The sequence below is a fragment of the Klebsiella sp. 64 genome, assembly GCF_018223915.1.
Classification (GTDB): Bacteria; Pseudomonadota; Gammaproteobacteria; order Enterobacterales; family Enterobacteriaceae; genus Klebsiella; species Klebsiella pneumoniae.
In genome coordinates this window covers 114,001-155,789 of sequence record NZ_JAGRQZ010000040.1, presented here as the reverse complement: position 1 = coordinate 155,789, position 41,789 = coordinate 114,001, and the positions used below count along the sequence as shown (strand labels likewise).

The 41,789-nt window shown below is 60.4% G+C and carries 38 protein-coding genes (1 of these 38 running past the window's edge); 25 read left to right on the top strand and 13 right to left on the bottom strand.

Annotation, left to right across the window (positions count from 1 at the left end; all coding sequences use genetic code 11):
- Nucleotides 1-249: 249 nt before the first annotated feature.
- From KHQ23_RS24355 to KHQ23_RS24320, 8 genes are all read left to right on the top strand, one after another.
- Nucleotides 250-930, top strand: coding sequence for a carbonic anhydrase (locus KHQ23_RS24355; protein ID WP_023158961.1), 681 nt, complete (start codon nucleotides 250-252; stop codon nucleotides 928-930).
- Nucleotides 927-2,396, top strand: a complete 1,470-nt coding sequence (locus KHQ23_RS24350; RefSeq protein ID WP_032435493.1) for a SulP family inorganic anion transporter — start codon at nucleotides 927-929, stop codon at nucleotides 2,394-2,396. The genes KHQ23_RS24355 and KHQ23_RS24350 overlap by 4 nt, the downstream gene beginning before the upstream one ends.
- Nucleotides 2,397-2,507: 111 nt before the next feature.
- Nucleotides 2,508-3,527, top strand: coding sequence for an NAD(P)-dependent alcohol dehydrogenase (locus KHQ23_RS24345; protein ID WP_038990355.1), 1,020 nt, complete (start codon nucleotides 2,508-2,510; stop codon nucleotides 3,525-3,527).
- Between the two features lie 130 nt (nucleotides 3,528-3,657).
- Nucleotides 3,658-4,542 carry a carbohydrate ABC transporter permease gene (locus tag KHQ23_RS24340; protein WP_072198144.1) on the top strand — a complete coding sequence of 295 codons (885 nt, stop codon included), beginning with the start codon at nucleotides 3,658-3,660 and terminating at the stop codon, nucleotides 4,540-4,542.
- Nucleotides 4,532-5,419 (top strand): carbohydrate ABC transporter permease, encoded by an 888-nt coding sequence (locus tag KHQ23_RS24335; protein WP_004894651.1) that lies wholly within the window; start codon nucleotides 4,532-4,534, stop codon nucleotides 5,417-5,419. Before KHQ23_RS24340 ends, KHQ23_RS24335 begins: the two co-directional genes overlap by 11 nt.
- 10 nt (nucleotides 5,420-5,429) lie before the next feature.
- Complete coding sequence (locus KHQ23_RS24330; protein WP_004192335.1) at nucleotides 5,430-6,254, top strand: phosphodiesterase; 825 nt, start codon at nucleotides 5,430-5,432, stop codon at nucleotides 6,252-6,254.
- A 5-nt stretch (nucleotides 6,255-6,259) separates the two neighbouring features.
- Nucleotides 6,260-7,333, top strand: a complete 1,074-nt coding sequence (locus KHQ23_RS24325) for an ABC transporter ATP-binding protein (protein WP_023288169.1) — start codon at nucleotides 6,260-6,262, stop codon at nucleotides 7,331-7,333.
- Nucleotides 7,326-8,636: an ABC transporter substrate-binding protein gene (locus tag KHQ23_RS24320; protein WP_032435489.1), complete on the top strand. Its 1,311-nt coding sequence runs from the start codon at nucleotides 7,326-7,328 to the stop codon at nucleotides 8,634-8,636. The genes KHQ23_RS24325 and KHQ23_RS24320 overlap by 8 nt, the downstream gene beginning before the upstream one ends.
- A 143-nt stretch (nucleotides 8,637-8,779) precedes the next feature.
- Here KHQ23_RS24320 and iolE read toward each other — a convergent pair whose 3' ends face one another.
- The 4 genes from iolE to iolD are packed head-to-tail and all read right to left on the bottom strand — an operon-like array spanning nucleotide 8,780 to nucleotide 13,629.
- On the bottom strand, nucleotides 8,780-9,679 hold the full coding sequence (gene iolE / locus KHQ23_RS24315) for a myo-inosose-2 dehydratase (protein WP_002886970.1): 900 nt from the start codon (nucleotides 9,677-9,679) through the stop codon (nucleotides 8,780-8,782).
- Nucleotides 9,680-9,702: 23 nt separating this feature from the next.
- A complete protein-coding gene (locus KHQ23_RS24310; RefSeq protein ID WP_032417772.1) occupies nucleotides 9,703-10,587 on the bottom strand; it encodes a sugar phosphate isomerase/epimerase family protein in 885 nt (294 codons plus the stop codon).
- A 41-nt stretch (nucleotides 10,588-10,628) separates the two neighbouring features.
- Complete coding sequence (locus tag KHQ23_RS24305) at nucleotides 10,629-11,642, bottom strand: Gfo/Idh/MocA family protein (RefSeq protein WP_004186740.1); 1,014 nt, start codon at nucleotides 11,640-11,642, stop codon at nucleotides 10,629-10,631.
- 46 nt (nucleotides 11,643-11,688) lie between these two features.
- Nucleotides 11,689-13,629 (bottom strand): 3D-(3,5/4)-trihydroxycyclohexane-1,2-dione acylhydrolase (decyclizing), encoded by a 1,941-nt coding sequence (iolD, locus tag KHQ23_RS24300; RefSeq protein WP_004152191.1) that lies wholly within the window; start codon nucleotides 13,627-13,629, stop codon nucleotides 11,689-11,691.
- Nucleotides 13,630-14,134: 505 nt separating this feature from the next.
- On the opposite strand from iolD, the gene iolC reads away from it, so the two are divergent.
- The gene (gene iolC, locus KHQ23_RS24295; protein ID WP_004146797.1) at nucleotides 14,135-16,048 is read left to right on the top strand and encodes a 5-dehydro-2-deoxygluconokinase; all 1,914 of its coding nucleotides are present in this window, start codon (nucleotides 14,135-14,137) and stop codon (nucleotides 16,046-16,048) included.
- A 150-nt stretch (nucleotides 16,049-16,198) separates the two neighbouring features.
- Nucleotides 16,199-17,056 (top strand): MurR/RpiR family transcriptional regulator, encoded by an 858-nt coding sequence (locus KHQ23_RS24290; protein ID WP_004152190.1) that lies wholly within the window; start codon nucleotides 16,199-16,201, stop codon nucleotides 17,054-17,056.
- 887 nt (nucleotides 17,057-17,943) lie between these two features.
- Here the strand turns inward: KHQ23_RS24290 and iolB are convergent.
- Both iolB and KHQ23_RS24280 read right to left on the bottom strand, forming a co-directional pair.
- Complete coding sequence (gene iolB, locus KHQ23_RS24285) at nucleotides 17,944-18,753, bottom strand: 5-deoxy-glucuronate isomerase (RefSeq protein WP_004177654.1); 810 nt, start codon at nucleotides 18,751-18,753, stop codon at nucleotides 17,944-17,946.
- Nucleotides 18,754-18,771: 18 nt separating this feature from the next.
- Complete coding sequence (locus KHQ23_RS24280) at nucleotides 18,772-20,277, bottom strand: CoA-acylating methylmalonate-semialdehyde dehydrogenase (RefSeq protein ID WP_004146794.1); 1,506 nt, start codon at nucleotides 20,275-20,277, stop codon at nucleotides 18,772-18,774.
- A gap of 351 nt (nucleotides 20,278-20,628) precedes the next feature.
- Here KHQ23_RS24280 and KHQ23_RS24275 point away from each other — a divergent pair, with 351 nt between their 5' ends.
- Both KHQ23_RS24275 and KHQ23_RS24270 read left to right on the top strand, forming a co-directional pair.
- Nucleotides 20,629-21,450, top strand: a complete 822-nt coding sequence (locus tag KHQ23_RS24275) for a TIM barrel protein (RefSeq protein WP_004178392.1) — start codon at nucleotides 20,629-20,631, stop codon at nucleotides 21,448-21,450.
- A 98-nt stretch (nucleotides 21,451-21,548) separates the two neighbouring features.
- Nucleotides 21,549-23,051, top strand: coding sequence for a helicase HerA-like C-terminal domain-containing protein (locus KHQ23_RS24270; RefSeq protein WP_211776886.1), 1,503 nt, complete (start codon nucleotides 21,549-21,551; stop codon nucleotides 23,049-23,051).
- A 48-nt stretch (nucleotides 23,052-23,099) separates the two neighbouring features.
- Here the strand turns inward: KHQ23_RS24270 and lptG are convergent, their stop codons facing one another.
- Both lptG and lptF read right to left on the bottom strand, forming a co-directional pair.
- Nucleotides 23,100-24,182 carry an LPS export ABC transporter permease LptG gene (lptG, locus tag KHQ23_RS24265; protein ID WP_002886956.1) on the bottom strand — a complete coding sequence of 361 codons (1,083 nt, stop codon included), beginning with the start codon at nucleotides 24,180-24,182 and terminating at the stop codon, nucleotides 23,100-23,102.
- Entirely contained in the window at nucleotides 24,182-25,279 is a 1,098-nt protein-coding gene (gene lptF / locus KHQ23_RS24260; protein WP_002886955.1) for an LPS export ABC transporter permease LptF, read from the bottom strand. The genes lptG and lptF overlap by 1 nt, the downstream gene beginning before the upstream one ends.
- A gap of 389 nt (nucleotides 25,280-25,668) precedes the next feature.
- On the opposite strand from lptF, the gene pepA reads away from it, so the two are divergent.
- The 4 genes from pepA to KHQ23_RS24240 all read left to right on the top strand — a co-directional run bounded on the left by pepA (nucleotide 25,669) and on the right by KHQ23_RS24240 (nucleotide 31,222).
- The gene (gene pepA, locus KHQ23_RS24255) at nucleotides 25,669-27,180 is read left to right on the top strand and encodes a leucyl aminopeptidase (RefSeq protein ID WP_002886954.1); all 1,512 of its coding nucleotides are present in this window, start codon (nucleotides 25,669-25,671) and stop codon (nucleotides 27,178-27,180) included.
- Nucleotides 27,181-27,299: 119 nt separating this feature from the next.
- Nucleotides 27,300-27,743: a DNA polymerase III subunit chi gene (holC, locus tag KHQ23_RS24250; RefSeq protein WP_032435480.1), complete on the top strand. Its 444-nt coding sequence runs from the start codon at nucleotides 27,300-27,302 to the stop codon at nucleotides 27,741-27,743.
- Nucleotides 27,743-30,598, top strand: a complete 2,856-nt coding sequence (locus KHQ23_RS24245; protein WP_032435478.1) for a valine--tRNA ligase — start codon at nucleotides 27,743-27,745, stop codon at nucleotides 30,596-30,598. Before holC ends, KHQ23_RS24245 begins: the two co-directional genes overlap by 1 nt.
- A gap of 120 nt (nucleotides 30,599-30,718) precedes the next feature.
- Complete coding sequence (locus tag KHQ23_RS24240) at nucleotides 30,719-31,222, top strand: GNAT family N-acetyltransferase (RefSeq protein ID WP_004152275.1); 504 nt, start codon at nucleotides 30,719-30,721, stop codon at nucleotides 31,220-31,222.
- A gap of 260 nt (nucleotides 31,223-31,482) precedes the next feature.
- Here the strand turns inward: KHQ23_RS24240 and miaE are convergent, their stop codons facing one another.
- On the bottom strand, nucleotides 31,483-32,247 hold the full coding sequence (miaE, locus tag KHQ23_RS24235) for a tRNA isopentenyl-2-thiomethyl-A-37 hydroxylase MiaE (protein WP_004186726.1): 765 nt from the start codon (nucleotides 32,245-32,247) through the stop codon (nucleotides 31,483-31,485).
- Between the two features lie 58 nt (nucleotides 32,248-32,305).
- On the bottom strand, nucleotides 32,306-32,728 hold the full coding sequence (gene rraB, locus KHQ23_RS24230) for a ribonuclease E inhibitor RraB (RefSeq protein ID WP_002886947.1): 423 nt from the start codon (nucleotides 32,726-32,728) through the stop codon (nucleotides 32,306-32,308).
- A gap of 98 nt (nucleotides 32,729-32,826) precedes the next feature.
- On the opposite strand from rraB, the gene KHQ23_RS26660 reads away from it, so the two are divergent.
- Nucleotides 32,827-32,922, top strand: a complete 96-nt coding sequence (locus KHQ23_RS26660) for a hypothetical protein (RefSeq protein ID WP_370736902.1) — start codon at nucleotides 32,827-32,829, stop codon at nucleotides 32,920-32,922.
- Nucleotides 32,892-33,896: an ornithine carbamoyltransferase gene (gene argF / locus KHQ23_RS24225; protein WP_004178387.1), complete on the top strand. Its 1,005-nt coding sequence runs from the start codon at nucleotides 32,892-32,894 to the stop codon at nucleotides 33,894-33,896. The genes KHQ23_RS26660 and argF overlap by 31 nt, the downstream gene beginning before the upstream one ends.
- Before the next feature lie 61 nt (nucleotides 33,897-33,957).
- On the opposite strand, the gene KHQ23_RS24220 is transcribed toward argF, so the two are convergent.
- Complete coding sequence (locus tag KHQ23_RS24220) at nucleotides 33,958-34,410, bottom strand: YhcH/YjgK/YiaL family protein (protein WP_023159555.1); 453 nt, start codon at nucleotides 34,408-34,410, stop codon at nucleotides 33,958-33,960.
- A gap of 194 nt (nucleotides 34,411-34,604) precedes the next feature.
- On the opposite strand from KHQ23_RS24220, the gene KHQ23_RS24215 reads away from it, so the two are divergent.
- The 5 genes from KHQ23_RS24215 to ridA all read left to right on the top strand — a co-directional run bounded on the left by KHQ23_RS24215 (nucleotide 34,605) and on the right by ridA (nucleotide 36,695).
- Nucleotides 34,605-34,709 carry a pyrBI operon leader peptide gene (locus KHQ23_RS24215; RefSeq protein WP_002886930.1) on the top strand — a complete coding sequence of 35 codons (105 nt, stop codon included), beginning with the start codon at nucleotides 34,605-34,607 and terminating at the stop codon, nucleotides 34,707-34,709.
- A complete protein-coding gene (locus tag KHQ23_RS26655; RefSeq protein ID WP_227650304.1) occupies nucleotides 34,684-34,743 on the top strand; it encodes a pyrBI operon leader peptide in 60 nt (19 codons plus the stop codon). The genes KHQ23_RS24215 and KHQ23_RS26655 overlap by 26 nt, the downstream gene beginning before the upstream one ends.
- A gap of 2 nt (nucleotides 34,744-34,745) precedes the next feature.
- Entirely contained in the window at nucleotides 34,746-35,681 is a 936-nt protein-coding gene (gene pyrB, locus KHQ23_RS24210) for an aspartate carbamoyltransferase (protein WP_002886928.1), read from the top strand.
- 13 nt (nucleotides 35,682-35,694) lie between these two features.
- Nucleotides 35,695-36,156 carry an aspartate carbamoyltransferase regulatory subunit gene (gene pyrI / locus KHQ23_RS24205; RefSeq protein WP_002886927.1) on the top strand — a complete coding sequence of 154 codons (462 nt, stop codon included), beginning with the start codon at nucleotides 35,695-35,697 and terminating at the stop codon, nucleotides 36,154-36,156.
- A 152-nt stretch (nucleotides 36,157-36,308) separates the two neighbouring features.
- Nucleotides 36,309-36,695 (top strand): 2-iminobutanoate/2-iminopropanoate deaminase, encoded by a 387-nt coding sequence (gene ridA, locus KHQ23_RS24200; protein ID WP_002886926.1) that lies wholly within the window; start codon nucleotides 36,309-36,311, stop codon nucleotides 36,693-36,695.
- Between the two features lie 72 nt (nucleotides 36,696-36,767).
- On the opposite strand, the gene mgtA is transcribed toward ridA, so the two are convergent.
- Together mgtA and mgtL are read right to left on the bottom strand one after the other, a co-directional pair.
- Nucleotides 36,768-39,476, bottom strand: coding sequence for a magnesium-translocating P-type ATPase (mgtA, locus tag KHQ23_RS24195; protein WP_004152273.1), 2,709 nt, complete (start codon nucleotides 39,474-39,476; stop codon nucleotides 36,768-36,770).
- A gap of 145 nt (nucleotides 39,477-39,621) precedes the next feature.
- The gene (mgtL, locus tag KHQ23_RS26650; RefSeq protein ID WP_219340445.1) at nucleotides 39,622-39,675 is read right to left on the bottom strand and encodes a mgtA regulatory leader peptide MgtL; all 54 of its coding nucleotides are present in this window, start codon (nucleotides 39,673-39,675) and stop codon (nucleotides 39,622-39,624) included.
- A 180-nt stretch (nucleotides 39,676-39,855) separates the two neighbouring features.
- Between mgtL and treR the strand changes: the two genes are divergently transcribed.
- Together treR and treB are read left to right on the top strand one after the other, a co-directional pair.
- Nucleotides 39,856-40,803, top strand: a complete 948-nt coding sequence (gene treR, locus KHQ23_RS24190) for a trehalose operon repressor TreR (RefSeq protein ID WP_015959314.1) — start codon at nucleotides 39,856-39,858, stop codon at nucleotides 40,801-40,803.
- A 131-nt stretch (nucleotides 40,804-40,934) separates the two neighbouring features.
- On the top strand, nucleotides 40,935-41,789 hold the 5' portion of the coding sequence (gene treB, locus KHQ23_RS24185; RefSeq protein ID WP_004186710.1) for a PTS trehalose transporter subunit IIBC. The gene runs 564 nt beyond the window's last position; only the first 855 of its 1,419 coding nucleotides appear in the window; it begins with the start codon at nucleotides 40,935-40,937; its stop codon lies beyond the right edge, outside the window.

Below are 41,789 nucleotides of genomic sequence, written 5' to 3'. Positions count from 1 at the left end.
GACCCACCACCATTCCCATATATTCCAGAAAGTTTTAGCCAATACCTTTTTGTTATTCACTCGCTCCGCAGCCAAATATTAATTTCATCAATATTTTTATAACTTTACATTAATGAAAAGTTTTCTTTTTGCCGTTTATTCCAGGATTTTCCTCAGGCGTGAAGGGTTCCGGTAAACACTATTTTTACTAGTCGCTGTACGAGTCTTGATGGACATATTCACTCGATGAATTAACTCAGGAGAATACTTGTGACGACGTTAAAACCTTTGCTGGCCCGCAACCGCAGCTGGGCGCTGCAGAAGTGTCAGCATGACCCGGACTATTTCGAAAAATGGATCGACGGGCAGCGGCCCCACTCGCTGTGGATCGGCTGCTCCGACAGCCGCGTTCCCGCCGAGGTGCTCACCGGCAGCCAGCCCGGCGAGCTCTTTGTCCACCGCAATATCGCCAACATGCTCGATCCCGCCGACGATAACGTCATGAGCGTCCTGCAGTATGCCCTCGACTACCTTGAGGTGGAGCGGGTGGTGCTCTGCGGCCACTACGGCTGCGGCGGGGTGCAGGCGGCGCTCTCCCTGCCCACTCTGCCGCTGGCGCACGAGTCCTCGGCGCTGGCTCGCCGCATCGGCCAGCTGCGCCACACCCTGCATCACGAAATTGCGCAGATCGCTGATGAATGTTGTGTTGCGGCCTCCCCCGGCGCCAGTGCCAGCGCCAGCACCGACGCGGAGCGCTCTCGTCATGCGCTGGACGCCCTGGTGGAAGCCAACGTTCGCGCCCAGTTCGCCCGTCTGCTGGAGAGTGAACCGGTGCAGACGGTGCTCGCCAGCGGGCGACCGCTCAGCCTGCACGGCTGCGTCTACGATCTGGCTTCCGGCCATTTAACCACCCTCGTCGAACACCTCTCACCGCAGGAGCACGCCCCATGAACACGCTTCGTCAGGACTCTCTCGCCGGCATCGTCGTCTTCCTTGTCGCCCTGCCGCTGTGCCTCGGCATCGCCCAGGCCAGCGGCTTACCGCCCTTCGTCGGCCTGCTGACCGGCATTATCGGCGGCCTGGTCGTCACCGCTCTCAGCCCCTCCCGCTTCGCCGTCAGCGGCCCCGCCGCCGGACTGGTCACCATCGTCGTCGCCGCCATTGAATCCCTGGGTTCCTTCTCCCTCTTCCTGATGGCGCTGGTGCTGGCCGGCGTGCTGCAGCTGCTGTTCGGCATCCTGCGGGCCGGGCGCTTTATCTCCCTCGTTCCCGCCAGCGTCATCAAAGGCATGCTGGCGGCGATCGGCATCCTGCTGATTATGCAGCAGATCCCCGTTGCGCTCGGCAGCGCAGAAGAGACCGGGCTCGTTGATATCGTGAAGGGTAACGCCACCTTCTCCCTCAGTGCTATCGCCGTCGCCGCGGGCGGCCTGCTCGTGCTCTGGCTGTGGGGCTCGCCGCTTATCCGCCGGGTGAAGAGCCTGCGCTGGATCCCCGGGCCGCTGATCGCCGTCCTGCTCGGCTGCGTGACCACCCTGCTGCTGACCCATTTTGCGCCGCAGCAGCTGGCCGCTCTGCCGCGCATCACCCTGCCGGCGTTCGGCAGCCTCGGCGATCTGCTGGGCGAGCTGGAATCTCCGGCGTGGAGCGCGTGGCGCAATCCGTCGGTGTGGGTGGTGGCGGTAACCCTGGCGCTGGTCGCCAGCCTCGAAACCCTGCTCAGCCAGGAGGCGCTGAAAAAGCTGCGTCCGCAAAATCCGCCGCCTTCGCCGAACCGTGAAATGGTCGCCCAGGGCGTCGGCAACCTGCTCTCCGGTGTGCTGGGGGCGATGCCGATCACCGCGGTGATCGTCCGCAGCTCGGTGAACGTCAGCAATGGCGCGCAAAGTAAACTGTCGATCTTTATCCACGGCGTGCTGCTGCTGATCTGCGGTCTGTGGTTCAGCGGCCTGCTAACCTTAATCCCGCTCGCCAGCCTCGCCGCCGTGCTGCTGTATACCGGCTATAAGCTGGCGACGCCGCGGCTGTTCATCGAGCAGTTCCGCCAGGGTGCGGCGCAGTACGTTCCGTTCCTCGCCACCATCGGCGGGATTATCGCCTGCGGCATGCTGGCGGGGATCGGGATTGGTCTTGCCACCCAGATGGCGTTCAGCCTCTGGCGCAGCCATCGCCACTCGCTGCAGCTGGCGCGCTACGATGACCACTACGTGCTGCGCATCCAGCAGAATCTGACCTTTATGCACAATCCGCATCTGCTGGCCCTGCTGGCGAAGATTCCGGAAAAGAGCGTGGTGATCGTCGAGCACGACAGCGTCGGCTATATCGACCCGGACGTGCGGGCGGTGCTGGATGATTTTGCCGAGAACGCCCCGCAGCGCGGCATCCGCCTTAATCAGTGGCCGCTGGCCAGCCGCTGACCTTAACGGGCGGCTGGTCCGCCCGCTTCGCGACCCCTCCGATTGCCAAGCGCCGTGAAAAACCATGCTCTACACTTTCTGGGTTATCACGCCAACCCCAAGGAAATGAACATGACCATCATTAAAAGCTACGCCGCCAAAGAAGCGGGCGCCGATCTGTCGCTGTGGGAATACGATGCCGGCGAGCTACAGCCGGAAGATGTCGAAGTTGAAGTGGAATACTGCGGGATCTGCCATTCAGACCTGTCGATGATCGACAACGAATGGGGGATGTCGAGCTACCCGCTGGTGGCCGGTCACGAGGTGATTGGCCGGGTGGCGGCGCTGGGCAGCGCGGCGCAGGATAAAGGGCTGAAGATTGGCCAGAAGGTCGGCATCGGCTGGACGGCGCGCAGCTGCGGCCATTGCGACGCCTGCATCAGCGGCAACCAGATCAACTGTCTGGAAGGCTCGGTGCCGACCATTCTCAACCGCGGCGGCTTCGCCAATAAGCTGCGCGCCGACTGGCAGTGGGTGATCCCCCTGCCGGAGAGTATCGATCTGGCGTCCGCCGGCCCGATGCTGTGCGGCGGCATCACCGTCTTTAAACCGCTGCTGACCCACCACGTGACCGCCACCAGCCGCGTCGGGGTGATCGGCATCGGCGGCCTCGGCCATATCGCTATTAAGCTGCTGCGGGCGATGGGCGCGGAAGTGACCGCCTTCAGCTCCAACCCGGCGAAAGAGCAGGAAGTGCTGGCGATGGGCGCCGATCGCGTGGTCAACAGCCGCGATCCTGAAGCCTTAAAAGCGCTGGCCGGTCAGTTTGACCTGATCATCAACACCGTGGCGGTGGACCTCGACTGGCAGCCGTACTTCGAGGCGCTGGCTTACGGCGGCAATTTCCACACCGTCGGCGCGGTGATGAAGCCGTTCCCGGTGCCGGCCTTTACCCTGATCGGCGGCGACCGCAGCATCTCCGGCTCGGCGACCGGTAATCCGTCCGAATTGCGCACGCTGATGAAGTTTGCCGGGCGCAGCAAAGTGGCTCCGACCACCGAGCTGTTCCCGATGTCGCAGGTTAACGAAGCGCTGAAGCATGTTCGCGAAGGCAAAGCCCGTTACCGCGCGGTGCTGAAAGCCGACTTCTGATGGTTCTCTCCCGCCGGGCGGCCCGCTCGCCCGGCGTTTTCCCCGTCGCTTCATCAAACCGTCATCTCCCCGCCATGCCTCTGTAGTCATTGCTTCCCACAATCCGGGCTTCGATAAATGGCTGAACGAGATGCGCGTCACCATGAGAAAGACCTGGCTTCCCTGGCTGATCCTGTCGCCTTCCCTGCTGTTTTTACTGCTGTTTACCTGGTTCCCGCTGGGGCGTTCGATGTATGACAGCCTGTTTGATACCCGCATGGCCAGCGACGGCGCGCAGTACGTCGGGCTGGATAACTTCGCCCGCCTGTTTGCCGATAACGTCTTCTGGCAGTCGCTGGGCAATAACCTGCTCTATATCCTGCTGACGGTGGTGCCCGGGGTGACCCTCGCCCTGCTGCTGGCGGTCGCCCTGAGCGAGAACCATCGCGTCAACCGCTGGCTGCGCACCGCCTTTTTCTTCCCGATGATTATCCCGATGGTCAGCGCCGCCGCGCTGTGGCTGTTTATCTTTATGCCCGGCCTCGGCCTGCTCGACCACTATCTGGCGAAGCTGTTCGGGCCGATGAACAACAACTGGCTGGGGCGCAGCAACAGCGCGCTGCTGGCCCTGGCGCTGATCGGCGTGTGGAAGTTCGCCGGCTATTACATGCTGTTTTTCCTCGCCGGGCTGCAGAGCATTCCGGCCTCGACGCGGGAAGCGGCGCTGATGGAGGGGGCTACCCGCACGCAGGTCTTTTTTAAGGTCACGCTACCGCTGCTGCGCCCGACCCTGAGCTTTGTGATCACCACCGCGCTGATCTACTCCATCACCCAGATCGACCACGTGGCGGTGATGACCCGCGGCGGGCCGGACAACGCCACCACCGTGCTGCTCTATTACATCCAGAATCTCGCCTGGGATACCCACGACCTCGGCAAAGCCTCCGCCGCCACCTTCCTCACCCTGGCCGGGCTGTTCGCCTTCTCGCTGATTAACCTGAAACTGCTGGAGAAAGGAGCCCACTATGAGCGCTGAAATCTCGCCGCTGCTGGTCCGCACGCCCGCCGCCGCCCGTCCGCTGTGGCTGCGCCTGCGCCGCTCGTCGCCCTTTACGCTCACAGTATTAATGTGCTGCCTGGCGCTGCTGTGGGTCAGCCCGTTTATCTGGATGCTGGCGACCTCGTTCAGCGCTACCACCTTCGGCGACGATATGGCGTCGCTGCTGCCGCGCCTGCCGCTGACTCTCGATAACTTCCGCGACGCCTGGCAGAGCGCCGACTGGCTGAGCCTGTACGCAAACACCCTTATCTTCACCTTTGGCACCTTCTTCGTGCAGCTGTTGACCATCACCACCGCCGGGTACGTCTTCGCCTGCCACGAGTTTCGCGGCAAGCAGACGCTGTTTCTCCTGTTCCTGGTGCAGCTGATGATCATGCCGGTGGTGATGATGGTGCCAAACATGCTGACCCTGAAAACCTTCGGCCTGCTCAACACCCTTACCGGGGTGATGATGCCCTACTTCACCTCGGCGTTCGGCGTGTTCCTGATGCGTCAGGCGTTCCTCGCCATCCCGAAAGAGCTGGAGGAGGCGGCGCTGATGGAGGGCTGCCGCTGGTGGCAGGTGCTGTTCCGCGTGCTGCTGCCGATGTCCTGGCCGTCGGTGCTGGCCTTCGCCACCGTCAGCATTACCTACCACTGGAACGAGTACCTGTGGCCGCTGATGATGCTCAACGATCCCGATAAGCAGGTGCTGACCGTCGGGCTGGTCTCCTTCGCCATGGGCGCCGAATCCGGCGGCCAGTGGGGCACCATCGGCGCCGGGACGCTGATGGTCTGCCTGCCGCTGATGCTGGCGTTCATCCTTTTTCAGAAACAGTTCCTGCGGAGCTTCGGCTTCTCCGGGATCAAATAAGGAGTGATTCATGCTGTTAGCGCACATTTCCGATACCCATTTCCGCAGCCGCGGCGAGAAGCTGTACGGCTTTATCGACGTCAATGCCGCCAACGCCGACGTGGTCTCCCAGCTTAACGCGCTGCGCGAGCGCCCGGACGCGGTGGTGGTGAGCGGGGATATCGTCAACTGCGGCCGCCCGGAGGAGTATCAGGTGGCCCGCCAGATCCTCGGCAGCCTGAACTATCCGCTGTATCTGATCCCCGGCAACCACGACGACAAAGCCCATTTTCTCGAGCATCTTCACCCGCTGTGCCCGCAGCTGGGCAACGATCCGCAAAATATGCGCTATGCGGTGGATGACTTCGCCACCCGCCTGCTGTTTATTGACTCCAGCCGCGCCGGCACGTCAAAAGGCTGGCTGACCGACGAGACCATCGGCTGGCTGGAGGCCCAGCTGTTCGAGGGCGGCGACAAACCGGCAACGATCTTTATGCACCACCCGCCGCTGCCGCTGGGCAATGCGCAGATGGACCCGATCGCCTGCGAAAACGGCCACCGTCTGCTGGCGCTGGTGGAGCGTTTCCCATCGCTGACGCGCATCTTCTGCGGCCATAACCACAGCCTGACCATGACCCAGTATCGCCAGGCGCTGATCTCCACCATTCCCGGCACCGTTCATCAGGTGCCGTACTGCCACGAAGACACCCGGCCCTATTACGACCTCTCTCCGGCCTCGTGCCTGATGCACCGTCAGGTCGGCGAGCAGTGGGTGAGCTACCAGCACTCGCTGGCCCACTACGCCGGGCCGTGGCTGTACGACGAAAACATCAGTTGCCCAACGGAAGAGCGCTAACCGCCATGCTCAGTCTGCAAAACATCAGTAAACGTTTCGACGGCAAACCGGCGCTCAGCGCCCTGTCGCTGGATATTCACGAAGGCGAATTCGTGGTGCTGGTCGGCCCGTCGGGCTGCGGGAAAAGCACCCTGCTACGCCTGCTCGCCGGCCTGGAGCCGGTCAGCGAAGGCCAAATCTGGCTGCATGATGAGAACATCACCGCCACCACGCCGCGCGAGCGCAACTTCGCGATGATCTTCCAGAACTATGCCCTGTTTCCGCATCTGTCGGTGCGCGACAACATCACCTTCGGCATGAAGGTGCGCAAGGAAGAGAAAAGCAGCTGGCAGCCGCGGGTGGATAAAGTGGCGCAGATGCTGCAGCTGGAGGCGCTGCTTGACCGCAAACCGGCGAAGCTCTCCGGCGGCCAGCGCCAGCGGGTGGCGATGGCCCGGGCGATTGTGCGCAATCCGCGGCTGTTCCTGATGGACGAGCCGCTCTCCAACCTCGACGCCCGCCTGCGCAGCGAAGTGCGCGACAGCATTATGGCGCTCCACCAGCAGCTGAAAACCAGCACCATCTATGTGACCCACGATCAGACCGAGGCGATGTCGATGGCCGACCGCATCGTGGTGATGAACGGCGGCCACGTGCAGCAGGTCGGGCGCCCGGAGTATCTGTACGCCAACCCGGCCAATCTGTTCGTCGCCGGATTTATCGGTTCGCCGGCGATGAACCTCCTGTTGCTGCCCTGCGCCAACGGTGAAGTACTGTTGGGAGAACAGCGCCATCCGCTGCCGCCGCGCCACCGGGATCAGACCCGCGTCTGGCTGGGCGTTCGCCCGGAACATATTACCGACCGCGTGGAGGAGGGCCATCTGCGCCTGCCGGCCACCGTTCTGCAACGAGAACTGATGGGGGCCGATTACCTGCTCCACGTCAGCACCCCGATCGGCACCCTGCGCTTTAGCCGCCGCCACCGCGGCACGGTGCCGGAGAAAGGCGAGTCGCTACCGATCGGCTTCTCGCCTGCCGATGTGCATCTTTTTCATGCTGAGACCCAGCATAATTTATTGATGGAGTGTAATCATGTTTAAACCTTTTACGCTAGTCGCGGTTGGCCTCAGCCTTGCCCTGAGCGGCGCGGCGCTGGCAAAAGAGAAAATAGACTTCATGTTCCCGGCGCCGGTGGACGGCAAGCTGACCATGGAGATGACCCGCGTCATTAAGCAATTCAACGACTCGCAGCAGGATGTCGAAGTGCGCGGGATCTTCACCGGCAACTACGACACCACCAAGATCAAAGCCGAATCGGCGCAGAAGGCCGGCCAGCCGCCGGCGCTGGTGATCATGTCCGCCAACTTCACCACCGATCTGGCGCTGAAAGATGAGATCCTGCCGATGGACGAGCTGTTTAAATATGGCGATCAAAAGGCCGGCGATTTTCTGCAAAAGGAATTCTGGCCCGCGATGCATAAGAACGCCCAGGTGATGGGCACCACCTATGCGATCCCGTTCCATAACTCGACGCCGATCCTCTACTACAACAAGACGATGTTCGATCAAGCCGGGATCAAACAGCCGCCCCAGACCTGGGCCGAGCTGCTGGCTGATGCCAAAAAGCTGACCGACGAGAGCAAAGGCCAGTGGGGGATCATGCTGCCGTCGACCAACGACGACTACGGCGGCTGGATCTTCACGGCACTGGTGCGCGCCAACGGCGGGAAATACTTTAACGAAGACTATCCGGGCGAGGTCTATTACAACTCGCCGACCGCCATCGGCGCCCTGCGCTTCTGGCAGGATCTGATCTACAAGGACAAGGTGATGCCGTCCGGGGTCTTGAACTCGAAGCAGATCAGCGCCGCGTTCTTCTCCGGCAAGCTCGGGATGGCGATGCTCAGCACCGGCGCGCTGGGCTTTATGCGCGAGAACAGCAAAGACTTTGAGCTTGGGGTAGCGATGCTGCCGGCCAAAGAGCAGCGTGCGGTGCCGATCGGCGGCGCCAGCCTGGTGAGCTTTAAAGGCATCAACGAGGCGCAGAAGAAAGCGGCGTATCAGTTCCTGACCTATCTGGTGAGCCCCGAGGTGAACGGCGCGTGGAGCCGCTTCACCGGCTACTTCTCTCCGCGCAAGGCGTCAAACGATACGCCGGAGATGAAGGCCTATCTGCAGCAGGATCCGCGGGCGGCGATCGCCCTTGAGCAGCTTAAGTACGCCCATCCGTGGTACTCCACCTGGGAGACCGTGGCGGTGCGTAAGGCGATGGAGAACCAGCTGGCGGCGGTGGTCAATGATGCCAAAGTGACGCCGGAGGCGGCGGTGCAGGCGGCGCAGAAGGAAGCCGACGCGCTGATGAAACCGTATGTGGATAAGACCGCGCTGGCGGAAGTGAAGTGACGCGTTACCCGTCATCGTCATCCTCACCCCGGCCCTCTCCCTGAGGGAGAGGGAACTGTCCGGCGCCGTGGTTAAGCCCTGGGTCCGGTTGTGAAAGGAAAAAAGCAGGCCATACCCGGTATGGCCTGAAAATGTCACAACGATTAGATCCCTGCCGTTTCGCGAATATATTTGCGCGCTTTGACGGCGTATTCGAAAGGATTGGCCAGAGCAGGATCCTGCTCGGCTTCCACGACCATCCAGCCTTTATAGCCAAAGTCGTCCAGCAGCTTGAACACCGGACGGAAATCGATCACCCCGTCGCCCGGGACGGTGAAGGTGCCTTTTTTCACGCCGTCGAGGAACGACAGGCCGTCGCGGCGCACCTGGTCGATCACCGGCGGGCGGACGTCCTTCAGATGGACGTGGTTGATGCGCGGCAGATACTTTTTGAGGATCGCCAGCATCGGCGCTTCGCCGCCTTCGGAATACCAGGCGTGGCCGGTGTCGAACAGCAGGAAGACGCGCTCGTCCACCAGCGACATAAATTTGTCGATTTCCGCGGTGGTCTGAATGCCGGTGCCCATGTGGTGGTGCAGACAGACCTGCATCCCCTTCTCCGCCGCCAGGCGGCCGAGGGTGTTATAGCCTTCCGCCACCCGCTGCCACTCTTCGTCGCTGAAGCACGGCTTCGCATCACCGAGGATCGGTTTATCCAGCCCCTGGATGCTGCCGCTCTGCTCGGAGCAGCCAATCACTTTCGCCCCCATCGCATGAAGGAAGTTCATGTGATTGACGAATTCATCAATGGTTTTTTCCCGCTGGCCGTTGGCGAAAAAGGTACTGAACCAGGCGTTGCAGATCTGAATGCCGCGGATGTCCAGCATCGGCTTGAGAACCGCCGGGTCGCGCGGATATTTGCTGCCGACTTCGCTGCCGGTAAAGCCGGCCAGCGCCATTTCGCTGACGATCTGCTGGAAGGTGTTTTCGCTGCCGAGCTCCGGCATATCATCGTTAGTCCAGCCGATCGGGGCGATAGCCAGTTTGACGTTATCTTTGTTCATAGTAGGGCTCCTGCCGCTGCGCCTTACTGGCGCAGCAATTCACGTTCAATAAGTTCACGGGTTTCCACTGCCTGGTATTTCATTTTTTCCGGGTAGCCAAACAGCGAGGTGGCGACAATCGGCTCCCCGCCGACCTTGAAGGTCTGCTCGGCGAATTTCATTTCGCGCAGGGTGCGGAACAGCGCGTCGAAATCCACATCCCCTTCCCCGACGCCTACGTGCTGGTGCACCACGGCATCCACGCCCGGCGGGTTAACGATATAGCGGCAATGTTTCGTATGGTTGCGGGTGTCCGCAATCAGGACATGGGAGAGATCGCTCCCGGCATAGCGCAGCATGCTCGCCACGTCGCCGACGCCTTTGTCGTAGAAAAAGGTGTGCGGCACGCTGTAGACGTACTTCACGTTATCGCTGCGGAACGACTTCACGATATCGACGGTTTCATTGTTCTCTTCGCAGAAATCCCAGGGATGCGCCTGGATCTCCACGCGGATGCCTTCCCGCTCAAAAATCGGCAACAGCTCTTCCATTGAGCGATAGAACATTTCATCGCAGATCTCAGGCTGATTCGGATCGCCGGAGAACTCGGTGTTGATCACCTGAACGCCCATCTCCACCGCAATTTCCACCAGCCGTTTCCAGTTTTTCACCGCCGCCTGACGGCGCAGTTCGTCCGGGCCGGACCAGCGGTAGACGCAGATAAACGACGACAGCTCAAGGCCGGTATCGCGCAGCGCCTGCTTGTACTCCGCCATGATCTCCCGGCTGGCGCGCGGGTGCTTGTAGAACGGGTTAATCTGCGGGTGCGGCGACTGTTCAATGTACTTGTAGCCCCACTCCGCTACCTGATGGACCATGCGGGTGATCCCGAGGTCCTTAATGACATCCACATCAAAGGCAATTTTCATCGTCGTTACCTGTGCAAAGAAGTTCCGTCAGCAAAACGCGCTTAACGTTTGTAGAATGCCGGGCACTCAGGCAGCGTCACTTCAACCGGCTCGCTGGTTCCCTGCGCTTTAATGCAGGCGTCCGCCGCCACCGACGCCGCGTAGCCGTCCCAGGCCGACGGGCCGTGCAGCTGGCCGGCTTTGACGTCGTTGATAAAGGCCTGCAGCTCGACGTCGTAGGCTTTGATAAAGCGGTCTTTCCAGTCGGTCAGAATGGCGGTCGACAGGCTGGCGGACTTGCGCATCTGGACGGCAGACGGCTCCGGCAGACGGGCAATCCCGGTTTCGCCGACCACTTCGCACTGGATGTCATACCCGTACTGGCAGTTCACGAACACTTCGACGTCGATCAGGGTGCCTTTTTTGGTTTCAAAGGAGACGATCTGCGGATCTTTCAGGCGCGCATGGGTGTGCGAGGTGGAGCGCGGGAAGCGCACCTGCACGGAACGGTAGTCATCGTTCAGCAGCCAGCGCAGCACGTCCAGCTCGTGGATCAGGGTGTTGGTGATCGCCATATCGGTGGTGTAGTTCTCGCCGACCGACTGGTTGCGGTGGGCGCAGCGCAGCATCAGCGGCGCGCCGATATCGCCATCGTCGATCACTTTTTTCAGCGCCAGATAGCCTTCGTCGTACGGGCGCATAAAGCCAACCTGCACCAGACGACGGCCGGCCTTCATTTCGGCATCGACGATGCGGCGGCAGCCTTCCGCGGTCATCGCCAGCGGTTTTTCGCAGAATACCGGCTTACCGGCGGCGATGGCGGCCAGAGTGTACTCTTCGTGGGTCGGGTCCCAGGAGGTGACCAGGATGGCATCGACATCGCTGGCGTTAATCACGTCGTGGCCGTCGGCGTAGACTTCCGCCTGCACGCCCGGCAGCGCGACCGCCGCGCGGGCGTTGTCGGCATTGATATCAGACACCGCCACAACGGTGGCGCCCTGCAGAACCTGGGTGCAGCGACGGATGTGTTCTTTACCGATAGCGCCAGCGCCGATGACACCTAATTTGAGCGACATAATGGTTTTCTCCGTAAGTCTGTAGGATTCAGAGTGGATGTTCGTTTTAGTAATCACGCGCCTGGGCGCGCTTTTCATTAATCATTTGCGCCACTTTGCGGATCCGCTCAGAGAGCGCCGTCTGGGCGACCCCGACGTTCCACCAGCTGCCGTATTTGTGCACCATGGTCTTCGGCAGCACTTTAATATCAATCAGGGTGCTGACCGTTTCGCGACGGGCGGCGTCCAGCGCGTGGCGCAGTTCGTCCAGGGTGGTGACGCGCCAGGTTTTGCAGCCGTAGCCGGCGGCGATGGTGGCGAAGTCCACCGGCACCAGGCCGCCCTGCAGCTGGCCGGTTTCCGGCTGACGGTAGCGGAACTCGGTGCCGAAGCTGTCCATCCCGTGCTCCATCTGCAGGTTGTTGATGCAGCCGTTGGCCATGTTGTCGAACAGCACGACGTTGATCTTCGCCCGCTCCTGCAGGGAGGTGACCAGCTCAGAGTGCAGCATCATGAAGGAGCCATCGCCGACCAGGGAGTAGACTTCGCTCTGCGGCTGCGCCAGCTTCACGCCCAGCGCGGCGTTGACTTCGTATCCCATGCAGGAGTAGCCGTACTCCACGTGGTAGGTGTTTTCCGCGCGGTTGCGCCAGACGCGCTGCAGATCGCCTGGCAGGCTGCCCGCCGCCGCGACGATCACCGCCTCGGCCGGCAGCGTTTCATTCAGTACCCCAAGAACGCTGCTCTGGGTCAGGGTGGAGTCGGTGATCTGGCGGAACTCGCGATACACCGATTCACGATCGAGATGATCGTCGATCTCCGGCACAAAGGATTTCTCCTGCCACACCGCCTGGTAGACGCGCTGGGTCTCTTTTAACTGACGGCTCTGCACGCTCTCGATCTGCGCGCCCCAGCCGGCCTGCCAGCCGCTGTCCGCCAGCGCCGCGTCGAGAGCGGTCATCGCTTCCCGGGCGTCCGCCAGCATGGCAATGCCGTCCAGCTTCCAGGCGTCGAAGTTGCTGACGTTAATATTCAGGAAACGCACCTCCGGGTGCTGGAAAATCCATTTCGAGGCGGTGGTAAAATCGCTGAAGCGGGTGCCGACGCCGATCACCAGGTCGGCCTCTTTCGCCAGCAGGTTCGCCGCCAGGCAGCCCGTTTCGCCGACGCCGCCGACGTTCAGGGGGTGAGACGAGACCACCGTCCCCTTCCCGGCCTGGGTTTCGGCGAAGGGCACCCCGTAGCGCTCGGCGAAACGGGACAGCGCTTCGCCCGCGCCGGAGTATTTCACCCCGCCGCCGCAGACGATCAGCGGTTTACGGCTGGCTTTGATGGCCGCCACGGCGTCCGCCAGCTGCGCGGCGCTGGCCGGGCGGCGGTCGAGACGGTGCACGCGGCGCGCAAAGAAGGATTCCGGGTAATCCCAGGCTTCGCCCTGCACGTCCTGCGGCAGGCACAGCGTTACCGCGCCGGTTTCCGCAGGGTCGGTCAGGACGCGCATGGCGTTGATGCAGGCGCTCATCAGCTGTTCCGGGCGGGTAATGCGGTCCCAGTATTTGCTGACTGCGCGGAAAGCGTCATTGGTGCTGATGCTGAGATCGTAGCTCTGTTCAATCTGCTGGAGCACCGGATCCGGCTGGCGGGTGGCGAAGACATCGCCCGGCAGCAGCAGCAGTGGGATGCGGTTGGCGCTGGCGGTGCCGGCGGCGGTGATCATGTTGGCCGCTCCCGGACCGATGGAGGAGGTGCAGGCGATAATCTGCCGGCGCAGGGCCTGGCGGGCAAAACCGGTGGCCGCGTGGGCCATCCCCTGCTCGTTGCGCCCCTGATAGACGCGCATATCGCCGCTGTCCTGCTCCAGCGCCTGCCCCAGCCCCAGGACGTTGCCATGGCCGAAAATCGCGAAAATGCCTTTCACGAACTTCAGCTCTACGCCATCCACTTCCAGGTACTGGTTATCGAGGAACTTCACCAGCGCCTGCGCCGTTGTCAGTCTCAGTTTGCCCATGATGCACAATCCTTATTGTTCAGTATTTGTGTGTGGCGTCGCGCCGATGCCGCCGGGGCCGTCGTTCACGTCACTGGAATACCTGTGGATTATAGGCAAACATTTTTTTCATTAAATACAAATACAGAAGAAATATTTCATTTTGCGAGAAGGATCAAACTCTCTACCCATTTCATACGTTTCACTTACATTCCAGACACGTTTTCGGGCCCTTTTTTGCCGCACCAGACGGTAATATCCCCTTAAAAATCATAGGTAAATGGATGCCATTTGGCGTTTCATTTTCCCCCGGGTCGACAGAGGGGGCGATCCGCGCTCGCGCGAGGCTCAGTGCGGCAGAGTGGTAGATCCCTCACACTTTTGGTTTTTTAATTTCGAACGAGTTTGCAAATGAAATATTTATTTCTCAAACTAAGGGTAACCAATAACCCTCAGGCTGTTCACGGAGTCGACGTCGGGATCCCGACCCTTCCAGGCAGCAGACACCAAAAAGGAAATCCTAGCTATGAATGCAGCAGTAAAGCGGCTCGACGTCATCTGTATAGGTCGGGTGGCCGTCGACCTCTATGCCCAGCAGATTGGTTCGCGGCTAGAAGACGTTGCCAGTTTCGCGAAATATCTCGGCGGCTCCTCCGGCAACGTGGCCTTTGGCACCGCGATTCAGGGGCTGAAATCGGCCATGCTGGCGCGCGTTGGCGATGAACACAACGGCCGTTTCCTGCGCGAAACGCTCAACCGCGCCGGGGTGGATACCGAGTATCTGATTACCGACAAATCTCGCCTGACCGCGCTGGTGATGCTGGGGATTAAGGATCAGGAGACCTTCCCCCTGATTTTCTACCGCGATAACTGCGCCGATATGGCCTTAACGCCTGACGACATTAGCGAGGAGTATATTGCCTCCTCCCGGGCGCTGGCGGTGACTGGCACCCACCTGTCGCACGCCAACACCCGCGCCGCGGTGCTGAAGGCGCTGGAGTACGCCCGCCGTCACGGCCTGCGTACCGCGCTGGATATCGATTACCGTCCGGTGCTGTGGGGGCTCACCTCGCTCGGCGATGGCGAAACCCGTTTCATTGAGTCCGGGCCGGTCACCAGCCAGCTGCAGGAAGTGCTGCATCTGTTCGATTTGGTGGTGGGAACCGAAGAAGAGTTTCATATTGCCGGGGGCAGCACCGATACCCTGACCGCGCTGAAAAATGTGCGCAATGCCACCAAAGCCACTCTCGTCTGCAAGCGCGGGCCGATGGGCTGCGTGGTGCTGGAAGGCGACATCCCGGACAGCTGGGACCAGGTGCCGCTGCAGCAGGGCGTGCGCGTGGAGGTTCTCAACGTGCTGGGCGCCGGAGATGCCTTTATGTCGGGTCTGCTGCGCGGCTGGCTCAACGACGAAGGCTGGGAGCAGGCTTGCCGTTACGCCAACGCCTGCGGGGCGCTGGTGGTCTCCCGCCACGGCTGCGCGCCGGCGATGCCCACCAAAGTCGAACTCGATGACTACCTGCAGCGCGCCGAATCGGTGCCGCGCCCGGACGTCGACGAGCGCCTAAACCACCTGCACCGGGTCACCAGCCGCCGTCAGCAGTGGCCGGAGCTGTGCATTTTCGCCTTTGACCATCGTAAACAGCTGGCCGACCTGGCGCGGGAGACCGGGCGCGACGAAGCCTGCATTCCGCAGCTCAAGCTGCTGTTGTTGGCCGCGGCCGAAGCGGCGGCGCAGGAGGCAGGTCTCGATCAGCGCAGCGGCATTCTGGCCGACGGCACCTACGGCCAGCGTGCGCTCAACGCCATTACCGGCAAGGGCTGGTGGATCGGGCGCCCTATCGAACTGCCCAGCTCGCGACCGCTGCGTCTGGAGCATGGCAACATCGGCTCACAGCTGATCGACTGGCCGCTGGAGCATGTCGTCAAATGCCTGGTCTTCTATCACCCGGACGACCCGGCGGCGCTGCGTGCAGAGCAGGACGCCCTGCTGCTCGAGGTCTGGCAGGCCTGTAACAAGTCAGGCCATGAACTGCTGCTGGAGGTGATCCTGCCGGAAAATGGCCCGGACAAAGACGAGCGCCATTACCACACTATGCTGGAACACTTCTATCAGCTGGGGATCAAACCGGACTGGTGGAAGCTGCCGCCGCTCTCCAGCGCCAGCTGGCAGCAGATCACCGCCCTTATCGAGCGCGAAGATCCATGGAGCCGCGGGATCCTGATCCTCGGTCTCGACGCGCCTTCCGACAAACTGCGCGCCGGTTTTGCCGAGGCGGCCGCACACCCGATGATCAAAGGTTTCGCCGTCGGGCGCACCATCTTTGGCCAGCCGTCGCGACGCTGGATGCAGGGTGAGCTCAGCGATGAGGCCCTGATAGAGGAAGTGAAACGCAACTACCTGACGCTTATTGGCTACTGGCGCGAAGCCCGCCGCTGATCCCCAACGCCCGTCTCCGTCACCTTGCGGAGCGGGCGTTTTTCTGTTTCTTCGTGAAATGAATCGCGTATTTCGTCGCAATAAATGAAAAATTCGCTTCATTTGGTACACTGGAAGCCATATTCCTTCCATTTTCTCAGAGCGCACTCTATGGCCAATAACCCAACACAGCTGACCATCCTGCAGGATGAAATCAGGCGTCGCTACGATACGTTAAGCAAACGTCTGAAACAGGTCGCCCGCTATATCCTTGATAACAGCAATAGCGTGGCTTTCGATACCGTGGCCTCCATTGCGCAACAGGCGGATGTTCCCCCTTCCACGTTGATTCGTTTTGCCAACGCCTTCGGCTTCAGCGGCTTTAACGAAATGAAACAGATGTTCAAGCAACATTTGATGGAAGAGACCGCCAACTATACCGAGCGCGCCCGTCTGTTCCGCCAGACCACCAGCGATGAGTCCAGCCCGCCGGAAACGCCGACGGAAATCCTCAATATGTTCACGATGGTGAACAACCAGGCGTTGCAGCAGCTGGCGATGCAGACCTCCAGCGATGATCTGGAGCGCGCGGTGGCCCTGCTGGGCGAGGCGGAAAATATCTACGTCATTGGTCTGCGCCGGTCGTTCAGCGTCGCCTCCTATCTGACCTATGCGCTGCGTCACCTCGATCGTAAAGCCTTTCTGATCGACGGCCTCGGCGGCATGTTCACCGAGCAGCTGAGTCTGGTCGGTCCGAAAGACGTGGTGGTGGCGGTGAGCTTCTCGCCGTACGCCCGGGAAGTGGTCGAGCTGGTGGAGCTGGGCGCGCAGCGCAAAGCGCGGCAGATCGCCATTACCGACAGCCAGGTCAGCCCGCTGGCGGCCTTCAGCGATGTCTGCTTTGTGGTGCGTGAAGCGCAGGTGGATGGCTTCCGCTCGCAGGTTGCTTCGCTGTGCCTGGCCCAGACGCTGGCGGTTTCGCTGGCGCTGAACAGCAGCCAGGAGTCCGAGGCCAAGCAGAAGGCGTGAGATAGGCTGCCTGGCGTTTGTTACTCGGCGGCGCTGCGCTTGCCGGGCCTGGGGTATATGGGCCTGCGGGGTGCCGGAGATAATGTTATTGATATGCAACTCTATTAATCCGGGAAAAGCGTTTGTCGCATGTGATTTCAGCGCACATTGCGCTCCCGGTTAAGCTTCTGCGTTATGCCTGGCATGGCGCAGGGAGCGCACAGGGGGCGGCCAGTCGCCGCCGCCCCCTGTACCCCCGGGCTCCGGCCAGCAAAATCGCCGCTACGCGGTCCCTTCGACTTATCCCTGCAGGCTTCGGGTCGGGCCGAGGCAGCATCCGTGCAAAACACGGCCCTCAGCCCGCATCCATGCGGGCTGCCCCGGCCTTCCGGGAACGTCTCAGCGATTTTGAGGCCGTCAGCACCGGCAGTTTCAGCAACAATGGTGAATAAATTAACGGCAGGTCGCACGAACCGTATGCCGGGCAAGGCGTGAGCCGCCGCCCGGCATAAAAGCAGCACCGTGCCTGTGGTCATCGCCCGGCGGCGCTGCGCTTGCCGGGCCTGGGGTATAGGGGCTTACGGGATCCTCCCGTAGGCCGGATAAGCGTAGCGCCATCCGGCACAAAGGCGGGTACAGTGCCGGAGGTTCCTCCCCGGCGGCGCTGCGCTTGCCGGGCCTGGGGTATAGGACCTTACGGGAGGATCCCGTAGGCCGGATAAGGCGAAGCCGCCATCCGGCACAAAGGCGGGTATGGCCCCGGGGATGTCCTCCCCGGCGGCGCTGCGCTTGCCGGGTCGGGAGTGGGATTCCGCGGAGCGTTTCGCGAAAAAACACCCGCCGCCCTCAAACAGGAAGGCCGGTTAGCATCGCTAACCGGCCTTCTTTATCCGCTTCTGCACCGCACGTCAGTCGTGGCGCGGGTACTCCGGCGTGTTGATCCAGGCGTGGTCATCTTCCCAGGTGAACAGCCATTTCCGATCCGGCCCGGCCATGACGTTCAGATAGTAGCTGTCGTAACCGGCAATCGCCGCCACCGGATGGTAACCGCGCGGCACCATCACCACATCGTGGTTGTAGGGCGCCATACAGGCGTCCAGGCTGCGGTCGTCGGTGTAGACCCGCTGGAAGGCAAAGCCCTGCGGCGGATCGAAGCGGTGATAGTAGGTTTCTTCCAGCTGCGTCTCTTTGCCCGGCTGGGCGGTATCATGCTTATGCGACGGCCACGAGCTGGTGGCCCCCTCGTCGGTGTAGACTTCCACTACCAGCAGGCAGTCCGCCTCGGCGCTGTCCGGCAGAATATTATGCACCCGGCGCTGATTGCGCCCTTTCCCACGGTGCTCTACGCCGACGTCTTCCGGCCGAATGAGGCGTGCCGGGAAGCTGCCTTTGCCCGGCGCGCTGCATACCGCCAGCTCCAGATCGGAATCGGCGGTCACCTCGACTTTATCCTGCGGCGGGACGTAGACCGACCACGGCGGGGTGCGTTCAAACGGCGACATCCGTTTACCGAGATTCGGGAAATCGGCATGTTGCGTTTTCACCGACGCCAGCCCGGCGACCAGCACCAGGCACAGCTCGCGATCGCCGCTCTCCAGCGTCACGGTCTGCCCTTTTTTCAACATCCAGACATCAAAGCCGATATAGCGCCAACCGGCGCTTTGCGGCGTAATATGCTGGATCTGTCCCTCTTTTCGCGATTTAGCCAGTAACGACATGGCGCTCTCCTTCGCCGATTAACCTAACGTCGGCATGCTGAATTCAGATACGGTCTGCTGCCCTGCCGGCCAGCGTACGGTGGCGGTCTTCATACGCGTGTAGAAGCGAACGCCGTCCGGCCCGTGGACGTTCAACGCGCCAAACACCGAGCGCTTCCAGCCGCCGAAGCTGTGGAACGCCATCGGCACCGGGACCGGCACGTTCACCCCGACCATCCCCGCCTGCACGTCGTGGACGAATTCACGCGCGGTGTGGCCGTTGCTGGTGAAAACGGCGCTGCCGTTGCCAAACTCATGGCTGTTGACCAGCTCAAGGGCGCTGTCATAGTCCGCCGCGCGCACAATACCCAGCACCGGGCCAAAGATCTCTTCGCGCCAGATGGTCATCTCCGGGGTGACGTGATCGAACAGGGTGCCGCCGACATAGTAGCCCGCGTCATAACCCGGCACGCGCAGTTTGCGGCCATCGACCACCAGTTTTGCCCCTTCGCTTTCGCCTTTATCAATATAGCCGAGCACTTTTTTCTGGTGGGTATCAGACACCACCGGTCCCATCTCGTTCTCTTCCTGGCCGCGCATGCAGCCCGGGCCTACTTTCAGCGCTTCCACCAGCGGCTTCAGGCGGGCGATCAGTTTGTCGGCGGTTTCATCTCCCACCGCCACCACCACCGGCAGCGCCATGCAGCGCTCGCCTGCGGAGCCAAAAGCGCCGCCCATAATGGCGTTAACGGTGGCGTCGAGATCGGCATCCGGCATCACAATCGCGTGGTTTTTGGCGGCGCCGAAGGCCTGCACTCGCTTGCCGTGGGCGCTGGCGGTCTTATAGATATACTCCGCCACGCCGGAGGAGCCGACGAAGCTCACCGCCGCAATACGCGGGTCAGTGTACAGCTGCTCGGCATCTTCATTGCTGCAGTGCACGACGTTAAACACGCCGTCCGGCAGACCAGCCTCTTTTAACAGCTCTGCCAGACGCACAGCGGCCGTCGGCGCCAGCGCGGGCGGCTTGAGGACGAAACTGTTGCCGCAGGCCAGCGCCAGCGGGAACATCCACATCGGCACCATCGCCGGGAAGTTAAACGGGGTGATCCCTGCCACCACGCCCAGGGGCTGCATCAGCGAGTAGCTGTCGACGCCGGTGCCGACGTCAGAGGAGTATTCGCCTTTAATCAGGTGCGGGATCCCGCAGGCGAATTCGACCACTTCCATACCGCGGGTCAGCTCGCCCAGCGCATCCGACCACACCTTACCGTGCTCGCTGACGATGATCCCCGCCAGCTCTTCCACGTGCTGCTCCAGCAACATTTTGAAGTTGAACAGCACGCGGGCGCGGCGCAGCGGCGTGGTACGGGACCAACTGTCAAACGCATCGCGAGCAACCTGAATCGCCTCGGAGACTTCCTGCGCGGTTGACACCGTGACTTCGCGCACCGCTTTGCCCGTCGCCGGGTCGTACACCGGCATCGTTTCGTTGCTGCTGCTAATAACGGTTTTCCCGCCAATAAAGTTTCCTGTGATCGTCATGTTCTCGCCTCATAGTGAAGGGGGCCAGCGCACACCGGCCCGTCGCTGATTCTGCTGTGCTATAACCGTAGTAAAATGAAATTTATATTTCAACATTGTTGTGAAATGAAATTTCATTTTGGTGATAACAGTCGCATTTTGCGCTAACCGGTCGCCTGTGCGCTTCCCGCATCGCGCCTCGTTGCCCTCGACGCCAGGCTTCCCGCCGCTGTCGCGCCAGTAGTCGGTGCCGGTGATATTTTGCGAGACAGCTCAAACATTCATCATTTCCATTCTTGCTAATTTTGGAATAAACGTTTTGACTGTTAGCCAATTGAACGAACCTAACCCCTCTTCCGTCAGGAGTGTCCTATGGCCATCGCAATGCAACGTTTTTGTATTAACCGCAAAATCGCGCCAGCGCTCAGCATTGAAGCGTTTTTCCGTCTGGTGAACCGTCTGGGCCTGAATAAGGTCGAGCTGCGCAACGATTTACCCAGCGGAAAAGTGACCGACGATCTGAGCCATCAGCAGGTGCGCGAGCTGGCGGCGCGCTACCACATCGAGATCCTGACGATTAACGCGGTCTACCCCTTTAACCGTCGTAGCGAAGAGGTGCGGCAGTTGACCGAATCGCTGCTGAAAGAGGCCCAGGCCATCGGCGCCAAATCGCTGGTGCTCTGTCCGCTCAACGACGGCAGCGAGGTGCCGGCCAGCGAAACCCTGGGCGCCCTGCGCGACCTGGCGCCGCTGTTCGCCTTCTATGGCATCCACGGCCTGGTGGAGCCGCTGGGCTTCCCGCAAAGCTCGCTGCGTTCTGCGCACCAGGCGCAGACGCTGATCCACGACGCCCGCGTGCCGTTTAAGCTGCTGATCGATACCTTCCATCACCATCTTTACCCGCAGGCGGCGGACGAGTTCAGCCAGGTAGAGGTGGCGGATATCGGGCTGGTGCACCTTTCAGGAGTGGACGATAGCCGTCCGCGCGAGCAGCTCACCGATGCCGAGCGCATCATGCTAACCCCGCAGGATCGTCTCGGCACCTGCGAGCAGGTTAAAGCGCTGGAAGCCCGCGGCTATCAGGGGGTGTACGCTTTTGAGCCCTTCGCCCCCGAGCTGGCGCAATGGAGCGAAGCGGATATCGAGCGCGAAATTGAGCAGAGCATCGCGCTCATCCAGCGCCACTGCGCCTGAGACCCTCACGGTACAGCGTGCGCGGCGCGTGACGATTTTCCCAACGCCGGACGACGAGGTTGCCTATAATCGTCGCAGGATAAATGGAGGAATCGACCATGAGCTCACCCCTGTTGATTGCGCGCACGCTGGATAACGCGCTCTATTTACTGCCCGCGATGGCCAACCGCCATGGGCTTATCACCGGTGCGACCGGCACCGGTAAAACCGTCACCCTGCAGAAGCTGGCTGAGTCGTTCTCGGAGATTGGCGTGCCGGTATTTATGGCCGACGTCAAGGGCGACCTGACCGGCATTGCCGCCGCGGGGCAGAGCTCAGAGAAACTGCAGGCGCGGCTGGAGAAGATCGGCGTCAGCGACTGGGAGCCGCACGCCAACCCGGTGGTGCTCTGGGATATCTTTGGCGAGAAGGGCCACCCGGTGCGGGCGACGGTCTCCGATCTCGGCCCCCTGCTGCTGGCGCGCCTGCTCAATCTCAACGAAGTGCAGAGCGGCGTACTGAACATTATTTTCCGCATCGCGGACGACCGCGGCCTGCTGCTGCTCGACTTCAAAGACCTCCGCGCCATCACCCAGTTTATCGGCGATAACGCCAAGTCTTTCCAGAACCAGTACGGCAATATTAACAGCGCCTCGATCGGCGCCATCCAGCGCGGGCTGTTGACCCTGGAGCAACAGGGCGCCGAGCACTTCTTCGGCGAGCCGATGTTGGATATTGCCGACTGGATGCGCGTCGATGCCAGCGGTAAAGGGGTGATCAATATCCTTAGCGCCGAAAAGCTCTACCAGATGCCGAAGCTGTACGCCGCCAGCCTGCTGTGGATGCTCTCCGAGCTCTACGAGCGCCTGCCGGAAGCCGGCGACCTCGATAAACCGAAGCTGGTGTTCTTCTTCGATGAGGCGCATCTGCTGTTCAACGACGCGCCGCAGGTGCTGCTGGATAAAATTGAACAGGTGATCCGCCTTATCCGCTCCAAGGGCGTCGGCGTCTACTTTGTCTCGCAGAACCCGGCGGATATTCCCGACGCCGTGCTCGGCCAACTGGGCAACCGCGTGCAGCATGCCCTGCGCGCCTTTACGCCGAAGGATCAGAAGGCGGTGAAAACCGCCGCCCAGACCATGCGCGCCAACCCGGCCTTCAGTACCGAGCAGGCGATCCAGGAGCTGGGCACCGGCGAGGCGCTGATCTCCTTCCTCAATGAGAAAGGCAGCCCGTCGGTGGTCGAGCGGGCGATGGTTATCGCCCCCTGCTCGCGAATGGGGCCGGTTAGCGATGACGAGCGCAATAGTCTGCTGAACCACTCGCCGCTGTACGGTAAGTATGAGGAGGAGGTGGACCGCGAGTCGGCTTTCGAAATGCTGCAGCAAGGGGTGCAGGTCGCCACCGGGCAGCAGTCGGCTCCGCCGGCGAAGGGCCAGCAGAGCGGCGATGACGATGGGCTACTTGGCGGCCTGAAAGATATCCTGTTCGGCAGCACCGGCCCGCGCGGCGGTAAACGCGACGGTATCGTGCAGACCGCAGCGAAAAGTGCGGTTCGCCAGGTCACCAATCAGATCGTCCGCGGCATGCTGGGCAGCCTGCTGGGCGGACGCAAGCGCTAAAAAAAAGCCCCCTCATCGCTGAGGGGGCTTACGTTTCAGGCTTACCCGCTAGGCCTTGCGCATCATCAGCCAGAGGCTTATCAGGAAGAAGCTGGCGCTCGGCAACAGCGCGCCGATGATCGGCGGTATGCCGTAGACCAGGGTCAGCGGGCCGAAAATCTGGTCGAGGACATAGAAGATAAAGCCGAAGCTAATCCCCGTCACCACCCGCACGCCCATCGGCACGCTACGCAGCGGGCCAAAGATAAACGACAGCGCCATCAGCATCATCACCGCCACCGACAGCGGCTGGAAGATTTTGCTCCACATATTGAGCTGGTAGCGTCCCGGATCCTGGCCGCTGGACTTGAGGTATTTCACATAGTTGTGCAGCCCGCTGATCGACAGCGCATCCGGATCCAGGGCAACCACGCCCAGTTTGTCCGGCGTCAGGTTGGTTTTCCAGGTGCCGCTCACCATCTGCGACCCGGTCACCTGCTTTGGATCGGTCAGGTCGGATTCATCCACCTGCGACAGACGCCACACTTTATTTTCGCTATCGAATTTTGCCGAAGCGGCATAGCGCACCGACTGTAAACGACGCTCCGGGTTGAAGGCATAGATGCTGACGCCCCCCAGCTCATCGTTGCCTTTTACGCGTTCGATATAGACAAAGTTGTGGCCATCTTTCGCCCACAGCCCCTGCTGGGTTGAGAGCAGCGAGCCGCCGTACATCTGCTGGGCACGGTAGTTGCGCGCCATCTGTTCGCCCTGCGGCGCCACCCACTCGCCGATGGCCATGGTCAGCAGCACCAGCGGGATCGCGGTTTTCATTACCGCCAGCGCTACCTGCAGCCGGGTGAAACCGGATGCCTGCATCACCACCAGTTCGCTGCGCTGGGCCAGCATCCCCAGCCCCAGCAGCGCGCCAAGCAGCGCCGCCATTGGGAAGAAGATCTGGATGTCCTTCGGCACGCTGAGGATGGTGTAGAGACCAGCGCCCAGCGCATCGTAGCTGCCCTGCCCGGACTTTTTCAGCTGATCAACAAACTTGATAATGCCGGAGAGCGACACCAGCATGAACAGGGTCATCATGATGGTGTTGAAAATCGTCTTACCGATATAACGGTCAAGTACGCCAAACGCCTGCATCAGGCCGCTCCTTTATTAAAACGGGCGCGGAAGCGGCGCATCGGCACCGTGTCCCACAGGTTTAACAGCACCGCCAGCGCAAAATAGAGCAGGTTAATCGCCCACATCCAGATAGCCGGGTCCATTTTGCCTTTGCCGCCGTTCGACTTAATCGACGTTTGCAGCAGGAAGAACACCAGGTAAAGCAGCATCGCCGGCAGCATCGACAGCACGCGGCCCTGACGCGGGTTCACCACGCTGAGCGGCACCACCATCAGCGCCATAATGAAGACGGTCGCCACCAGCGTGAAGCGCCAGTGCAGTTCGGCGCGCGCGCGGTCGGTGTGGGTTTTCCACAAGGTGCGCATATCCATCTGTTCGGTGTCGTCCGGATCGGCGCTCACCGCCTGGTGGCCGATAATAGCCTGATAGTTATTGAAGTCGGTAATGCGGAAGTCGCGCAGCATCGCGGTGCCTTCAAAGCGGGTGCCCTTGTTGAGGGTCACCACCTGCGAGCCGTCTTTCTGCTGCGACAGCTCGCCGGAATCCGCCACCACCACCGAGGGGCGCGCATTGCCTTTCGGACGCAGCTGGGCAAGGAAGACGTCATGGAAGCGGTTGCCGTTGACGCTTTCAATAAACATCACCGCGTTACCATCGCTGGCCTGCTGGAACTGGCCCTGGGCCAGCGCCGCCATACCGGGGTTAGCTTTAGCTTCGGCCAGCACCTCGTCCTGATGGCGCGACGACCACGGCCCCGCCCACATAACGTTCACCGCCGCCACCGCGCCGGTGAACAGCGCGAGGATCATCGCCGCCTTGATCAGCACGGCTTTGCTCAGGCCGCAGGCGTGCATCACCGTAATTTCACTTTCGGTGTACAGCTTGCCGAGGGTCATCAGCAGGCCAAGGAACAGACTTAACGGCAGGATAAGCTGCGCCATCTCCGGGATGCCGAGCCCCAACAGCGAGAGCACCAGATTGGTTGGGATATCGCCATCCACCGCGGCGCCGAGGATCCTGACTAATTTCTGACAAAAGAAAATCAGTAACAGGATGAATAGGATCGCCAACTGGCTTTTCAGCGTCTCACGAACCAGATATCTTATGATTATCACTATAAATACGCCCGTAAAAACCCGTTTTAGTGCAGGAAAATTGCTTGTTTCATGGCTTAAACGTCATTTATTCTCTTTGGTCGTCGAAAACGTCGCTAAGATTAAATGACTCATCGGTTCTGCATGTCAGGATCTTTTCTGACGAACCCAGGCCTTAATAACGTTAAGATTAACACGAAGTCACCGCAACAGCGGATATGAGTTACGAAAGCTTGCAATTATATACTCAATGGATTTCGAGTTGTAAGAAGGCAGCAGGGCTGTGGCCCCTGGCGCGCACAATGTGCCACGTCAGGGTAAGCAGGCGCAGCCGGCGCATCTGCAACTTGAAAGGCGACGAGTATAGCCGTAGCCACCACTGTTGTCTTTAAGATTCAGGAGCATAGTGCATGGAGTTCAGTGTAAAAAGCGGTAGCCCGGAGAAGCAGCGGAGCGCCTGTATCGTGGTCGGCGTCTTTGAACCACGTCGCCTCTCCCCCATCGCCGAACAACTCGATAAAATCAGCGACGGCTACATCAGCGCCCTGCTGCGTCGCGGCGAGCTGGAAGGCAAACCTGGCCAGACGTTATTGCTGCACCATGTGCCAAACATTCTGTCTGAGCGCATTCTGCTGATTGGCTGCGGCAAAGAGCGCGAGCTGGATGAGCGTCAGTATAAGCAGGTCATCCAGAAAACCATCAATACCCTGAATGATACCGGCTCAATGGAAGCCGTCTGCTTCCTGACCGAGCTGCACGTCAAAGGCCGTAACAACTACTGGAAAGTTCGCCAGGCGGTTGAAACCGCCAAAGAGACGCTGTACAGCTTCGACCAGCTGAAGACCAACAAAAGCGAGCCGCGTCGCCCGCTGCGTAAAATGGTCTTTAACGTGCCGACCCGTCGCGAGCTGACCAGCGGCGAACGCGCCATTCAGCACGGACTGGCGATTGCCGCCGGCATCAAAGCGGCGAAAGATCTTGGCAATATGCCGCCGAACATCTGTAACGCCGCCTATCTGGCTTCCCAGGCGCGTCAGCTGGCCGATACCTACAGCAAAAACGTCATCACCCGGGTGATCGGCGAACAGCAGATGCGCGAGCTGGGGATGAACGCCTACCTCGCCGTCGGCAATGGGTCGCAGAACGAGTCGCTGATGTCGGTCATCGAATATAAAGGCAACCCGGCTGAGGACGCGCGCCCTATCGTGCTGGTCGGTAAAGGCCTGACCTTCGACTCCGGCGGTATCTCCATCAAGCCTGCCGAAGGCATGGACGAGATGAAGTACGACATGTGCGGCGCGGCGGCGGTGTACGGCGTGATGCGGATGGTTGCCGAACTGCAGCTGCCGCTGAACGTCATCGGCGTGCTGGCGGGCTGTGAAAACATGCCTGGCGGCCGCGCCTATCGTCCGGGTGACGTCCTGACCACTATGTCCGGCCAGACGGTGGAAGTGCTGAACACCGATGCCGAAGGCCGCCTGGTGCTGTGCGACGTCCTGACCTACGTTGAGCGCTTCGAGCCGGAAGCGGTTATCGACGTGGCGACGCTGACCGGGGCCTGCGTGATTGCCCTCGGCCATCACATCACCGGCCTGATGTCGAACCATAACCCGCTGGCCCATGAGCTAATCGGCGCCTCCGAACTGGCGGGCGACCGCGCATGGCGTTTGCCGCTGGCCGACGAGTTCCAGGATCAGCTGGAGTCCAATTTTGCCGATATGGCGAACATTGGCGGCCGTCCTGGCGGCGCGATCACCGCCGGCTGTTTCCTGTCGCGCTTCACCCGCAAGTACAACTGGGCGCACCTCGACATCGCCGGTACCGCCTGGCGTTCCGGTAAGGCCAAAGGCGCGACCGGTCGTCCGGTGGCGCTGCTGTCGCAGTTCCTGCTCAATCGTGCGGGTTTTAACGGCGAAGAGTGATGTGATATGCCGGGTGGCGGCGATGCCATACCCGGCCTACAAACGGCAGCACACTGTAGGCCGGGTAAGCGTAGCGCCGCCCGGCTTTGCATTTAAATCCACAACAAGAAGCCCCATATATGAAAAACGCAACGTTCTATCTTCTGGACAATGACGCCACCGTCGACGGCCTGAGCGCCGTCGAGCAGCTGGTGTGTGACATTGCCGCAGAACGTTGGCGCAACGGCAAGCGCGTCCTGATCGCCTGCGAAGATGAACAGCAGGCGATTCGCCTCGACGAGGCGCTGTGGTCGCGGCCGCCGGAAAGCTTTGTGCCGCATAATCTGGCGGGCGAAGGCCCGAGAGGCGGCGCGCCGGTAGAGATTGCCTGGCCGCAAAAGCGCAACAGCAGCCCGCGGGATATTCTTATCAGCCTGCGGCTAAACTTTGCAGATTTTGCCACCGCTTTCGCAGAAGTGATAGACTTTGTCCCTTACGAAGACAATCTGAAACAACTGGCGCGCGAACGCTATAAGGCGTACCGCATGGCTGGTTTCAACCTGAACACGGCAACCTGGAAATAATGGAAAAGACATACAACCCACAAGATATCGAACAGCCGCTTTACGAGCACTGGGAAAAGCAGGGCTATTTCAAACCGAATGGTGATGAAAGCCAGGAGAGCTTCTGCATCATGATCCCGCCGCCGAACGTCACCGGCAGTTTGCATATGGGTCATGCCTTCCAGCAAACCATCATGGATACCATGATTCGCTACCAGCGCATGCAGGGCAAAAACACCCTGTGGCAGGCCGGTACCGACCACGCAGGTATCGCTACCCAGATGGTGGTTGAGCGTAAGATTGCCGCTGAAGAAGGGAAAACCCGCCACGACTACGGCCGCGACGCCTTTATCGACAAAATCTGGCAGTGGAAAGCGGAATCCGGCGGCACCATTACCCGTCAGATGCGCCGTCTCGGCAACTCCGTGGACTGGGAGCGCGAGCGCTTCACCATGGACGAGGGGCTTTCCAATGCCGTGAAAGAAGTCTTTGTTCGCCTGTACAAAGAAGACCTGATCTACCGCGGCAAACGCCTGGTTAACTGGGACCCGAAACTGCGCACCGCCATTTCCGACCTCGAAGTGGAAAACCGCGAATCGAAAGGTTCCATGTGGCACATCCGCTACCCGCTGGCCGATGGCGCGAAAACCGCTGACGGTAAAGATTACCTGGTGGTCGCCACCACCCGTCCGGAAACCCTGCTGGGCGATACCGGCGTGGCCGTTAACCCGGAAGATCCGCGCTACAAAGATCTGATTGGCAAATTCGTGGTGCTGCCGCTGGTTAACCGCCGCATCCCGATCGTGGGCGACGAACACGCCGACATGGAAAAAGGCACCGGCTGCGTGAAGATCACCCCGGCGCACGACTTTAACGACTACGAAGTGGGTCGTCGTCACCAGCTGCCGATGATCAACATCCTTACCTTTGACGGCGACATCCGCGAAAGCGCGGAAGTCTACGACACCAAAGGCAATGAATCCGACGTCTACTCCAGCGAGATCCCGGCGGAGTTCCAGAAACTGGAACGCTTCGCGGCGCGTAAAGCCGTTGTTGCGGCAGTTGACGCCCTCGGCCTGCTGGAAGAGATCAAACCGCACGACCTGACCGTCCCTTACGGCGATCGCGGCGGCGTGGTGATCGAGCCGATGCTGACCGACCAGTGGTACGTGCGCGCGGACGTGTTGGCCAAGCCAGCAGTCGAAGCCGTTGAAAACGGCGACATTCAGTTCGTGCCGAAGCAGTACGAAAACATGTACTTCTCCTGGATGCGCGATATTCAGGACTGGTGTATCTCCCGTCAGCTGTGGTGGGGTCACCGCATCCCGGCATGGTATGACAACGACGGCAACGTCTACGTAGGCCGTAGCGAAGACGAAGTGCGTCAGGAAAACAACCTGAGCGCCGACGTTGCCCTGCGTCAGGATGAAGACGTTCTCGATACCTGGTTCTCCTCCGCGCTGTGGACCTTCTCCACCCTCGGCTGGCCGGAAAACACCGACGCCCTGCGTCAGTTCCACCCGACCAGCGTGATGGTGTCCGGCTTCGACATTATCTTCTTCTGGATCGCCCGCATGATCATGATGACCATGCACTTCATCAAAGATGAAAACGGTAAACCGCAGGTTCCGTTTAAGACCGTCTACATGACCGGTCTGATCCGCGATGACGAAGGCCAGAAGATGTCCAAATCCAAGGGTAACGTTATCGACCCGCTGGATATGGTTGACGGCATCACCCTGCCGGAGCTGCTGGAGAAACGTACCGGCAACATGATGCAGCCGCAGCTGGCGGAGAAAATTCGTAAGCGCACCGAGAAACAGTTCCCGAACGGCATCGAGCCGCACGGCACCGACGCCCTGCGCTTTACCCTGGCGGCGCTGGCCTCTACCGGCCGCGACATCAACTGGGATATGAAGCGTCTGGAAGGTTACCGTAACTTCTGTAACAAGCTGTGGAACGCCAGCCGCTTTGTGCTGATGAACACCGAAGATCAGGATTGCGGCTTCAACGGCGGCGAGATGGTGCTCTCCCTGGCCGACCGCTGGATCCTTGCGGAATTCAACCACACCGTCAAAGCGTATCGCGAAGCGCTGGATAACTTCCGCTTCGATATCGCCGCCGGCATCCTGTATGAGTTCACCTGGAACCAGTTCTGCGACTGGTACCTGGAGCTGACCAAGCCGGTCATGAACGGCGGCAGCGAAGCGGAACTGCGCGGGACTCGCCATACGCTGGTGACCGTGCTGGAAGGTCTGCTGCGCCTGGCGCACCCGATTATTCCTTTCATCACCGAGACCATCTGGCAGCGCGTGAAGGTCATTTGCGGTATTAACGCTGACACCATCATGCTGCAGCCGTTCCCGCAGTATGAGGCTTCTCAGGTTGATGAAGCGGCGCTGGCGGATACCGAATGGCTGAAGCAGGCGATCGTTGCCGTACGTAACATCCGGGCGGAAATGAACATTGCTCCGGGCAAGCCGCTGGAACTGCTGCTGCGCGGCTGCAGCAAAGATGCCGAGCGCCGTGTTAACGACAACCGTAGCTTCCTGCTGAACCTGGCGCGTCTGGAAAGCATCACCGTGCTGCCTGCCGATGATAAAGGTCCGGTTTCCGTGACTAAGATTATCGACGGCGCCGAGCTGCTGATCCCGATGGCGGGCCTTATCGACAAAGAAGCCGAGCTGGCGCGTCTGGCGAAAGAAGTGGCGAAAGTCGAAGCGGAAATCGGCCGTATCGAAAGCAAGCTGTCCAATGAAGGTTTTGTGGCCCGCGCGCCGGAAGCGGTTATCGCCAAAGAGCGTGAGAAGCTGGAAGGCTACGCGGAAGCGAAAGCGAAGCTGATTGAACAGCAGGCGGTGATCGCCGCGCTGTGATCCTCCCGCCCCTTGCCACCCGGCAAGGGGCGTTTTTTATGAAACATCCTCGCTTGCGCTTTCCCCTGTCGCGATGTTATTAACATCATCATTCGTCTTTTTTGGGTAATGAGTCATTGTATGAATACGAGCGTCCCCGCGGCGACGTTGCTGCGTCGCATTACGGCGGCAGACAATGCCGCCATCGCCAGGGTCATCCGCCAGGTCTCGGCTGAATATGGCCTGACCGCCGATAAAGGCTATACGGTCGCCGACCCGAATCTCGATGAGCTGTATGAGCTGTATAGCCAGCCGGGCTCCGCCTACTGGGTGGTGGAGCAAGAGGGGGAAGTGGTTGGCGGCGGCGGCGTCGCGCCGCTCGCCTGCAGCGAGCCGGATATTTGCGAGCTGCAGAAAATGTATTTTATGACCAGCGCCCGCGGCCAGGGGCTGGCGAAGAAGCTGGCGCTGCTGGCGCTGGACTACGCCCGCGAACAAGGATTTAAGCGCTGCTATCTGGAAACCACCGCCTTCCTGACGGAGGCGATCGGCTTATATGAACATCTCGGCTTCGAGCACATTGACGGACCGCTGGGCTGCACCGGCCACGTGGACTGCGAAGTACGGATGCTGAAAACGCTGTAGCGCCTCGATATCGCAGGCGTCCCCGGTAGCGCTACGCTTACCGGGGCTACAGTTCGGTAGCCCGGTTAAGCGTAGCGCGAGCCGGGTATGTCCCGAATGGCACCTTACCCGTGCTCGCGGTGCCGTTTTTTTGTCGGGTGGCGGCTAACCTTACCCGACCTACGGCCCGTACCATTGCGAGCTGAAGCTCTCAACGCTATCTCTCCCCATGGCTACTGAAACTGCCGGTGTTAGTGACTACCGGGCCCGAATATCGTGGGTTACGCCGCTACCGGCACACCGCTGTGAAAGCGGAACTCGGCCTCCGGACGGAGGATCAACGCCGCTTCCGCCTCGCCGAGCTGGCGCACCCGCTCGCTGATATCTTCTCCGGCAATCTTCTGCGCCAGATCCAGATAGTCCTGATAGTGACGCGCCTCGGAGCGCAGCAGCGACAGGTAGAACTTCTGCAGATCGTCGTCCAGCCACGGCGCCAGGGCGGCAAAGCGTTCGCAGGAGCGGGCCTCGATATAGGCGCCGCAGATCAGCTTATCGATCAGCATCACCGGCTCATGCGAGCGCACTTCGCGCCGCAGGCCGCGGGCATAGTTGCTGGCGGTGATTTTGACGTAGGGGATATCGCGCGCCAGCATCATCTCCCGCACCTGCCAGAAGTGATGCAGTTCCTCTTTAATCAATAAAATCATGCTGTCCAGCAGCTGGCGGCCCCACGGGTCGTCGGTCTGCGGCATGGCGCTTTTGTTGATCCGTTTATGCAGGGCGACAAAATCCGGCTCCGGCCCCCGGCGGTAGGTGAAGTCTTCGTACGGCTTCAGGCAGGCCAACAGTTCGTCGGCGTCAGCTTTATCCGCGACGTAGCGACGCACCAGCAGCATGGCGTTCTGCGCCGCTTTCAGCTCGCACACCATATGGTCGGTCAGTAGCAGCGGCAGGTTTTCCGGCTTGCGGGCTTCGTCAATCCACGCCTGCGGCGTCGGGCAGTGCAGGAAGTTGATAATCGGGGAAAGAATCTGCGGGTAATCCATGAAAGTTCCTTGCTATACGGCGGCAGGCGCCGCCGTATCCATCTACGACATTTGCGACTTAGTGGCGAACACCATCGTCGTCTTCATCGACATACTCTTCGTCATCGTCGTCGCCGTCTTCACCGTTCGGGTCCTCATAATAGGTGCCCCAACCGTCATACTCGACGTCATATTTTTCTGCCAGCGTCATCAGCTGTTCAACCTGGGCATCGATCAGGTCTGCGTTCAGCGCGCATTCGCTCAGAATATCGCAGCAGATGACCATGTCACCCTCTTCCACTTCCAGCTCTTCGGGCTCGGTCACTTCGTAGCCCAGCTTGAACGCTTCAACCGCCACTTTCTCCAGGGTTTCGAAATCGTCTGCAGAGAGGTGATGCTCAATCGTGTACAGTGCGTCCGGATCGCTGCCATCTTCCAGCAGCTCTTCGATAATCAGACGCGTCTCTTCACGCTGTTCTTCCAGGTGTTCCGGGTTTGCCATGGCTCGTTCCTCATAATGTGCGGCAGTTATCCCTATTGTCACATACCGCCGTCATTGCCTCCACTTCTCAGTGAAAGATTTCGATCACAGACTTGCAAATGAATATTCATACATATAAATTGAATTTTAATTCAATTAGTGGCCTATGCCAGGTGAGGGAACCATGTCTGCGTTTTACCAGAAGCATTTTTTAAAGTTACTCGATTTTACGCCTGCAGAAATCACCGCCCTGCTCGAGCTGGCGGCAAAGCTGAAAGCCGATAAGAAAAACGGTATCGAAGTCCAGAAACTGGCAGGAAAAAACATCGCGCTCATCTTCGAAAAAGACTCAACCCGTACACGATGCTCTTTCGAAGTTGCCGCATACGATCAAGGCGCCCGCGTGACCTATCTGGGGCCCAGCGGCAGCCAGATTGGCCATAAAGAGTCGATCAAGGACACCGCCCGCGTGCTCGGACGGATGTACGACGGCATTCAGTACCGCGGCCACGGCCAGGAAGTGGTAGAGACCCTGGCGCAATACGCCGGCGTGCCGGTGTGGAACGGTCTCACCAACGAGTTCCACCCCACCCAGCTGCTGGCGGACCTGCTGACCATGAAAGAGCATCTGCCGGGCAAAGCCTTTAACCAGATGACGCTGGTCTACGCCGGCGACGCGCGCAACAACATGGGCAATTCGATGCTGGAAGCCGCCGCGTTGACCGGTCTGGATCTGCGCCTGGTGGCGCCATCGGCCTGCTGGCCGGAGGCCGCGCTGGTGGAGACCTGCACCGCGCTGGCCAAACAGCAGGGCGGCAACATCACCCTGACGGAAGATATCGCCGCAGGGGTGAAAGGCGCCGATTTTATCTATACCGACGTCTGGGTCTCGATGGGCGAGGCGAAGGAAAAATGGGCCGAACGTATCGCCCTGCTGCGCGACTATCAGGTTAACAGCGCGATGCTGGCGCTGACCGGCAACCCGCAGGTCAAGTTCCTCCACTGCCTGCCGGCGTTCCACGACGACCAGACCACGCTGGGCAAACAGATGGCTGCCGATTACGGCCTGCACGGCGGCATGGAGGTGACTGACGAGGTGTTTGAGTCGGCGGCGAGCGTGGTCTTCGACCAGGCGGAAAACCGGATGCACACCATCAAAGCGGTGATGGTGGCGACGCTGAGCAAATAACCCCTCGCTCGCGGCTGTCTCCCGGATGGCACGGCGTTCATCCGGGATTCGGTTCGCCATTTTACGCCATCAGCATCTTCACCACCGCTTTGCGCACCTTCGCCGGGGCGCCAACGGCGCACAGCGGTTTATGCACTTCGCCGGGATAAAACACCACAAAGTCCCCTTCGTTAAGGATCACCGTTTTCTCCTGCTGGCCTTCGGCAAGAAAAGCGATGTCTTTCTCCGCCAGCCAGTCGGTCTGCGGCTCTCCTGGCGGCAAGGTGCTGAAGGTCATCCCCTCGCTGCCGCGGAGCACAATCTGGATATCGAGATAGCGAGCATGGTATTCCGCGCGGCGCGCGGCCTGCGGCTCGGTGGTGTCTTCAGAAATCAGATAAAACAGGTTGTCGCCGTCGATAGCGTGTTTACCCAGCGGCGTCGCCTCGCTGACCTGAGCGATAACGTGTTCGATAGCCTCGCGCAGCCCGGCAGGCAGCCATGGCTGCAGATGGTGGATATTGCCAATAATCATTGCTTACCTCAAATATAAAACAGCATTTCATTTTATCGTGTTATACCCCCATCGCGGCTGCCATACCAGTACAGTTTCACGCTTCTTTGCGCTGGCGCACTTTTCGACAGGCAAACGATTACCTGTTTGTGAATGAATCGCTTGATCGTCATAACGGTCTGCGTATAATGCCAGTCGTTTTGCCGGGAGGAAGCATGGCCAATTGCGTACGACATTCTGTCTTAGCGCGTCTCAATGCAGACGCTGGCCTGCCGTTTTTCTTTCCGTTGCTCATTGGATTCCCGAAGCCCCTTATTTAAGGGGCTTTTTTTTTGCCCAGGCGTCAGGAGATAAGCATGGCTAACCCGCTATATCAAAAACATATCATTTCCATAAACGATCTCAGCCGCGAAGACCTCGAACTGGTGCTGGCGACGGCGGCAAAGCTGAAAGCCAATCCACAACCCGAGCTGCTGAAGCATAAGGTTATCGCCAGCTGTTTCTTTGAAGCCTCGACCCGCACCCGCCTCTCTTTTGAAACCTCGATGCACCGCCTGGGCGCCAGCGTGGTCGGCTTTTCCGACAGCGCCAACACCTCACTGGGCAAAAAAGGGGAAACGCTGGCGGATACCATCTCCGTCATCAGCACCTACGTCGACGCCATCGTGATGCGTCATCCGCAGGAGGGCGCCGCGCGCCTGGCGACCGAATTCTCCGGCGGCGTGCCGGTACTGAACGCCGGCGACGGCGCTAACCAGCACCCGACCCAAACCCTGCTCGACCTGTTCACCATTCAGGAGACCCAGGGCCGCCTCGAAAACCTCAACGTGGCGATGGTCGGCGATCTGAAGTATGGCCGTACCGTCCACTCCCTGACCCAGGCGCTGGCCAAATTCAACGGCAACCGCTTCTACTTCATCGCCCCGGACGCGCTGGCCATGCCGCAGTACATCCTCGATATGCTCGATGAAAAAGGCATCGCCTGGAGCCTGCATAGCGCCATCGACGACGTGATGGCGGAAGTGGATATTCTGTACATGACCCGCGTGCAGAAAGAGCGTCTGGATCCGTCGGAATACGCCAACGTCAAAGCGCAGTTCGTCCTGCGCGCCGCCGACCTCGAAGGGGCGCGCGCCAATATGAAGGTGCTGCACCCGCTGCCGCGCATTGATGAAATCACCACCGATGTCGATAAAACACCGCACGCCTGGTACTTCCAGCAGGCCGGTAACGGCATCTTCGCCCGCCAGGCGTTACTGGCACTGGTACTGAATAGCGAGCTGGCACTGTAAGGGGGAATGAGAGATGACACACGACAATAAACTGCAGGTAGAAGCGATCAAACGCGGCACCGTGATTGACCATATCCCGGCGCAGGTCGGCTTTAAGCTGCTCACCCTGTTCAAACTGACCGAAACCGACCAGCGCATCACCATCGGCCTGAACCTGCCCTCCGGCGAGATGGGCCGCAAGGATTTGATTAAAATCGAGAACACCTTCCTGACCGACGAGCAGGTTAACCAGCTGTCGCTGTACGCCCCGCAGGCGACGGTAAACCGCATTGATGATTACGAAGTGGTGGGCAAATCCCGCCCGAGCCTGCCGGATCGTATCGACAGCGTGCTGGTCTGCCCGAACAGCAACTGTATCAGCCACGCCGAACCGGTTTCTTCCAGTTTTGCAGTGAAAAAACGCGCTGATGACATCGCACTCAAATGCAAATACTGCGAAAAAGAGTTTTCTCATTATGTGGTGCTGGCCAACTAAATGCGGTTGGTATTGGTGGTAGGCCTCCCTATAATGGCTACCACCCTACGCTTCGTCCTTCAGGCGGCGTCTGCGCCGGCGATACAGCGCTTACCGCCTGGCGGCAACCTGAATGATTTTGCGTAACATTACTCAGTTCATCTGGAGATAACATGAGCAAAACTATTGCGACGGAAAATGCACCAGCGGCGATTGGCCCCTACGTTCAGGGCGTTGACCTCGGCAGCATGATCATCACCTCTGGCCAGATCCCGGTCGACCCGAAAACCGGCAGCGTCCCGGAAGACGTGTCCGCGCAGGCGCGCCAGTCGCTGAACAACGTGAAAGCGATCGTTGAAGCCGCAGGCCTCACCGTCGGCGATATCGTCAAGACCACCGTATTCGTCAAAGACCTCAACGATTTCGCTACCGTTAACGCCACTTACGAAGCGTTCTTCACCGAGCATAACGCCACCTTCCCGGCGCGCTCCTGCGTTGAAGTCGCACGTCTGCCGAAAGACGTGAAGATCGAGATCGAAGCCATCGCCGTGCGTCGCTGATCGCTCTCGTCGGCATGAAAAAAGGCAGCCAGTGGCTGCCTTTTTTACGTGGTTCATCCGAAAACGCGTCCCTCACTGCCAGCCGTAGCGGCGGCTGTAGAAGCCCTTCACGGCCTGGGTCAGCACCATATAGCCCGCCAGGATCGCCACCAGCCATGGGAAGTAGCTCAGCGGCAGGGCCTGCAGCTGCAGGTAGCTAGCCAGCGGCGAGAACGGCAGCGCGATACCCACCGCCATCACCACCAGGGTCATGGCGAACAGCGGCCAGGCGGCCCGGCTCTGAACGAACGGAATGCGCCGGGTGCGGATCATGTGCACAATCAGCGTTTGCGACAGCAGCCCTTCGATAAACCAGCCGGACTGGAACAGGGTCTGCATCTCCACGGTATTGGCGTGGAACACCCACCACATCAGGCCGAAGGTGAGGATATCGAAAATCGAGCTGATCGGTCCAAAGAAGACCATAAAGCGCCCGAGATCGGCCGGGTTCCAGCGCTGCGGCTTGCGGATCTGCTCATCATCGACGTTATCAAACGGGATCGCCACCTGGGAGACATCGTACAGCAGGTTCTGAATCAACAGGTGCAGCGGCAGCATCGGCAGAAACGGCAGGAAGGCGCTGGCCACCAGCACGCTGAAAACGTTGCCGAAGTTGGAGCTGGCGGTCATTTTGATGTACTTGAGCATGTTGGCGAAGGTGCGGCGGCCTTCGATTACCCCCTCCTCCAGTACCATCAGGCTCTTCTCCAGCAGAATGATATCCGCCGCCTCGCGGGCGATATCCACCGCGCCGTCGACCGAGATGCCGATATCCGCCGCGCGCAGCGCCGGGGCGTCGTTGATGCCGTCGCCCATAAAGCCCACCACGTGACCTTCACGCTTGAGCAGCGTCACGATACGCTCTTTATGCAGCGGCGCCAGGCGGGCGAACAGCGTGGTGCGTTTGGCCAGCGCCGCCAGTTCGTCGTCGCTCATGGCTTCGATCTGGCTGCCAATCACCACTTCGCCAGCATCCAGTCCCACTTCATGGCACACCTTCGCCGCCACCAGCTCGCTGTCGCCGGTGAGGATCTTCACCGTGATGCCGCTGGCCTTCAGCGCCTTCAGCGCCGGGGCGGTGGTCTCTTTCGGCGGATCGAGGAAGGCGATGTAGCCTTCAAGGATCAGGTCCGACTCATCGGCGCGCTGGTAGTCGCCTTCGCGGGCCGGCAGGTATTTAGTCGCCACCGCCACCACCCGTAGCCCCTGCCGGTTGAGGGTATCGGTCACCCGGCGAATACGGCGCAGCATGGTGTCGTCCAGCGGTACGATATCGCCGTTGTAGCGCACCTGGGTCGAGACGTTGAGGATCTCCTGCAGCGCCCCTTTACAGATCAGCTGATGCGCGGCGTCATCCTCCTTCACCACCACCGACATGCGGCGGCGTTCGAAGTCGAAGGGGATCTCATCTACCTTCTGCCAGCGTTCCGCCAGCCCGCGGGCGGCATCCAGCTCAACGCCCTCCAGCACCGCGGTGTCGAGCAGGTTTTTCAGGCCGGTCTGGTAGTGGCTGTTGAGCCAGGCGGCATGCAGTACCCGCTCGCAGACCTTGCCGGAGACGTCGGTATGGTTCTCCAGCACAATCTTATCCTGGGTCAGGGTGCCGGTTTTATCAGTGCAGAGGATGTCCATCGCGCCGAAATTCTGAATGGCGTCGAGGTGCTTTACGATGACCTTTTGCTTCGACAGCTTCACCGCCCCGCGCGCCAGCGTCGAAGTGACGATCATCGGCAGCATCTCCGGCGTCAAGCCGACCGCCACCGACAGCGCGAATAGCGCCGCCTCCCACCAGTCGCCTTTGGTGTAGCCATTGATCAGCAGCACCACCGGGGCCATCACCAGCATAAAGCGGATCAGCAGCATGCTGACCCGGCTGATGCCTTTCTGAAAGGCGTTCGGCTCGCTCTCCTGTTCACTGACGCGGCCGGCCAGCTGCCCAAACCAGGTGCGGCCGCCGGTGGCGAAGACGATGGCCTGCGCCGAGCCGCTCACCACGTTGGTGCCCATAAAGCACAGGGTGTCACACTCCAGCGGGTTTTGCTGCAGCGGATCGCGGCTGCGGGCCACTTTCTCCACCGGCAGCGATTCGCCGGTCAGCGAGGCCTGGGCGACGAATAAATCCCGTGCCTGCAGGATACGCAGGTCCGCCGGGATCATATCCCCCGCCGACAACCGGATAATGTCGCCCGGCACCAGCTGGTCGATAGGCAGCTCCAGCCAGCGGCTCTCCCCCTGCTCGTTCACCACCCGCAGCACGGTGGCGGTGTTGCTCACCATCGCCTTCAGCGCATCCGCTGCTTTGGTCGAGCGCGCCTCCTGGATGAAATTGAGCAATGTCGAGATCCCCACCATCAGGGCGATAACCCCGGCGGCGAACAGATCCTCGGTGGAATAGGAGACGATGCCGAGCACGGTCAGCAGCAGGTTGAACGGGTTGCGATAGCAGGTCCACAGATGCACCCACCACGGGGAGGGCTTCTGCGCCGGGATCTGGTTGTCACCATGTTTGAGGATTTTCGCCGCCACTTCGCCTTCATTGAGCCCTTCAGGGTGGCTGTCAAAGGCGCGCCAGATCTCCTGGTCGTCCATCGCCGCCACGTTCAGGCAATGCTGACCAAGCGATTCAGGAATGGGGCCACTCGCCAGATGGCGGGCGTCCGGCAGCGGATCGCGCTGGACTAAACGACGTGGCAGATGGCGGCTAAGCTGCGCGAACAGCTGCCGGGTATAATTTTTCAGCATAAACAGTCCCTCCGCGCTCGCCAAAGCGAACGCAGCGTTGCCGACGGGCGTAGCAAAACCTACCTGTCAGGCATGTTATTTTTATGGCAGGGACATCAAGGACGTCACTGCTTTACGCTTTCCGGTAAAGCAGTGTTAAACAGGCTTACCGGAAAGAAAGGTTGCTCCATCGAGGATGAGGAGTGGGATCGGGGTCCATAACTATCTCCGGTAAGTGAATATAAACGGCGCGAATTATAGCGCCCTCGCTGAGGATTGTGTGGCAATAATGGCGATGATAAACCCGCGCAACTAAACCGAACGTAAACCAGACTTTGCTCATTGCGGTTTGGTTGAGTAGCATTAGGCTCACTTCTACCATCCCTGACGAGAATTCCGCATGCAGAACCGGCTGACCATCAAAGATATCGCGCGCTTAAGCGGCGTAGGGAAATCGACGGTATCCCGCGTCCTTAACAACGAGAGCGGGGTCAGCGAACGGACCCGCGAGCGCGTCGAAGCGGTGATGCAGCAGCACGGTTTCTCGCCCTCCCGTTCCGCCCGCGCCATGCGCGGCCAGAGCGATAAAGTGGTGGCGATTATCGTCACCCGTCTCGATTCGCTGTCGGAAAACCTTGCCGTGCAGACCATGCTGCCCGCCTTTTATGAGCAGGGTTACGATCCGATTATGATGGAGAGCCAGTTCTCCCCGGCGTTGGTGGTGGAGCATCTCGGCATGCTCGCCCGGCGCAATATTGACGGCGTGGTACTGTTCGGTTTTACCGGCATCGACGAAGCGATGCTCGCCCCCTGGCGCGACACCCTGGTGCTGATGGCCCGCGACGCTCCCGGCTTCGCCTCGGTGTGCTATGACGACGAGGGGGCCATCACGCTGCTGATGCAGCGGCTCTACGATCGCGGACACCGCCACATCAGTTTTCTTGGCGTACCGCACAGCGACGTCACCACCGGCGAACGCCGCCATCTGGCCTACCTCGCCTTCTGTAAAAAGCATCGTCTGACGCCCACCGCCGCCCTGCCGGGGCTGGGCATGAAGCAGGGATATGACACCGTCGCCAGCGTGCTGACGGCTGAAACCAGCGCCCTGGTCTGCGCGACGGATACCCTCGCCCTCGGCGCCAGCAAGTACCTCCAGCAGCAGGGTCGCGATGCGCTGCAGCTCGCCAGCGTCGGCAGCACGCCGCTGATGAAGTTTCTCCACCCGGAAATCTTGACCGTCGATCCGGGCTATGCCGAGTCCGGACGCCGGGCCGCCCGGCAGTTGATCGAGCAGATCGCCGGCAGCGTCGATCCCCGCCAGATCGTGATTCCCGCCGCCCTCAATTAATCTCGCTCGGGCGATTTATGTGATCGTCGCCGGGTTTCGGGAACGTTCCCATTTTGCAAATTAAGCGGAACGGTTAGGATGCCCTCAAGGTAAAAACGGCATCTCTCCCCCTCTGTTTTTGAGGCTTCATCATGAGCAAAGTAAACCAGCAGGACATCGATAAACTGATCGAACTGGTGGGCGGGCGCGGTAACATCGCCACCGTCAGCCACTGTATTACCCGTTTGCGCTTTGTGCTGAACGACCCGGCCATCGCCAGACCAAAAGAGATTGAGCAGCTGCGCATGGTGAAGGGATGCTTCACTAACGCCGGCCAGTTCCAGGTGGTCATCGGCACCGAGGTGGGCGATTACTACAAGGCCCTGCTGGCGACCACCGGCCAGACCTCCGCCGACAAAGAGCAGGTCAAGCAGGCCGCGCGGCAAAATATGAAGTGGCATGAACAGTTAATCTCGCACTTCGCCGAGATCTTCTTTCCCCTGCTGCCGGCCCTGATCAGCGGCGGTCTGATCCTCGGTTTCCGCAACGTTATCGGCGACCTGCCCATGAGCAATGGCCAGACGCTGGCCCAGATGCACCCGTCGCTGAAAACCATCTATGACTTCCTGTGGCTGATTGGCGAGGCGATCTTCTTCTATCTGCCGGTGGGGATCTGCTGGTCAGCGGTGAAGAAGATGGGCGGCACGCCGATCCTCGGGATCGTCCTTGGCGTCACCCTCGTCTCCCCGCAGCTGATGAACGCCTATCTCCTCGGCCAGCAGGTGCCGGAGGTGTGGAACTTCGGCCTGTTTACCATTGCCAAAGTCGGCTACCAGGCGCAGGTGATCCCGGCCCTGCTGGCTGGCCTGGCCTTAGGCTTTATCGAGACGCGCCTCAAGCGCATTGTGCCTGACTACCTCTACCTGGTGATTGTCCCGGTCTGCTCGCTGATCCTCGCGGTGTTCCTCGCGCACGCCATTATCGGTCCGTTCGGCCGCCTGATCGGC

Bases quoted from the DNA above. Each gene is read 5' to 3' on its own strand.
- KHQ23_RS24280 (WP_004146794.1), bottom strand. From the start codon at position 20,277: ATGACGATCACAGGAAACTTTATTGGCGGGAAAACCGTTATTAGCAGC.
- lptG (WP_002886956.1), bottom strand. From the start codon at position 24,182: ATGCAGGCGTTTGGCGTACTTGACCGTTATATCGGTAAGACGATTTTC.
- holC (WP_032435480.1), top strand. From the start codon at position 27,300: ATGAAAAACGCAACGTTCTATCTTCTGGACAATGACGCCACCGTCGAC.
- KHQ23_RS26660 (WP_370736902.1), top strand. From the start codon at position 32,827: ATGAATATTCATACATATAAATTGAATTTTAATTCAATTAGTGGCCTA.
- KHQ23_RS24320 (WP_032435489.1), top strand. From the start codon at position 7,326: ATGTTTAAACCTTTTACGCTAGTCGCGGTTGGCCTCAGCCTTGCCCTG.
- pyrI (WP_002886927.1), top strand. From the start codon at position 35,695: ATGACACACGACAATAAACTGCAGGTAGAAGCGATCAAACGCGGCACC.
- KHQ23_RS24270 (WP_211776886.1), top strand. From the start codon at position 21,549: ATGAGCTCACCCCTGTTGATTGCGCGCACGCTGGATAACGCGCTCTAT.
- argF (WP_004178387.1), top strand. From the start codon at position 32,892: ATGTCTGCGTTTTACCAGAAGCATTTTTTAAAGTTACTCGATTTTACG.
- miaE (WP_004186726.1), bottom strand. From the start codon at position 32,247: ATGGATTACCCGCAGATTCTTTCCCCGATTATCAACTTCCTGCACTGC.
- mgtA (WP_004152273.1), bottom strand. From the start codon at position 39,476: ATGCTGAAAAATTATACCCGGCAGCTGTTCGCGCAGCTTAGCCGCCAT.
- KHQ23_RS24290 (WP_004152190.1), top strand. From the start codon at position 16,199: ATGGCCAATAACCCAACACAGCTGACCATCCTGCAGGATGAAATCAGG.
- KHQ23_RS24245 (WP_032435478.1), top strand. From the start codon at position 27,743: ATGGAAAAGACATACAACCCACAAGATATCGAACAGCCGCTTTACGAG.
- KHQ23_RS24330 (WP_004192335.1), top strand. From the start codon at position 5,430: ATGCTGTTAGCGCACATTTCCGATACCCATTTCCGCAGCCGCGGCGAG.
- KHQ23_RS24275 (WP_004178392.1), top strand. From the start codon at position 20,629: ATGGCCATCGCAATGCAACGTTTTTGTATTAACCGCAAAATCGCGCCA.
- treR (WP_015959314.1), top strand. From the start codon at position 39,856: ATGCAGAACCGGCTGACCATCAAAGATATCGCGCGCTTAAGCGGCGTA.
- KHQ23_RS24325 (WP_023288169.1), top strand. From the start codon at position 6,260: ATGCTCAGTCTGCAAAACATCAGTAAACGTTTCGACGGCAAACCGGCG.
- KHQ23_RS24345 (WP_038990355.1), top strand. From the start codon at position 2,508: ATGACCATCATTAAAAGCTACGCCGCCAAAGAAGCGGGCGCCGATCTG.
- KHQ23_RS24340 (WP_072198144.1), top strand. From the start codon at position 3,658: ATGCGCGTCACCATGAGAAAGACCTGGCTTCCCTGGCTGATCCTGTCG.
- rraB (WP_002886947.1), bottom strand. From the start codon at position 32,728: ATGGCAAACCCGGAACACCTGGAAGAACAGCGTGAAGAGACGCGTCTG.
- pepA (WP_002886954.1), top strand. From the start codon at position 25,669: ATGGAGTTCAGTGTAAAAAGCGGTAGCCCGGAGAAGCAGCGGAGCGCC.
- iolD (WP_004152191.1), bottom strand. From the start codon at position 13,629: ATGGGCAAACTGAGACTGACAACGGCGCAGGCGCTGGTGAAGTTCCTC.
- KHQ23_RS24305 (WP_004186740.1), bottom strand. From the start codon at position 11,642: ATGTCGCTCAAATTAGGTGTCATCGGCGCTGGCGCTATCGGTAAAGAA.
- iolB (WP_004177654.1), bottom strand. From the start codon at position 18,753: ATGTCGTTACTGGCTAAATCGCGAAAAGAGGGACAGATCCAGCATATT.
- iolE (WP_002886970.1), bottom strand. From the start codon at position 9,679: ATGAACAAAGATAACGTCAAACTGGCTATCGCCCCGATCGGCTGGACT.
- iolC (WP_004146797.1), top strand. From the start codon at position 14,135: ATGAATGCAGCAGTAAAGCGGCTCGACGTCATCTGTATAGGTCGGGTG.
- KHQ23_RS24215 (WP_002886930.1), top strand. From the start codon at position 34,605: ATGGCCAATTGCGTACGACATTCTGTCTTAGCGCGTCTCAATGCAGAC.
- ridA (WP_002886926.1), top strand. From the start codon at position 36,309: ATGAGCAAAACTATTGCGACGGAAAATGCACCAGCGGCGATTGGCCCC.
- KHQ23_RS24335 (WP_004894651.1), top strand. From the start codon at position 4,532: ATGAGCGCTGAAATCTCGCCGCTGCTGGTCCGCACGCCCGCCGCCGCC.
- KHQ23_RS24220 (WP_023159555.1), bottom strand. From the start codon at position 34,410: ATGATTATTGGCAATATCCACCATCTGCAGCCATGGCTGCCTGCCGGG.
- KHQ23_RS24240 (WP_004152275.1), top strand. From the start codon at position 30,719: ATGAATACGAGCGTCCCCGCGGCGACGTTGCTGCGTCGCATTACGGCG.
- pyrB (WP_002886928.1), top strand. From the start codon at position 34,746: ATGGCTAACCCGCTATATCAAAAACATATCATTTCCATAAACGATCTC.
- KHQ23_RS24350 (WP_032435493.1), top strand. From the start codon at position 927: ATGAACACGCTTCGTCAGGACTCTCTCGCCGGCATCGTCGTCTTCCTT.
- KHQ23_RS24310 (WP_032417772.1), bottom strand. From the start codon at position 10,587: ATGAAAATTGCCTTTGATGTGGATGTCATTAAGGACCTCGGGATCACC.